A 56,400-nucleotide genomic window follows, 5' to 3' on the forward strand; every position below is an offset into this window, starting at 1 on the left:
GGGGGGGGGGGGGGGGGGGGGGGGGGGGGGGGGGGGGGGGGGGGGGGGGGGGGGGTGGGGGGGGGGGGGGGGGGGGGGGGGGGGGGGCCGCCCCCCCCCCCCCCCCGCCCCACTTTTCTCTCCAGACCCTGATGGAGTGTCCCTTCATTGAACTTCGACGACCTGTTCTCCAACTTCGGGACATACACGACGACCGGCCTGACGCAGGGTGCGATCTACGCCCTGGTCGCGCTCGGCTACACGCTGGTCTACGGCGTGCTGAGACTCATCAACTTCGCCCACTCCGAGGTCTTCATCGCCGGCGCGTTCGCGGCGATCTGGACCTGGAACGGCTTCGGGCTCGACCAGAACTCGCAGGTCAGCGGCATCGGGTCGATCATGTTCTACCTGCTGGTGGCGATGATCGTCGCGGCGATCGCCTCCGCCGGCACGGCCACCGTGATCGAGCGGGTGGCGTACCGGCCGCTGCGTAAGCGCAACGCGCCACCGCTGGCCTTCCTGATCACCGCGATCGGCGCGTCGATCGCCATCTCCGAGGCGTTCGGCATCTGGACCCGCCGCCGCCCCGAGGGCGCCCCGATCCTGGTCAGCCAGGAACCGCTGTTCCACGTCTTCGGCGTGCCGATCGACGGGGTGCAGCTGCTCACCCTCGGCGCCGCGCTGGTGATGATGATCGCGCTGGACCTGTTCATCAACCGCAGCCGGGTCGGTCGCGGCATCCGGGCGGTCGCCCAGGACGCCAACACCGCCGCGCTGATGGGCGTGAACAAGGACCGGATCATCCTGATCGTCTTCATCGCCGGCGGCAGCATGGCCGGCGTCGCCGGCCTGCTCTACGACGTACGGATCCAGACCCTCACCTACAGCGTCGGCTTCCTGCTCGGCCTGAAGGCATTCACCGCCGCGGTGCTCGGCGGCATCGGCAACCTGCGCGGCGCGCTGCTCGGCGGCCTGCTGTTGGGCTTGATCGAGAACTACGCCTCCGGTCTGTTCGGCAGCGAGTGGAAGGACTTCGCTGCGTTCGCGCTGCTGGTGGTGCTGCTGATGTTCCGGCCGACCGGTCTGCTGGGTGAGTCGCTGGGGAGGGCACGGGCATGACGACCGTTCTGGAGAAGGTGCGCTCCGGCCGCGAGGCGGCCGGGGAACGGTGGCGCGGGGCGCCCCGCTGGGTGCGCTGGGCGCTGCTGGCCGCGGTGATCGTGTTCTTCTACGCGCTGCCGAACAAGGAGTTCTACCAGTACCTCGGGCCGATCCCGACCCCCGGTGCGAACTTCACCCAGGTGATGTTCACCGTCTCGATCTACGTGCTGCTGGCCGTCGGTCTGAACATCGTGGTCGGCTTCGCCGGCCTGCTCGACCTCGGCTACTTCGGCTTCTTCGCCGTGGGCGCGTACACCGTGGCGGTGCTGACCTCGCCGAGCAGCAACCTCAAGACGCTCTGGCCGTGGCTGCTGGCGGTGCCGGTGGCGATCGCCCTGACGATGGTCTCCGGCGTGATGCTCGGTACGCCGACCCTGCGGCTGCGCGGCGACTACCTGGCGCTGGTGACGCTCGGCTTCGCCGAGATGATCCGCATCGGCGCGGTCAGCTCGGAGTTCCTCCGGGGGCAGCGGGGCTTCAACCAGATCCCGCACCCGCCGGGCGAGTTCGCCGACGGCAAGCCGGTCTTCGGCGTGCTCGACGCCCGGCCGTACTACTGGCTGGTGCTCACGCTGATCATCCTGGTGGTCATCGGGGTGCGGAACCTGACCCACAGCCGGGTCGGGCGCGCCTGGATCTCCATCCGGGAGGACGAGGACGCGGCGCAGCTGATGGGCGTGCCGACGTTCAAGTTCAAGCTGTGGGCGTTCGCTGCGGGCGCCGCGATCGCGGGCCTCGCCGGCGCGCTCTTCGCGGGCAAGCAGAACTTCGTCAACTCGCAGAACTTCGAGCTGCTGAACTCGATCATCATCCTGGCCGCGGTCATCTTCGGCGGCTCGGGCAACATCGTCGGCGCGATCGTCGGCGGTGGACTGGTGGCGTACATGATCGAGCGGTTCCGTGGCATCGAGGTGCTGGGCGTCGAGCTGTACGAGTACCGGTTCCTGTTCTTCGGCCTGGTGCTGGTGGTCATGATGATCTTCCGGCCGGAGGGTCTGATCCCCAACCGACGACGTGCGGCGGAGTTCAAGGATCGTCGCAAGGAGGTGACCGTCGGTGAGTGACACCGAGCAGACGCCGGTCGTTCCGGCGCAGGCCGGCGCGCCGGCCGTGGAGGCGGTGCCCACCCGGGAGCCGCTGTTGGAGGTCGACAAGGTCACGCTGCGCTTCGGCGGCGTGGTCGCCCTGAACGAGGTGGACTTCACCCTCTACAAGGGCGAGATCCTCGGTCTGATCGGCCCGAACGGCGCCGGCAAGACCACCTGCTTCAACGCCATGACCGGCATCTACCAGCCCACCGAGGGGCAGATCCGGTTCCGTGGCCAGAAGGTCAGCGGCAAGAAGCGGCACCAGATCACCAAGATGGGCATGGCGCGGACTTTCCAGAACATCCGCCTGTTCCCGGAGATGACGGCGCTGGAGAACGTCCTGGTGGGCGCGGACGCGCACAACAAGACGAGCGTCATCTCCGCGCTGTTCCGCCTGCCGCGGTACTGGAAGGAGGAGCGCGAGAGCCGGGAGAAGGCCGAGCGCCTGCTGGAGTTCGTCGGCGTCCGCAATCGGATGCACGAGTTCGCCCGCAACCTCTCCTACGGCGAGCAGCGGCGGTTGGAGATCGCCCGCGCGCTGGCCACCGACCCGGTGCTGCTCTGCCTGGACGAGCCGGCCGCCGGCTTCAACCCGGCGGAGAAGGAGGAACTGCTCCAGCTCATCCGGCAGATCCGGGACACCGGCGTGACCGTGCTGCTCATCGAGCACGACATGCGCCTGGTCATGGGCGTCACCGACCGGATCGTGGTGCTGGAGTTCGGAAAGAAGATCGCCGAAGGGCTGCCCGCCGAGGTGCGGGAGAACCCGAAGGTGATCGCGGCGTACCTGGGGGTGCCGGACGATGCTGCTTGAGATCGACGATGTGAGCCTGCTCTACGGGCGGATCCAGGCGCTGCACGGCATCAGCCTGACGGTGGACGAGGGCGAGATCGTCGCCCTGATCGGCGCCAACGGCGCCGGCAAGTCGACCACGATGCGGGCGATCTCCGGGATCCGGCCGGTCGCCAGCGGCAGCATCCGGTTCGACGGTGAGGACATCACCAAGCTCCGGGCGGACCTGCGGGTCCGGCGGGGGCTGTGCCAGGCGCCCGAGGGCCGCGGGATCTTCCCGGGCATGACGGTGCTGGAGAACCTCGACATGGGCGCGTACACCCGGCGCGACCGGGCCGGCATCGCCCAGGATCTCGACCGGGTGCTGGGCCTCTTCCCGCGCCTGGCCGAGCGGCGCAAGCAGCAGGGCGGCACCCTCTCCGGCGGCGAGCAGCAGATGCTGGCCGTCGGGCGGGCGCTGATGAGCCGGCCGAAGCTGCTGCTGCTCGACGAGCCCTCGATGGGTCTGGCGCCGATGCTGATCCAGCAGATCTTCGACATCATCGTCGAGATCAACCAGCAGGGCACCACCGTCCTGCTGGTCGAGCAGAACGCCCAGCAGGCGCTGGCCCGGGCTCACCGGGCGTACGTGCTGGAGACCGGCGTGATCGTCAAGAGCGGCACCGGTGCCGAGCTGCTGCACGACCCGGCGGTCAAAGAGGCCTACCTCGGCGTGGCCTGACCGGCCGTCACCCCTCATCGCAAGGAGTACCCCATGTTCCGCATCAGTGGTGGCCGCCGGGCCGCCCTCGGCGCCACCGGCGCCGCCCTGCTCGCCCTCTCGTTGGCCGGCTGCGGCGAGAAGGAGAGCGCCGAGCAGCCCGGCGCCGGCCCCAGCGTCACCGCCGCCGCCGACTCGGCGCTGGCCGCGAAGGTGCCCGACGCCATCAAGGCCGACGGCGTGATCAAGGTCGGCACCGACTCGACGTACGCCCCGGCGGAGTTCCTCGACGCCGACGGCAAGACGGTGGTCGGCTTCGACATCGAGCTGTTCAACGCGGTCGCGCAGAAGCTCGGCCTGAAGGCGGAGTACGAGTCGGCGCCGTTCGACGCGATCCTGCCCGGTGTCGGCTCCGGCAAGTACGAGGTCGGCGTCTCCTCGTTCACCATCAACGCCGACCGGATGAAGACCGTCAACATGGTCAGCTACTACTCCGCCGGCACCCAGTGGGCGACCAAGGCCGGCAACCCGGCCAAGGTCGACACCGAGAACGCCTGCGGCAAGAAGATCGCCGTGCAGGTCGGCACCGTGCAGCTCGACGACATCACCGCCCGGTCGAAGAAGTGCACCGACGCCGGCAAGCCGGCGATCACCATCGACCAGTACCAGGCGCAGAGCGACGCCACCGCCGCCGTGGTCAGCGGCAAGGACGACGCCATGCTGGCCGACTCCCCGGTCGGCGCGTACGCGGTGAAGCAGAGCAACGGCCAGCTGGAGCTGCTCGGCGACATCTACGAGTCGGCCCCGTACGGCTACGCGGTGAAGAAGGACCAGGCCGCGTTCGCCGAGGTGCTCAAGGAGGCCGTCGCGGCGGTCATCGCCGACGGCTCGTACGAGGGCGCGCTGAAGAAGTGGGGCGTCGAGGGCGGCGCCATCACGACCCCGGCACTGAACCCGACCAGCTGACCATGTCGGTCGGAACAGACACACCCGAACGGGCACGGCCGGAACCCATCCGCGCCGTGCCCGTGCGGCATCCCGGGCGGTGGGTCGCCGTCGCCGTGATCGGGGTGCTCGTGGCCATGTTCGTGCACCTGCTGGTGACGAACAAGGCGTTCAACTGGTCGTTCATGGTCGACGAGATGTTCCGCCCGCCGATCATGGCGGGGGTACGCGGCAGCCTCGCACTGCTGCTGACCGCCATGCTGATCGGCATCGTGCTGGGCGTCGTCATCGCCGTCATGCGGCTGTCGGAGAACCCGATCCTGCGCGGCGTCGCCTGGGCGTACACCTGGTTCTTCCGGGCGGTGCCCCGGCTGGTGCTGGCGATCCTCTTCGGCAACCTGGGCATCCTCTGGGCGCGTATCGAGTTCGGGCTGCCCTTCGACCGGCAGATCGGCGCCCTGTTCGGGGTCGACGACTTCGAGGCGCGGCTGTTCGGCTTCTCGGCGGTGGACATCCTCACCGGCTTCGTCGCCGGCATGCTGGCGCTGGGCCTGTCCGAGGCCGCCTACATGGCGGAGATCGTCCGGGCCGGCATCCAGTCGGTCGACGAGGGGCAGACCGAGGCCGCCCAGGCGCTGGGCATGCGGCGAGGGCAGATCCTGCGCCGCATCGTGCTGCCGCAGGCCATGCGGGTGATCGTCCCGCCGACCGGCAACGAGACCATCGCCATGCTCAAGGACACCTCGCTGGTGGCCTTCGTGCCGGTCTCCACGGAGCTGTTCTTCCAGCTCAGGGCCGTGAGTAGCCGCACCTACCAGGTCGTCCCGATGCTGGTCGCGGCGACCATCTGGTACCTGCTGCTGAGCAGCGTCCTGCTGGTCGGGCAGTACTACCTGGAGCGGAACTTCTCCAAGGGCGTCGGGCGCAGCGGGCGGGCGAAGACCAGGCTGCGGGCGATCACGGCGGAGAGCGGCGGCACGACCGGGAAGGCGGACGGCGCATGACCGAGCTGACGGTGCCGGCACCGGCTGGCGGGGCGGCGGTGGAGTCCGCGCCGATGGTCCGGGCCGAGCAGGTGCACAAGTCGTTCGGGTCGATCGAGGTGCTCAAGGGCATCGACCTGGAGGTCCGCAGCGGCGAGGTGTGCTGCCTGCTGGGTCCCTCCGGCTCCGGCAAGTCGACGTTCCTGCGCTGCATCAACCACCTGGAGAAGATCAACGCCGGCCGGATCTGGGTGGACGGCGACCTGATCGGCTACCGCGAGCGCGGCGGCAAGCTGCACGAGATGCGGGAGAAGGACGTCGCCGCCCAGCGCCGGGCGATCGGCATGGTGTTCCAGCGGTTCAACCTCTTCCCGCACATGACCGCCCTGGAGAACGTCGCCGAGGCGCCGGTGCAGGTGGGCCGCGAGAAGAAGGCCACCGCCCGGGACCGGGCCGCCGCGCTGCTGGAGCGGGTGGGGCTGGGCGACAAGCTCGGCAACTACCCGGGTCAGCTCTCCGGCGGGCAGCAGCAGCGGGTCGCGATCGCCCGGGCGTTGGCGATGCAGCCGAAGCTGATGCTCTTCGACGAGCCCACCAGCGCGCTCGACCCGGAGTTGGTCGGCGAGGTGCTCGACGTGATGAAGGACCTGGCGCGCGACGGTATGACGATGATCGTGGTCACCCACGAGATCGGCTTCGCCCGCGAGGTCGGCGACTCGCTGGTCTTCATGGACGGCGGCGTCGTGGTCGAGTCCGGCGTACCCCGCGAGGTGATCGCCAACCCCCGGCACGACCGGACGAAGGCGTTCCTGGCCAAGGTGCTCTGAGCGGTACGTCGGCGCGCCCCACCCCGGGCCGCGCCGGCGTCCGCCCCGGGCCGCGCCGGCGTCCGTGCCGGTGTCCCGGAGTGTCGGAGCGGGCGGCTAGAGTCGCTGCCGTGACAGCTACGACGCCGCGCCTGCTTCTCGTCGACGGACATTCCATGGCATACCGGGCGTTCTTCGCCCTGCCGGTGGAGAACTTCTCCACCACGACGGGGCAGCCGACCAACGCGGTCTACGGCTTCACGTCCATGCTGATCAACGTGCTGCGCGACGAGCAGCCGACGCACATCGTCGTCGCCTTCGACGTCTCCCGCCGCTCCTTCCGCACCGAGAAGTACGCGGAGTACAAGGCCGGCCGCAGCGAGACCCCGACCGACTTCAAGGGCCAGGTGAGCCTGGTCAAGGAGGTCCTCGCGGCGCTGCGCATCCCGGTGGTGGAGAAGGAGGGCTTCGAGGCCGACGACATCATCGCCACCCTCGCCTGTCAGGCCCGCGACCAGGGCATGTCGGTCCTGATCAGCAGCGGCGACCGCGACGCGTTCCAGCTCGTCGGCGACCAGATCACGGTGCTCTACCCGCGCAAGGGCGTCTCGGACCTGGCCCGGATGGACCCGGCGGCGATCGAGGCGAAGTACGGCGTCCCCCCGCAGCGCTACCGCGACCTGGCCGCCCTGGTCGGCGAGACCAGCGACAACCTGCCCGGCGTGCCCGGCGTCGGGCCGAAGACCGCCGCGAAGTGGATCAACACGTACGGCGGGGTCGACGGGGTCGTCGCGCGGGCCGACGAGATCAAGGGCAAGGCCGGCGACAGCCTGCGCGAGCGGCTCGCCGACGTGATCCGCAACTACGAGATCAACTGCCTCGTCTCCGACCTGGAGCTGCCGCTGCGCCCCGAGGACGCGCGGTGGGAGGGGTGGGACCGCGAGGCCGTCCACCAGGTCTTCGACACCCTCGAGTTCCGCATCCTGCGCGACCGGCTCTACCAGTACCTGGAGGCGGTGGAGCCGGAGGCCGAGTCCGGGTTCGACCTGACCGGCGAGGTGCTCACCGAGCCCGGGGCGCTCGCCGGGTGGCTGGAGACGCACGCGCCGGCCGACACCCCGGTGGGCGTGGCGGCGAAGCTCGACACGGGCCCCAACCGCCGGCACACCGCCTCGGTGACCGGGCTGGCGCTGGCCACCGCCGGCGGTGCGGCGGCCTGGTGCGATCCCGCCACCCTGGAGCCGACCGACGAGGCGGCCCTGGCGGCCTGGCTGGCCGACGCCGGGCGGCCCAAGGTGCTGCACGACAGCAAGCCGGCGGTGCTGGCGTTCGCCGCGCACGGCTGGCGCCTGGAGGGCATCCTCCGCGACACCCAGATCGCCGCCTACCTGGCCCGCCCCGACCAGCGTTCCTACGACCTGACCGACCTGGCCCTGCGCTACCTGCACCGCGAGCTGCGGGTCGACGCCCCGGAGACCGGCCAGCTCACCCTGGAGGGGCTCGGCAACGACGGCGAGGCGGAGCAGAACCTCATGCTCCAGGCCCGCGCCACCCTCGACCTGGCCGACGCGATCGACGCCGAGCTGTCCCGCGACGGCGAGCAGTCGGCGCGGCTGATGGCCGGGGTGGAGCTGCCGCTGATGCGGGTGCTCGCCGGCATGGAACGCACCGGCATCGCCGCCGACACGCACTACCTCTCGGAGCTGGAGGCGCACTTCGCCGCCGAGGTGAAGGCCGCCGCCCAGGGGGCCTACGAGTCGGTCGGCCGGGAGTTCAACCTCGGCTCGCCGAAGCAGTTGCAGGAGATCCTCTTCGGCGAGCTGGGCCTGCCCAAGACCAAGAAGATCAAGACCGGCTACACCACCGACGCCGACGCCCTGCAGTGGCTGCACGCGCAGAACCCGCACCCGGTGCTGGCCCACCTGCTGCGCCACCGCGACGTGGCGAAGCTCAAGACGACCGTCGACGGGCTGCTCAAGTCGGTCTCCGACGACGGCCGCATCCACACCACGTTCAACCAGACGGTGGCGGCCACGGGGCGGCTCTCCTCCACCGAGCCCAACCTGCAGAACATCCCGATCCGCACCGAGGAGGGGCGCCGGATCCGCCGCGCCTTCGTGGTGGGGGAGGGCTACGAGTGCCTGCTCACCGCCGACTACAGCCAGATCGAGATGCGGATCATGGCGCATCTGTCGTCGGACGAGGCGCTGATCGACGCGTTCAACTCCGGTGCCGACTTCCACGCCGCCACCGCCTCGTCGGTCTTCGAGGTGCCGGTCGGCGAGGTCACCGCCGACCAGCGGCGCAAGATCAAGGCGATGAACTACGGCCTGGCGTACGGGCTGAGCGCGTTCGGCCTCTCCCAGCAGCTCGGGATCACCGCCGAGGAGGCGCGCGGGCTGATGGAGAACTACTTCGCCGGTTTCGGGGGCGTGCGTGACTACCTCCAGGAGGTCGTCGCCCGCGCCCGGCACGACGGCTACACCTCCACCATCCTGGGCCGCCGCCGCTACCTGCCCGACCTGGTGAGCGACAACCGGCAGCGCCGGGAGATGGCGGAGCGGATGGCGCTCAACGCCCCCATCCAGGGCTCGGCGGCCGACATCATCAAGGTCGCCATGCTGCACGTCGACACGGCGCTGCGCGAGGCGGGGCTGCGTTCGCGGATGCTGCTCCAGGTGCACGACGAGTTGGTCTTCGAGGTCGCCCCCGGCGAACGGGAGACCCTGGAGGCGCTGGTGCGGCGGGAGATGGGCGGGGCGCACCCGCTGTCGGTGCCGCTGGAGGTCTCCGTCGGCGAGGGCCGGGACTGGAACAGCGCCGACCACTGACGGGCGCCGTCCCGCCGCGCGCCCACCACCGGGCCCTGCCCAGCGGGCGCCGTACCGCAGCGCGCCGGCATCGGGCCCTGCCCGCGGAGGGCGGCAGGGCCCGCGTCGCGTCGAACGGTGCGGGACGGCCGTGGTCGGGGCAGGGGTGGCGGGTCCGCGTCGTCGTCAGGCGTCTGGGACGGCCCTGCCCGCCGCGCGCAGGGCCGCCGCCAGCCGGTCGCGTACCGCCGTCTGTGCGGCGATGCGGGCGTCGAGCACCGCGAGGCGGTCCAGGGCGACCCGGACGCCGGCCGGCGCGGGCGGGGCGGCGGCCACGTCCCCGTCCAGGCAGGGCAGGAACGTCCGCACGTCGTCCAGCGTCAGGCCGGCGGCCAGCAGGTGACGGATGTTGCGCACCCGCCCCACCGACCGCCCGTCGTAGATCCGGTAGCCGTTGTGGGCCCGCCGGGAGTCGAGCAGTCCGTGCCGCTCGTAGTGCCGCAGCGCGCGCGGGGTGGCGCCGGTGGCCTCCGCCAGCTCGCCGATCAGCATGGTCCGCACCTCCGGGCACCGTTCTACCAGTGCGGCGGGCGACGCCGTCACGCGATCACGGCGCCACCGTCGACCGGCAGCACGACGCCGGTGACGAAGCCGGCCGCCGGGTCGGCGAGGCACCGGATCGCCCACGCCACCTCCTCGGGACGCCCGACGCGTCCCAGCGGCGTCCGCGCCACCTGCCACCGGCGGACGTCGGCCTGCTGCTGCGGCGTCAACCCCTGGTGCGCGCCGATCGGGGTGTCGACGGCGCCGGGTGCCACCGCCACCACCCTGATCCCGGACGGCGCGAGCTCCACCGCCCAGCTGCGGGTCAGCGAGTCGAGGGCGGACTTTCCGGCCGCGTACAGCGAACTGCCCGGCCAGGCCCGCGACCCGACCGACGTGGTGACGTTGACGACGACGCCCCGGCTGTCGGTCAGCGCCGGCACCGCCGCCCGGGTGAGCAGGAGCGGCGCCACCAGGTTCGTCGCCAGGTGACGCTCCACGGTTTCGGGGGCGAGCGAACCGAGCGGACCGCCGCCGGCCACGCCCGCATTGTTGACCAGCACGTCGAGGCGGCCGTGCCGCTGCGTGGCGGTGCCGACGATCAGCTCCGCGGCGCCGGGGGCGGTGACGTCGACGACCAGCGGTTCGATGCCGGGGTGACCGGCGGCGGTCTCCGCCAGGGGCGCGGCCCGTCGGCCCACCGCGACGACGTACGCCCCCTGGGCGCTGAACCCACGGGCGGTGGCCCGCCCGATCCCGGTGCCCGCACCGGTGACGACGACGATCCTGCGTTGCGCTCGACTCATGGTGCGGATCGTCGGACCCTGCCGTCAGTGGCAGGGTCAAGCGACCGGGCTCAGCGCTTCAGGGGGTCGTGGCCCCAGTTCATCAGCGACCAGCGCCACTTCGTGTCGCGGACGTCGCCGGAGGGGCGCTGCGCCATGTGCCGGCGGACGTAGCCGACGACCTTGCGCATGTGCCGGTAGTCGCCCTCGGAGAGCTCGGCACGCTTGCGCCGCAGCAGCTCGATGATCCTGCGGCCCGACTCGTGCCCGACCGACTCGCCGCCGCCGGAGCGCCCACCCTTGTGCCAGCCGACCTGCTTCGACTCGTCGGTCTCCAGCCACGTCGACAGCTCGGCCGGCTTCATGTTCACCGCCTCGGTGAACTCCCGGTAGGTGTCCCGGCCCTCGTCAGCCCTGCTCATGGCGCAGCACCTCCGGTCGGTGTGCGACGTCCCGCCCCGAGTCGTCGTTGCGGATCCGGTACTGCGGGTCGTCCGGTGACGCGTTCACGGCGTGCCCGCGTACGTGCGTCCGTTCGGTGATCTTCTCCTTGACCACGCCGTACGCCCGGCCGCTGTGGCTGGCCCAGGAGACGTGGTCACCGCTGCGGAACTCGCTCTGCTCGGCCATGCGACGCGGGTACCCGGCGTCGATGCCCCGAAACGACGGCCCGCGGGCTACGGCGTGATGTCGGCGATCGGCAGCTTGATCGCGAATGGTTCGACCAGCTCGATCAGCTCCGCGCTGTCGGAGATCAGTTCGTACTGTCGCTCACCGGCCGGCCCGAGCCGATCGCCCCGCCGGTAGGCGTAGAGGTGGACGGGGTCCTGTTCGATCCGCCAGTAGTAGGGGATGCCGGCGGCGGCGTACTCGCCGGGCTTGGCGAACCGGTCGGTGCGGCGGGTGCCGGGCGAGACGATCTCCACCGCGAGTACCACGTCCTCCGGCCGCAGCAGGGACCGGCCGGACGGCACCTCGGCCTGTCGCAGCAACACGTCCGGCTGGCGGCTGGTGTTCGTGTTCAGCGCGACGCCGACCGCCTGGGCGACCCGCAGGTGCCCGGGCGTGTGCTGCAACAGCCAGTGCGCGAGCAGCAGAGAGATGTCCTGGTGGCCCAGGGTGGGGGAGGGTGTCACCTGGATGACTCCGTCGACGAGTTCGACGCGGGGGGCGTCGTCCGGCAGGTTGAGCAGGTCCTCCAGCGTGTAGTCGGCACGCTGCTGCCGGATCGGGTCCGGACACCATGGGCCAGGTGGTGTCGCGATCGGCTCGGCGCTCACCGGCTCAGCGTAACCCCGCCGGCCGTGGCGGACGTCGCACCGGCTGTCCGTCGCTCAGGCGGGTCTTTCGGCGACGAAGATGGCGGTGCCGGGGAAGAGGCGGCCGCGCAGCGGGCTCCACTGCCCCCAGATCCCCTCGTGCCCCTCGGGCCACTCCGGTTCCACCAGGTCGAGCAGGCGGAACCCGGCGCCCACGAGCTCGCGGATCCGGTCGCCGAGCGTGCGGTGCTGCTCGACGTAGGTGGCGTCGCCGGCCTCGTCCTGCTCCACGTAGGGGGAGCGGTCGAAGTACGAGTGCACGGCGGTCAGCCCGCCCTCGCCGGGGTCGTCGAGGAAGATCCACCGCATCGGGTGGGTCACCGAGAACACCCACCGGCCGCCGGGGCGCAGCACCCGGAACACCTCGCGCATGACCGCCGCCGAGTCGGCCACGAACGGGACCGCCCCGAACGCCGTGCAGGCCGTGTCGAACGCGGCGTCGGCGAAGGGCAGCGCCAGCGCGTCGGCCTGCACCAGCGGCACGCGTACGCCGGTGCGTCCGGCCGCCAGCGCGGCGTGCCGCAGCATGCCGGCGGAGAGGTCCAGGGCGACCGGCCGGGCCCCCCGGGTGGCGAGCCACCGCGCGGCGGCGGCGGCCCCGCAGCCGAGTTCCAGCACCCGCCGGCCGGCCAGGTCACCCAGCAGCCGTACGTCGGCCTCCCGCACGCCCTCCGGACACCAGACGAAGTCCAGGTCGCCGAGGAAACGGCCGTGCTCGGCCTGGTAGTCGTCGGCGTCGGCGTCCCACCAGCGGCGGTTCGCCCGGCGGGCCTCGGCGTTGCCGACCCGGCGCCGGGTCACCCGGCTGTCGTCATCCACCCGCCCACGCTAGCCCCGCGCGCGCCGCGCGCCGGGCGACCCCCGGAGTGCGGGGTACGGCGCCCGGCGCTACCGTTCACCGGTGATGCCCCTGTGACGGACGCGACACCTGCGACGCCTTCCTGCCGATATCTCCGCTTTCGCAGCTGACGAGGCGGCGAGAGGACGGGAGGGCTTGCACGCTGTGGTAATGCAGCGGGTAGGCTAGATGATGCGCTCGCGGATCGTGTGCCTCGGCAGGGAGCAGGTGCGCGGTCTCCGGGACCACTGGCGGAGCCACATCCATGATCTCACGCGATGATCTTTCGGTGTGCCCGGCGACGGATCCGCTGGCGCGAACAGGTCACCGCGACACACCAGCCTGCTGTGACACACCATCCGACCGGAGCAACCGCCCACATGACGAGCAGCATCGAGGCCCCCTCGAGCGCCACCCGGGTCACCCACGACGATCTCGGTTCCGAGGAGGCTTTCCTCGCCGCGATCGACGAGACCATCAAGTACTTCAACGACGGCGACATTGTCGAAGGCACCGTCGTCAAGGTCGATCGGGACGAGGTCCTGCTCGACATCGGCTACAAGACCGAGGGTGTCATCCCCTCTCGGGAGTTGTCGATCAAGCACGACGTGGACCCGGCCGAGGTCGTTTCGGTTGGTGACCACATCGAGGCCCTGGTCCTCCAGAAGGAGGACAAGGAGGGTCGTCTGATCCTCTCCAAGAAGCGGGCGCAGTACGAGCGGGCCTGGGGCACCATCGAGAAGATCAAGGACGAGGACGGGGTCGTCCGCGGCTCTGTCATCGAGGTGGTCAAGGGCGGCCTCATCCTCGACATCGGGCTGCGGGGCTTCCTGCCCGCCTCCCTGGTCGAGATGCGTCGGGTGCGCGACCTGCAGCCGTACGTCGGGCGCGAGCTCGAAGCCAAGATCATCGAGCTGGACAAGAACCGCAACAACGTGGTCCTGTCCCGCCGGGCCTGGCTGGAGCAGACGCAGTCCGAGGTGCGCACCGAGTTCCTCAACAAGCTGCAGAAGGGCCAGGTCCGCAAGGGCGTCGTGTCCTCGATCGTCAACTTCGGCGCGTTCGTCGACCTGGGCGGCGTGGACGGCCTCGTGCACGTCTCCGAGCTGTCCTGGAAGCACATCGACCACCCGTCCGAGGTCGTCGAGGTGGGCCAGGAGGTCGAGGTCGAGGTCCTGGACGTCGACCTGGACCGCGAGCGGGTCTCGCTGTCGCTGAAGGCGACGCAGGAGGACCCGTGGCGTCAGTTCGCCCGCACCCACGCGATCCAGCAGATCGTGCCGGGTAAGGTCACCAAGCTGGTGCCGTTCGGCGCCTTCGTCCGGGTGGACGACGGCATCGAGGGCCTGGTCCACATCTCCGAGCTGGCCGAGCGCCACGTGGAGATCCCGGAGCAGGTCGTCCAGGTCGGCTCCGAGGTCATGGTCAAGGTCATCGACATCGACCTGGAGCGCCGCCGGATCTCGCTGTCGCTCAAGCAGGCCAACGAGGGCTTCGTCGAGGGCGAGGAGCACTTCGACCCGACCCTCTACGGCATGGCCGCGACGTACGACACCGAGGGCAACTACATCTACCCGGAGGGCTTCGACCCGGAGACGGGCGAGTGGCTCGAGGGGTACGACAAGCAGCGCGAGACCTGGGAGAACCAGTACGCCGAGGCGCGTCAGCGCTGGGAGGCCCACACCAAGCAGGTGCAGACCTCCCGGGCCGCCGACGCCGAGGCCGCTGCCAACCCGGCTCCGCCCGTCACCGGTGGTGGCACCACCACCTCGACCAGCGCGGCCCCGAGCCGTCAGGCCGAGGAGCCGGCCGGCACCCTGGCCACCGACGAGGCGCTCGCCGCTCTGCGGGAGAAGCTCGCCGGCGGCAAGTGACCCGCTGAACGACGACGGGCCCCGTCCCCGCGATCGCGAGATCGCCGGGGGCGGGGCTCCCGTCTTTCCGCAGCCGCTCCGCAGCCGCTCCGTCCCCGCCGCGCCTAGGCGCTCGATGCGGGGGCGACCGGTTGCCTCAGGATGGTGCGCTGCCGCTCGGGCGCGACCCGGCGGAAGTCGCTGAGGTAGATCTCGTGGTGTCTGCCCACCATCCGCAGCCCGTTGCCCGGGACGAACTCATCGTGCAGCCGCGCCAGCACCTCGGCCTCGTCGTCGAAGGAGCCGACGTGCAGCGTCTGCACGCACCGCCCCTCGGACAGCGTCGCCAGGCGGACGTCGTCGAGACGCGCCGGGCGGTTCCTGGCCCCGGCCTGCTCGACGGCGGCGGTGAACAGGTCCTGACCGATCCAGTCCGGGACCATGATCATCAGCGTCCAGTCCCACCGTGCCTTGTCGCGCCGGGCGGTGAACGAGTCCATGTCCTCGGCCCACCACAGGCCCTCCAGGGGCGGGACGACGTAGTCCCGGCCGAGGTCCCGCCTGCTGGCGAACTTCAGCTTGTAGGCCACCGGGTAGAGGGCTTCGATGGCGCCGGTGAACGCCGGTGCGCCGTTCGGGTCGCCGTGGCCGTCGACCATGAGGTACCGCGTGTCGGGCACGTCCACGATCCGGAACTGCCCGCGCCCGGCCTGATAGGCGTCGAGCGTCTTCTTGAAGTCGGTCTTGTCAGTCATCGGGCACCTGGGCTCGGGCGGCGAGCCACTGCCTTTCCGCCTCCAGGAGGCTCAGCGAGTACGAGAAGACCTCCCGCGCCGGATGCGGGAGAGGGGCCTGCGCCTGCTGCGCCGACCGGAGCGACTCGATGCGGGCCTCGACCCCCGCCAGCCGGGTGCGCAGCGCCTGGGCGTACTCCCGGTCGGAGAGCAGGGGCAGGTTGGCGATGCCGACGAGAAGCGGGTGCCGGACCGGCTGCGGTTGCTCGATGAGCGCCAGCGCGGTGCGCGCCGCGGCCGCCCGGCCCTCGGCGGTGGCGTGGAACACCTGGCGGGACTTCGGGGCGGCGGGAGCCTCGGGTACGTGGACCAGGCCGCGCCTGTCCAGCTTGGCGAGCAGGTAGTAGATCGAGGAGAACCCGACGTCGGACCACTGCCGGATGCCGCGTCGCGCGATCACCTGCTCCAGGTCGTAGCCGTGCCGGGGCCGTTCGATGAGCAGGCCCAGCACGGTCAGCTCGGCGGTGGTCAGCTCCACAGGCCCTATCCTAGTACTAGAATAGGGCTCCGGGAGGACCAGTCCGGGGTGCCCCCGGTGCCGGCGGCGCGGTGATCATCCGGTTGACTGGTGTCGTGCTGAAGGTGGGACTGACCGGAGGAATCGGGTCCGGCAAGAGCGCCGTGGCGAGGCGACTGACCGAGCGCGGCGCGGTGGTGATCGACTCCGACCGCATCGCCCGGGAGGTGGTCGCGCCGGGCACGGAAGGGCTGGCCGAGATCGTCGCGGCCTTCTCCGAGCGGGTCCTCGACGCCGACGGCGCCCTCGACCGGGCGGCGCTGGGCGCGCTGGTGTTCGCCGACGAGACGGCGCGCCGCCGGCTGGAGGCGATCACCCATCCCCGCGTACGGGCCCGCGCCGCCGAGCTGGCCGCCGCGGCGGCACCCGACGCGATCGTGGTCAACGACGTGCCGCTGCTGGTGGAGGTGGGGCTCGCGCCCACGTACCACCTGGTGGTCGTGGTGCAGACGGAGGTGGCCACCCGGTTGGCGCGGCTGGCCCGCGACCGGGGCATGGACCGGGCGGAGGCCGAGCGGCGGATCGCCGCGCAGGCCGACGACGCCCGGCGGCGGGGCGCGGCGGACGTGCTGCTGACCAACGACGGCAGCCTCGACGACCTGCACGCGGCCGTCGACGCGCTGTGGCGCGAGCGGCTGCGGCCCTACGAGGCGAACCTGCGCGAGCGGCGGGCGGCCGGATCGGAGCACGTCGTCCTGACCGAGGCCGACCCGACCTGGCCGCAGCAGTACGCGCGGCTGGCCGCCCGGATCCGGCACGCGCTCGCCCCCGCCGACCTGCGCATCGACCACATCGGCTCGACCGCGGTCCCGGGGCTCGCCGCCAGGGACGTGATCGACATCCAGCTCACCGTCCCGACCCTCGCCGACGCGGACGGACCGCTGGCCGCACGGCTCGCGGAGGCGGGCTTCCCGCGCCTGCCCGGCGAGTGGTGGGACGACCCCCGCCCGCCCGGCAGCGGCCGGTGGGAGAAGCGGCTGCACGGCAGCGCCGACCCGGGCCGCCCCGTGCACCTGCACGTCCGCCCGGCCGACGCGCCCGGCTGGCGGTACGCGCTGCTGATGCGCGACCACCTGCGTGCCGACCCGGACCAGCGGTCGGCCTACCTGGTGTTGAAGCGGGAGCTGGCGGCCTCCGCTCCGGACAGCGCCACCTGGACCACCGCGAAGGACCCGTGGTTCGACGAGGAGCACCTGCGCGCCGAGCAGTGGGCGGCCCAGACCGGCTGGCGTCCCTGACCGGTCAGCGGCCCTCGGCCGGGGGCCGGGGCGGTGGGACGAGCCGGGGCACCGTGGTGGGCGTCAGGTCGAGCTGGGCCCAGGCGCCGGTGCGGGTGCGCAGCTCCAGGCGGCGCAGCGCGCCGGACCGGTCGATCCAGTAGCGCAGCAGCCCTCGGGACGTGCGCAGCTCGACCACGTCGACGGTCTTCCCGGCGACGGTGTCGCCGCGCACCCGCAGGGGGGCGCCCCGCCCGCCGGGCGACCGGGCGGCCCGCAGCGCCGCGTCGAGCAGCAGGCCCAGGTCGCCCGCGCGCCGCGGATCGGCCCCCCAGCCCTGAGCAGGCGGCGGCAGCGGCGGCCGGCCGGGCGATTCGACGGTGCCCGGGAGCGTCGCGGCCGGCACCTCCGCCCGGCGCACGCCGGCGCCGTCGACGCGCAGCAGCGTCCGGCGCTCCGGCACGGCGAGGTCGGCGACCGTCAGGTAAGCCGCCCGCCCGCTCCAGCTCACCCAGCCGGCTCCGCGCAGGTTCGTGGCGGCGGCGACCGGCGCGGTCAGGGTCACGGCGGCGCCGCCACGGGCGCGCAGCCGGGCGGGCAACCGGTCCAGCCGGCCCCGCTCGACGGCGGTCAGGGCACGGGGCTGCCCGGGACGGCCGCCGAGAGCGTCGACCGGCCGCAGCGTGGGCCGGTCGGTCCGGTTCAGCTGCACGGTCACCGGGCCGACGCCGGCCAGCCCGGTCTCCAGCCGGTGCAGCCGCGCGTCGTGGTCGAGCCAGTAGCGGGGGAGCACGTCAGGGGCCGGGACGCCGGGGCCGGGCGACGGTGCCTGGAGGATGTCGACCGGCGCCGCCCCGACCGTGGCCCCACCGATCCGGCGTGCGGCGTCGGCCGGCGGCTCCGGGCGGTCGGAGGCGAGGCGGAAGAGCAGGTCGAGCACGGCGGCCAGCCCTCGCCCGGCGGGCGGGTCGTGCAGCCGCCAGCGGTCCGCCGGCGGCATCAGCGGGGGCGGCGCGGGGGTCGGCACCGCCGTCGGGTCGGGGCGCAGCAGGACCACCGTCGGGGTGGCCTGGAGCAGCCCGCGCTCGGCGCCCGCGCCGGGCCCGCCGACGTCGAGGTAGACCAGCGGCCGGGACCAGTCGACCCAGCCGACCAGTTCGGTACGCGCCGCGCCGGTGCCCGCGGTCACGCGTACCCCGGCCCGCAGGTCCCGGTAGTTGGTGACCCGCATCGCGGCCAGTCGGTCGCGCTCGTCGCCCGTCAGCGCCCTCGGCTGCTCCGGCCGCTCGGGCGCCCAGCTTGCCAGCCCCACGACCAGCGCGGCGGCGGAGAGCACGGCCACGGCCGCGAGCACCAGCAGGACGGTGCGCCGGCGGCCGGTCACCACCCGTGGGATGCCGCCGGTGTGCGCGTCGTCGTGCGTCGGCGGGCCCTGCAACGGGTCAGGCGGGCCGGAGCGGGCGGCGGAGGTCTCCACGGGAGGTTGAACGGGATTCACCCCCGTGGGGTGACGAGCAGGGGCGCTCGCGGCGGCCGGTCAGCGCCTCACGCGCGACCACGTCGGGTGCGCACGCCGGGAGTGCCGGGTGCTGCGACCCTGTGCCGGGGGCGGGCCGGCCGTGACGGCCTGGCCACCTGCCCGGTCGGCCGCCGCGAGCGGCCTACACGGAGAGCGTAGTCCGGTGAGATGCGCCACACAATGCGAATATTGAAGCCGATCACGGACCGGGCGTAGTCGCGCCGCGGTGTCGGACCCCCGGCGTACCGTTGGGGTCATGGCGCTCGACATTCCCCGGCTCGACGGCCGTTTCCAGGTCATCAGCGAGTTCCAGCCGGCCGGCGACCAGCCGGCGGCCATCGACGACCTGGAGCGTCGGGTCCGACGCGGCGACCGCAACACCGTGCTGCTCGGCGCGACCGGCACCGGCAAGAGCGCCACCACCGCGTGGCTGATCGAGCGGGTGCAACGGCCCACGCTGGTGCTGGCGCCCAACAAGACGCTCTGCGCGCAGCTGGCCAAGGAGTTCAGCGAGCTGCTGCCGCACAACGCGGTCGAATACTTCGTCTCCTACTACGACTACTACCAGCCCGAGGCCTACATCCCGCAGACCGACACCTACATCGAGAAGGACTCCTCGATCAACGAGGAGGTCGAGCGGCTTCGGCACTCGGCGACCATGTCGCTGCTCACCCGCCGCGACGTGATCGTGGTGGCCACCGTCTCGGCGATCTACGGGCTGGGCACCCCGGAGGAATACCTCGACCGCGCGGTGCGGGTCGCGGTCGGGCAGGAGCTGGACCGTGACCAGTTGCTGCGCCGGCTGGTTGACATCCAGTACACGCGCAACGACATGGCCTTCAACCGGGGCACCTTCCGGGTCCGCGGCGACACGCTGGAGATCATCCCGGCCTACGAGGAGCTGGCCGTGCGGATCGAGCTCTTCGGCGACGAGGTGGAGAAGCTCTACTACCTCAACCCCCTGACCGGCGACGTGGTCAAGGAGGTCGACGGGCTGGTCATCTTCCCGGCCACCCACTACGCCGCCGGGCCGGAGCGGATGGAGCGGGCGATCCGCGACATCGAGGCCGAGCTGGCCGAGCGGCTGGCCGAGCTGGAGCGGCAGGGCAAGCTGCTGGAGGCGCAGCGGCTGCGGATGCGCACCACCTACGACATCGAGATGATGCGCCAGGTCGGGTTCTGCTCCGGCATCGAGAACTACTCGATGCACATGGACGGCCGGCTGCCGGGCAGCCCGCCGCACTGCCTGCTCGACTACTTCCCCGACGACTTCCTGACGGTCGTCGACGAATCGCACGTGACCATCCCGCAGATCGGCGGCATGTACGAGGGCGACGCGTCCCGCAAGCGGATGCTCATCGACCACGGCTTCCGGCTGCCCAGCGCCGCCGACAACCGGCCGCTGCGCTTCGACGAGTTCCTGGAGCGGGTGGGCCAGATGGTCTTCCTCTCCGCGACGCCCGGCCCGTGGGAGCTGGAGCAGGCCCAGGGCGAGTTCGTCGAGCAGGTGATCCGGCCCACCGGCCTGATCGACCCGGAGGTCGTCGTCAAGCCCACCAAGGGCCAGATCGACGACCTCATGCACGAGATCAAGCTGCGCACCGAGCGCGACGAGCGGGTGCTGGTCACCACGCTGACCAAGAAGATGGCCGAGGACCTGTCCGACTACCTCCTGGAGAACGGCATCCGGGTGCGCTACCTGCACTCCGAGGTCGACACGCTGCGCCGCGTGGAGCTGCTGCGCGAGCTGCGCAAGGGCGACTACGACGTGCTGGTCGGCATCAACCTGCTCCGGGAGGGTCTCGACCTGCCGGAGGTGTCGCTGGTCGCCATCCTCGACGCCGACAAGGAGGGCTTCCTGCGCAGCGGCCGGTCGCTGATCCAGACCATCGGCCGGGCGGCGCGCAACGTCTCCGGCCAGGTGCACATGTACGCCGACAAGATCACTCCGTCGATGGCCGAGGCGATCGGGGAGACCAACCGGCGGCGGGACAAGCAGATCGCGCACAACGAGGCGCACGGCATCAGTCCCGAGCCGCTGCGCAAGAAGATCCACGACATTCTCGACGACATCTACCGCGAGGCGGAGGACACCGAGAACAGCCGCGTCGGCGGAGCCGTACGGCAGCTCTCCCGGGGCAAGGCGCCGGTCAAGGAGACCCGCAGCCGCGCCCGTACCGGCGGCGCCGGGCCCGCGCGGGAGGGGATGGCCCGGGCCGAGCTGGCCCAGCTCATCCAGGAGCTCAACGACCAGATGCTGGCGGCGGCCCGGGAGCTCCAGTTCGAGCTGGCCGCCCGGATCCGCGACGAGGTCGCCGACCTCAAGAAGGAGCTGCGCGGCATGGACGCCGCCGGGGTGAAGTGAGCGGCCCGAGCCCCGCCTGACCCGGTCGGCGGGGCGGGCCGACCCACGGCCACCTGGCCTCTGATTGCGGTACGCGAGCAAGCTATTGCGCTGAGTGATCGTCCTGCCCTACTCTCCCTCGGTGGGGAGGCTGGGGATGCCGTTGCCAACGAGTCCGGTCATTCGTCGCGCCCGGCTGGGCGCCGAGTTGCGTCAGCTGCGCCGGCGGGAGGCGCTGACCCTGGAACAGGTCTGCGACCGGCTGGGTTGGGCCTCCACCTCGAAGCTGTCCCGCATCGAGCTGGGGCAGAGCCGGCCGGACCTGGCCGACGTGCTGGACCTGCTCGACGTCTACGAGGTGCCGCCGCCGCAGCGCGACGCGCTCATCGTCATCGCCCGCGACGCCGCGACCAGCCGGGGCTGGTGGAAGGCACTGGGGGAGATGGGCGAGCGGCAGCGCACCTACGCCGAACTGGAGGCGGGCGCGGCGAGCATCGTGGACTGGCAGCCCGCCGTCGTGCCGGGGCTGCTCCAGACCCCGGCGTACGCCCGGCTGCGGATCGCCGCCGGCCGGCTGCTCGACCCGGCCCTCGACGTGGAGGCCGACGTGCGCGCCCGGGGACTGCGGCACGAGGTGCTGCGGCGGACGGACCCGCCCCGTTACACGGCGCTGCTCGCCGAGGCGGCCTGCGATGCCGGCGACACCCCGCCGCAGGTGTGGCGGGAGCAGTTGGGGCACCTGGTCGAGCTGGCCACCCTGCCGCACGTGACGATCCGGCTGCTGCCCCGGGGCGTCGCCGCGCGGGGCGGGGCGCAGCCGCTCACGCCGTACTCCTGCTACTCGTTCCCCGACCCGGCCGACCCGCGCACGGTGATGCTGGAGGCGCTGACCACCGACGTGCGGCTGGCGACGGCCGCCGACGTGGACCGCTACGAGCAGCTCACCGGCTGGCTGCTGGACGCGGCCCTCGGCCCGGAGGAGACGCTCGTGGCGCTGGACCGGCTCGCCGCCGGCTGAGCCAGGCTCACAGGTGGCGGCGGAAGCCGCCCTCCGAGTCGATCACCTGGCCGGTGATCCAGTCGGCGTCGGACGAGCAGAGGAACCGCACCAGCCGGGCGGCGTCCTGCGGCGTGCCCCAGCGTCCGCTCGGAAAGAGCTTGGCGACCTCGGCGTACGCCTCTGGCGAGGCGTATCCGGTGTCGGTCGGGCCCGGGTGGACGCAGTTGACGGTGATGCCCCGTGGCATCAGCAGCGGGGAGAGCTGGAAGGTCGCGTTCTCCACCGCCGCCTTGCTGACCGCGTAGGCGAGGGTCTGCGGCATCGGGCCGAGGCGTTGGCCGGTGGAGAAGAGCACCAGCCGGCCACCCGATCCGGCGGTGAACGCCTCGGCGAACGCTTCGGCGAGCAGCAGCGTGGCCCGCACGTTGACCAGCAGGTGTCTGTCGATCTCGGCCGGATCCAGCGCGCCGAACGGCGTGTCGGTGCAGTAGGCGTGCACGGCGACCACCGCGTCGAGCCGGCCGTGCCGGCGTAGCGCCTCGGCGACCAGGTTGGCGGGCGCGGCCGGGTCGAGCAGGTCGGCGCGGACGTGTCCGGCGTCGCCCAGCTCGCCCAGCAGGGCCGGCACGCCCTCGGGATCGCCGCCGTAGGGCTGGGCGTCGTCGAACTCCGGCAGGCCGGTGAGCAGCAGCCGCCAGCCGTCCGCGGCGAGTGTGCGGGCGACCGCCGCGCCGATGCCGATCCGACGACTCACGCCCGTCACGAGGGCCACCCGTTGCGTCATGGTGGGCAGTCAACCGGCATCGGCGACCGGGCGCCAGCGGATATCTCCGCGCGGCAACCGGGCCCGGCGCCCCCGAGCCCGTCGGGACCGGCGGCCGACGCGTGCACGGCGCACCCTAGGGCAGGGGTACGACAGCTCAGGCCGGCACGTCCACGAAGTGCTCGACCAGCGGCGGGTTGGCGAAGTACGGGCCGATCAGCGCCCGCCACTGCGCGAAGCGCTCGGTGGCGCGGAAGTTGTCGTTGTGCGCCTCGACGGAGTCCCACTCGACCAGCAGCACGAACCGGCTCGGGGACTCGACGCCCCGGGTCATCCGCACCGACCGGCAGCCGGGCGTGCCGGCGAGCACCGGATGCCCCTTGGCGTACGCGGCGGCGAACTCGTCCTCGTGTCCCGGCAGTACGTCGATGAGCGCGACCTCAAGCACCATGCCCGGGAGCCTTTCACGCCGCCGTGCGGGCCGGACGTCGCGGGGGCCTGTTCCCGCTGGCCGGGCGGATCTAGGGTGGGCGCGCGGAAAGGGGAGGCGAATGATCGACTGGCTGACCGGTACGGCGTTCACCGTGGCCGGCACCGGCACCACCTGGGCGGAGCTGCTGGGCTTCGCCACCGGGGTGCTCAACGTCTGGCTGGTGGCCCGGCAGCGGATCGCCAACTGGCCGGTCGGCATCGCCAACGTGCTGCTGCTGATGCTGCTGTTCTGGACGGCGGGCCTCTACGCCGACGCCGGCCTCCAGGTGGTCTACGTCGGCCTGGGCCTGTACGGCTGGTGGGCGTGGCTGTACGGCGGCGAGCGGCGCACCCGGCTGACGGTCGGCCGGACGGGCCGCCGGGAGTGGTGGGCGCTGGCGGCGGCGGGCGTGGTGCTTACCGGCGGGCTCTGGGCGCTGCTGGACGGGGCCACCGACTCCACCGTGCCGCTGCCGGACGCGCTGACCACCGCGCTGTCGCTGCTGGCGACGTACGGGCAGACCCGCAAGCGGGTGGAGAGCTGGTGGCTGTGGATCGCCGCCGACCTGATCTACATCCCGCTCTACGCCTACAAGGGCCTGTACCTCACCGCGGCCCTCTACGTGATCTTCCTCGGGCTCTGCGTGCTCGGGCTGCGCGAGTGGCGGGCGGACCTGCGGCGCGGCGCCGCCCCGACCCCGGTGCCCCCGGGCCCGGCCCCGGCGACGGCGTGACCGGGGCGGCCACCGGTCGAACGCCGGCGGACGGCGTCGGCGCCGGGCCGGCGGCGCCGGAGTTCCGGCACGCGATGGTGGTGGGCAAGTTCTATCCGCCGCACGCGGGACACCACGCGCTGATCGAGGCGGCCGCCGCCCGCTGCGCGGCCGTCACCGTGGTGGTGGCGCCGTCCCGCCGGGAGTCGATCCCGCTCGCGCTGCGGCTGGACTGGCTGCGCGAGGTGCACGCGGCCACCCCGTGGGTCCGCTTCGTGGGCCGGTACGACGACCATCCGGTGGACTACGCCGACCCGGCGGTCTGGGACCTGCACTGCGCGGTGTTCCGCGAGGCGCTGGGCGGGGCGCCGGTGGACGCCGTCTTCTCCTCCGAGGCGTACGGCGAGGAACTGGCCCGGCGGTTCGACGCGGTGTCGGTCTGCGTGGATCCGGGGCGGCGCGGCGTGCCCGTGTCGGGGACGGCGGTGCGCGCGGACCCGGCGGGCCACTGGGACCGGCTCAGCGCGCCGGTGCGGGCGTGGTTCGTCCGGCGGGTGGTGGTCGTCGGCGCGGAGTCGACAGGCACCACCACGATGGCCGCCGCCCTCGCCGCGCACTACGGCACCCGCTGGGTCCCGGAGTACGGCCGGGAGCTGACCGAGCGGAAGCTGGCCCGGCTGCGCGGGCGGGACCCGGCGGCCACGGTCTTCGACGTGGTGTGGGACCGCGACGACTTCGCCGAGGTGGTCCGGGAGCAGCAGACGGCGGAGGACGCCGCGGCGCGCTCGTGCGGCCCGCTGCTGTTCTGCGACACGGACGCGCGGGCCACGGCCGTCTGGGAGGAGCGGTACCTCGGGTCGACGTCGGCGCGGGTGCGCGCGGCGGCCCGGCGGCCCGCGCTGTACCTGCTGACCGACCACGTCGGGGTGCCCTTCGACGATGACGGGCTGCGCGACGGCGAGCACCTGCGGGCGTGGATGACGGGGCGGTTCCGGGCGGAACTGGCCGGCTGCGGGGTGCCGGTGGTCGAGCTGGCCGGCCCGCACCGGCGGCGGCTGGCCCGGGCGGTGGCCGCCTGCGACGCGGTGCTGGCGGCGGGCTGGTCGCTCGCCGATCCACTGGTCGCGCCCGACCCGGAGCACTAGCCTCCTAGGACGCCCTACGGATGGTGCGGCCGGTCTCGATGCCCGCCGCCGACCGGCATCGATGCGTCGGGGTGGGAAAGGACACTCACGACCCGAGATGCGGCCACTGGCGGCGGTGGGCCAGAATGACGGGCGAGGAGGGGAGTATTCCCCCGCGACGGAGTCGTCAGCACGGTCGAGCGCCGATCCCTGGACGCACGACCCGGCCCGTCGGTCGCCGCCCCCTCGGGGACGGCGACGGAAGAGACCTCCGACAGTCACCAGAGTCAGCGTCGCCGGCACACCGCGTCCACGAAGGGCGTACGGTGTGCCCGTCGTTGCGTGTCTGCCGGAGGAATGAACCTTGGACGTGTCCGGACTGGTCTGGGTGGGGACGCTCGTCGCCCTGACCGGGATCCTGCTCGTGGATCTGCTGATCGTCGGTCGGCGGCCGCACGAGCCCAGCGTGCGTGAGTCGAGCCTCTGGGTCGGCTTCTACGTCGCCCTGGCACTGATCTTCGGCGGTGGCGTATGGCTGGCCTCCGGGGCCAGCGCGGCCGGGCAGTTCTACACCGGCTGGCTGACCGAGTACAGCCTCTCGGTCGACAACCTGTTCGTCTTCGTGATCATCATGGCGCGGTTCGGGGTGCCCCGGCAGTACCAGCAGAAGGTGCTGCTCATCGGCATCGTGCTGGCGCTGGTCATGCGGGGCGGCTTCATCGCGGCCGGCGCGGCGCTGATCTCCCAGTTCTCCTTCGTGTTCTACATCTTCGGCGCGTTCCTCATCTACACCGCGATCAACCTCGCCCGGCAGGGCGAGCCCGACGAGGACGAGTTCTCCGAGAACCTGCTGATCCGGTGGAGCCGCAAGGCGCTGCCGATCTCCCGGGACTACGACGGCGCCAAATTGACCACCCACACGGCGAAGGGCAAGCGGATCTTCACCCCGATGCTGATCGTCATGATCGCCATCGGCACCACCGACCTGATCTTCGCGCTCGACTCGATCCCGGCGATCTTCGGCATCACCCAGGAGCCGTACCTGGTCTTCACCGCCAACGTCTTCGCGCTGATGGGCCTGCGGCAGCTCTACTTCCTGCTCGGTGGCCTGCTCAGCCGCCTGATCTACCTCAGCTACGGCCTGGCCGTGGTGCTCGGCTTCATCGGCGTCAAGCTGGTGCTGGAGGCCCTCGCGGACAACAAGCTGCCGTTCATCAACGGCGGCGAGCACGTCTCCTGGGCCCCGCACATCCCGATCTGGCTCTCACTGACGATCATCCTCGGCACCCTCGCGGTGGCCACCGTGGCCAGCCTGGTCAAGTCCTCCCGCGACCGGCGGCGGGTGCTGACCGACGCCCGCCACTGAGGCGTACGCGACGCGACGAGAGAGGGGCGCCCCACCGGGGCGCCCCTCTCTCGTCGTACGCGGGTCAGACGCGGTGCACGCCGACCAGGGTGGCGGTGCGCTCGTCGGGCAGCCGCTCCTCCAGCACGCGGCGCCGCAGGTAGCAGGCGTGCAGCATCCGCCGGTCGTCGCCGGGGCGCGGGTCGGCGGTGACGATCCCGATGTGGTGGATCCGCCGCCCGGGGCGGGCGAAGAAGTAGAGGTCACCGGGGCGTTCCGCGCCCAGCGGCACCGGCGTGGTCACCGTCGCCTGGTCGCTGGCGTCGCGCGGCAGCAGCACGCCGAGCCGCCGCCAGGCCAGGTGGACCAGGCCGGAGCAGTCGATGCCGTACGCCGACACCCCGCCCCAGATGTAGATGACGTCGACCAGGCGCTGAGCGACGGACAGCACCTCCTCGGCCGACGGGGGCACGGTGGGCACCGGTACCGCGTCGCCGGCGGGTAGCCAGAGCGGCGCGGGGTGGCCCGGCGCGTGCACCGGCTGCCAGCCGTCGACCGCCGGCCCGGCCGGGATCAGCCGGGTGCCCAGGATCACCCCGGAGAGCAGCTCGGCGCCGCCCGGCGCGTCGCGCAGCGCGGTGACGGTGGCGTCAACCACGAGCGGGTCCGCCTCGGGGTCGCCGGCCCCGGGGGCGAGCTGCTCGGTGGGCAGCCAGCCGGGGTAGCCGCGCGGGTGCAGCCGGGGGGCCGGCTGCTCGACCGCCACCACGTGGGCCCAGCCGTCCGGGCGCACTTCGGTGACCAGCACCCGCTCGCCGAGCAGCAGTTGGCTCAGTACGCAGTCGCCGACCTGCTGGTCGGTGTCCATGCCGGAGATCCAGGCGGCGATGTCCGTACGCGCGGCCAGGGCGGGGCCGTCGACGGGGCGTACCGCCTCGGGGCAGCTCCAGAGGGTCGCGACGGCGACCCGGACCACGGCCTCCCGGCCCGGTTGCAGCTCCACGTCCACCCCCAGCTCGCGCCGAATGTCCCCGCGACCATATGAAAGTTTTCGACGAGCATCAACCAGCAGTCTGCATCTTTACTTCAGTCACGGAGCTGATGCCCAGGCCCGGCGCGTCCGGCAGCACGACTGTCGCGCCGTCGTACCGCAGGCCGCCGCGCACCGGCGACCAGGCCAGCCACCAGGCGGCGTCCAGGTCGGCCACCGCGGTGGTGCCGTAGGCGCCCACCAGGCTCGCGGCGGCGCCGATGCCCACCTGGCTCTCCATCATCGACCCGACGACGGTGCCGAGGCCGTGCGCGGCGGCGAGGTCGAGCAGCGTCCGGGCCGGATGCAGGCCGCCGCACTTGGCGAGCTTGACGTTGACCATGTCGGCGGCCCGGCGGCGGATCACCTCGACCAGGTCGCGGACGCCGAAGACCGACTCGTCGGCGAGGATCGGCACGTCCACCCGGTCGCTGACCCACGCCAGCCCGTCCAGGTCCCAGCAGGCGACCGGCTGCTCGACCAGTTCCACGTCCAGCCCGGCGTCCTCGACGCCCCGGATCACCCGGACCGCCTCGCGCGGGGTCCAGCCCTGGTTGGCGTCCAGCCGGATGCGGACCCCGTCGCCGACGGCGGCACGCACCGCGCGGACCCGCTCCAGGTCGCCGGCCGCGTCGGTGCCCACCTTCAGCTTGAGCACGCCGAAGCCCTCCGCCCGCCGCTGCCGGGCCGCCGCCGCCAGGTCCACCGCGTCGCCCGCGGCGAGCGTGACGTCCGTGGGCACCCGCAGGGCGGTGCCCCCGAGCAGCCGCACCAGCGGTACGCCGAGCCGCCGCGCGGCCAGGTCGTGCAGCGCGACGTCGACGGCCGCCTTGGCCGCCTCGTTGCCGACGACCGCCCGTTGCACCTCGGTGCAGCGGGCCACCAGGTCGTCGGCGTCGCGGCCGGTGAGCGCCGGGCCGAGCAGCTCGCGCACGCACGCCTCGGAACCGGCGACCGACGCCCCGGTGACCTGCCACACCTGCGGCGCCTCGCCGAAGCCGGACCGGCCGTCGGCATCGACCACCTCCACCACCAGGGTCTCCACGGTGGTGGTGCGGCGCAGCGCGGTCACGAACGGCGTGTGCAGGGGCGCAGAGAGCCGGTGGGTGCGTACCGCGGCGATGGTCATGTGCGGCACCCTATACGGGCACGGGCAGGCGAAGGGGAGGCCGGCATGAGCGAGCGGAGTGGGCGGATCATCGGGCGCGGGGCGGTGGTGCCTCGTGGCGGCACGCGGCGCGGCGGAGCGCCGGCATGAGCGGGCGGGACTGGGAACTGGTGGGCGCGCCGAACGCGCGGGACCTCGGCGGCCTGGTCGGCGCCGACGGCCGCAGGGTGCGCCCGGGGGCGCTGATCCGCACGCCGGCGCTGGGTCGGCTGACCGACGAGGACCTGCCGGTGCTGGCCAAGCTCGGCCCGGCCTGTGTGGTCGACCTGCGGGACCACTCGGAGACGGCGGTCGCCCCGCCGGACCGGCTGACCGGCCAGCCGCGGGTGGTGCACCTGCCGGTGCACGACGCCGAGCACCCCGTCTTCACGTACGTCTCGGCGGTGCTGCTCGGCCACGACCTGGGCGCGTACGCGGGCCTGGCGGAGCAGGGCACGCCGGCGGCGATGGCGGCGATCTACCGCTGGTTCGTCAGCGGTGAGTCGGCGCGGGCGAACTTCGGCACGGCGGTGCGGCTGGCGGCCCGGGCGGAGAACCTGCCGCTGGTCTACCACTGCTCGGCGGGCAAGGACCGCACCGGCTGGTTGACGGTGCTGCTGCTCAGCGCGCTCGGCGTGGACGAGGCGGCGATCCGGGCGGACTACCTGGCGAACAACCGGCTGACCGAGAGCCTGCGGGAGGTCCTGCTGGAGGCGATGCGGCGGCGGATGCCGGAACTGGACGTCGAGGCGGTGCGCCCGGTGCTGGAGGTGCGCGAGGAGTACCTGGACGCCGCGTACGCGGAGGTGCACCGGGTGCACGGGTCGTTCGGGGCGTACCTGCGCGACGGCCTCGGCGTGACCGACGACGTGGTGACGACGCTGCGGGCACACCTGCTGGAGTGAGGCCTCAGGCCAGGTCGTGCCGCGCGGCCCAGGCGGCGGCGGACACCCGCGCGATGAGCCGGCACGCGTCGTCGTCCTCCTCGCCGCTGGGGCCGCCGTCGGCGATGTCGGTGGTGGTGCAGACGACGACGGCGTACGGCGGGGCGTCGTCGGGGAAGACCACCCCGGCGCCGTGCCGCACGCCGCGCACCCAGCCGTTCTTGTGCGCGATGCGGGTGCCCTCGGGCAGCCCGGCGGCCAGGTCCTCGCGGTGCTCCTGGGCGAACAGCACGTCGAGCATGGCGGCGCAGCCGGCCGGCGAGGCCAGCGAACCTCGGGTCTCCGCGCCGGCGGCCAGCGCACCGAGCAACGCGGCGAGGTCGGCGGCGGTGACGAGGTTGGTGACGCCCGCCTCGCGGGCCGCGAAGTCCTCGATGCCCCGGCCGGTGACGCTGTGCCGGGCCCCGGCGAGGTCCCACACCCGGGCCACCGCCGGCAGTCCGACGTGGCCGATGACCAGGTTGGTGGCGAGGTTGCTGGAGCGGACGATCATGCGGCGGGCGAGCCAGCGCAGTGTCGCCTGGGCGCCGACGCGCTCCCAGACCGCCTCGTCGTTGTCGTAGTGCCGGGCGCAGGAGAACCGGGGCGCGCCGGGCAGCGCCGAGTCGAACTCGTTGCGTACCGGCACCGGGGCGTCCAGGTCGAGGGCGCCGGCCTCGGCGGCGCGGTGCAGCGCGACGAGCACCGCCGCCTTCATGGTGCTGGCCGCGTAGTGGGTCGCGTCGGCGTGCCGGGTCCAGGTGGGGGTGGCGCCGACCCGCCCCACGTACGCCGACACTGTGCCGAGCACGCCGTCCAGGTGGGCGTCGAGCTCGTCCCAGGTCATGCGGCTGACCGTAACGGATCGCCGACGGGGCAGCGGGTCGGGGCGTCCGGCCGTACCGTGCGGGGGTGACGGTTGCCGCCTACGACGCGCACGCCGACTGGTACGAGGCGTTCGCCACCGACACGTCCAGCGACTACATGACCCGGGTTCGCGGCCAGCTCCGCGACCTGCTCGGCACCGGCCCCGGCCGCTGCCTCGACCTGTGCTGCGGCACGGGGCTGCAGGCGGCGGAGCTGCGCCGGCTGGGCTGGCAGCCGGTGGGGGTCGACCTGTCCGGCGGGCAGCTGCGGCACGCCCGCCCGCGCCTGCCGGTGGCCCGCGCCGACGCGGCGGCGCTGCCGGTGGCCGACGCCTCGGTGCCGGCGGTGGCGTGCGTGCTGGCCCACACCGACGTGCCCGACTACGCGGCGGTGATCGCCGAGGCGGCGCGGGTGCTCGCGCCCGGTGGGCGGTTCGTGCACGTGGGGGTGCACCCGTGTTTCGTGGGGGCGTTCGCCGACCGCTCCGATCCGGCGCGGATCGTGATCGACGGCGGCTACGCCGACCGGGAGCGCAGCTTCCGGGCCTGGTCGCCGCACGGGGTGCGGGTGCGCGTCGGCGCCTGGCACGTCCCGATGGCCGGCCTGCTCAACGCGGTCACCGACGCCGGCCTGACGCTGGTGCGCACCACCGAGGCGGGGTCCGGCCGGGTGTCCGACCTGTTTGCCTTCCTCGCCACCCGCCCGGCCTGACGCCCCCGCGCCGGGGCCGTGACGGGCGGAGCCCGGACCGCGTGGTGCGGTCCGGGCTCCGGGGGGACTGCCGTCGTACGTCAGCCGGCGTGCTTGCGACGGGCGGCGGCCCGACCGCGGAGCTGCTGGTCGAGCACCACCTTGCGGATGCGGACCGCGGCGGGGGTCACCTCGACGCACTCGTCCTCGCGGCAGAACTCGAGGGCCTGCTCCAGCGACAGCTTGCGCGGCGGGATCAGCTTCTCGGTCTCGTCGGAGGTCGACGCGCGCATGTTGGTGAGCTTCTTCTCCTTGGTGATGTTGACGTCCATGTCGTCGGAGCGGGAGTTCTCCCCGACGATCATGCCCTCGTACACCTCGGTGGTCGGCTCGACGAAGAGCTGGCCGCGCTCCTGCAGGTTGATCATGGCGAACGACGTGACGGCGCCGGACCGGTCGGCGACCAGCGAGCCGTTGTTGCGGGTGCGCAGCTCGCCGAACCACGGCTCGTACGACTCGAAGACGTGGTGCAGGATGCCGGTGCCCCGGGTGTCGGTGAGGAACTCGGTGCGGAAGCCGATCAGGCCCCGGGCCGGGACCAGCCACTCCATCCGGATCCAGCCGGTGCCGTGGTTGACCAGCTGTTCCATCCGGCCCTTGCGGGTCGCCAGCAGCTGGGTGATCGCGCCGAGGTACTCCTCCGGAGCGTCGATGGTGAGCCGCTCGACGGGCTCGCAGGTCTTCCCGTCGATCTCCCGGGTGACCACCTGCGGCTTGCCGACGGTCAGCTCGAACGACTCGCGGCGCATCTGCTCCACCAGGATGGCCAGGGCCAGCTCGCCACGGCCCTGCACCTCCCACGCGTCGGGGCGCTCGGTGGGCAGCACCCGCAGCGACACGTTGCCGATCAGCTCCTTGTCGAGCCGGTCCTTGACCATCCGGGCGGTGACCTTGGCGCCCTTGACCCGGCCGACCAGCGGCGAGGTGTTGGTGCCGATGGTCATCGAGATGGCCGGCTCGTCGACGGTGATCAGCGGCAGCGGGCGCGGGTCCTCCGCGTCGGCCAGGGTCTCACCGATCATGATCTCGGGGATGCCGGCGACGGCGATGATGTCGCCGGGGCCCGCCGAGTCGGCCGGCTTGCGCTCCAGGCCCTCGGTCATCAGCAGCTCGGAGATGCGGACCCGCTGGGTGCTGCCGTCGGTGCGGCACCAGGCCACCGTCTGACCCTTGCTGATGGTGCCCTGCCGCACCCGGCACAGCGCCAGCCGGCCGAGGAACGGGGAGGCGTCGAGGTTGGTGACGTGCGCCTGCAGCGGCGCCTCCTCCTCGTACGAGGGCGGCGGGATGGTGTCCAGCAGGGTGCGGAACAGGGGCTCCAGGCTGGTGCTGTCGTCGGGGACCGCGCCGTCGGCGGGCTGGGTCAGCGAGGCGATGCCGTCGCGGGCGCAGGCGTAGACGATCGGGAAGTCGATCTGCTCCTCGTCGGCGTCCAGGTCGAGGAAGAGCTCGTAGGTGTCGTCCACGACCTCCTTGATCCGGGCGTCGGGGCGGTCCACCTTGTTGATCACCAGGATGATCGGCATGCGCGCCTTGAGCGCCTTGCGGAGCACGAACCGGGTCTGCGGCAGGGGGCCCTCACTGGCGTCCACCAGCAGCACCACGCCGTCGACCATGGTCAGGCCGCGTTCGACCTCGCCGCCGAAGTCGGCGTGGCCGGGGGTGTCGATGATGTTGATGGTCACCGGGTCGGAGCCGTCGGCCGGCATGTAACGCACGCCGGTGTTCTTGGCCAGGATGGTGATGCCCTTTTCCCGTTCGAGGTCCATCGAGTCCATGACCCGTTCGGTTACCTCGCCGCGGGCGCCGTAGGCGCCGGCCTGCCGCAACATGGCGTCGACCAGGGTCGTCTTGCCGTGGTCGACGTGGGCGATGATGGCGACGTTGCGGAGGTCGGTGCGAAGCTGCATACCCTCCATACTCCTGTCTGCGGTTGCCGGGCACGCGTCGGGGGGTGTTACCCCCAGATGACCCGGATCTCTGCCGAAACTGATGTTCCGACCGTTTCAGCGCCTGGCATGCTGACCCCCGTGGGAATGGGGGCCCGATGCACGACCTGCTGACCTCGCTGCAGGGCCTGCCGCCCCTGCTGATCTATGTGATCGCCGCGATTGTCGTCGCGGGGGAGACCGCCGTGATCTTCGGTCTGCTGGTGCCGGGCGAGGCGACCCTGTTGCTGGTCGGCTTCCTAGCGTACGCGGGGACGCTGCGGCTCGTACCGGCGCTGTTGGTGATGATCCTTGCAGCAGTGATCGGCGACACACTGGCGTACCGGGCGGGCCGGCGGCACGGGCCCCGGCTGCGCGCCGGGCGGCTGGGCGCGCGGGTGGGTCACGAGCGGTGGAGCCGGGCGGACGCGATGCTCGGCCGGCTGGGCGGGCGCGGGGTGCTCACCGCCCGCTGGGTGGCCTTCGCCCGCACCCTGGTGCCCCGGCTGGCCGGGGCGGCCGGGATGCCGTACCGGCGGTTCGCGCCGTGGAACCTGGCCGGGGTGGTGACCTGGGTGGGCGGCTCGGTGCTCGTCGGCAACCTGGCCGGCGAGTCGTACGAGACGGTCTCCCGGCTGCTCGGGCGGGCCACCGGCGCGGTGCTGGTGCTGGTGGCCGCGCTGGTCGCGGTGGTGCTGGCGGGGCGGTGGCTGGGCCGCAACCCGGATCCGGCCCGGGCGCTGGCGTCCCGGGCGGCGGGCCTGCGGCCGGTGCGCTGGCTCAGCGGCCGGTACGGGGTGCTGTTCTTCCTGCTCGCCATGCACGTCGGGCCGGCCTGGACGCTGCTGATCAACCTGGTCGCGGGCCTGCTGCTGCTCTTCCTCGCCGGGCTCGCCATCGCCTGGGTGCTCGGGGCGGTGGTCCGGCACAGTGGCCTCGCGGTGCTCGACAGCGCGATCGCCGACTGGTTCGCCGACCGGCGTACGCCCGGGGCGGTCGACGTCACGCTCGCGGTGGTCTCGGCGCTGCGCGGATCGTCGCTGATCGTGCTGGTGGCCGTCGTCGCGGCGGTGCTGGCCTGGCGGCACCGGCCCTGGCGGGCGGACCTGCTCAGCGTGGTCGGCACGGTCGGGGCGTTCGTGCCGCTGGTGGTGCTGGCCGTGGTGGTCGATCTGGCGGGGCCGACGGCGGGCGGGCCGGACGGCCGGGACGCCGCCCTGTTCCCGACGCAGAACGCCGTGGTGGCGGCCAGTCTCTGCACCCTGGCCTGGCTGCTGTCCCGGGGGGCGCGCTGGCCGGTGGCGGTGGCCGCCTGGACGGCCGCGGCGGCCGGCGGGGTCGGCATCGTCGGCGCCCGCCTCTACCTGGGGCTGAGCACCGCCAGCGGCAGCGCCACGGCGGTGCTGCTCGGGGTGGCCTGGACGGCGTTGTTCGTGGTCGCCTGGGCCACCCGTGACAGGGCGGCGGGTGGCGACGTGGCCGAGCCCGAACCGGTGGCGGCCCGCGCCGACGCGTGAGCCGCCTCCGCCATCGCCGAGCAGCGCACGAGGTCGCCTCCATTAGCCCTCGCGGCGCGGCGGACGGCGTGCCCGGGGCGCGCGAAGGGGCCGTGGCGATGCCGCCACGGCCCCTTCCGGCGGGCCGGTCAGTCCCGGGTGGTCACCTGCTCGCGTCCCGTCGGCGCGTCGTCGCCGCCCCCGGCGGGCTCGCGCGAGACCCGTCCCGGCCACCAGAAGCGGTCGCCGAGCGTGAACGCCAGCGCCGGCACCAGGACCGTCCGCACGAGCAGGGTGTCCAGCAGGACGCCGATGCAGACGATGATCCCGATCTGGGTCAGCAGGATCAGCGGCAGGACGCCGAGGACCGCGAAGACCGCGGCGAGCAGGACACCGGCGCTGGTGATGACGCCGCCGGTGACCCGCAGGGCCGAGAGCATCCCGGCGCGGGTGCCGCTGCGCCGGGCGTCCTCGCGGGCCCGGGTGACGAGGAAGATGTTGTAGTCCACGCCGAGCGCCACGAGGAACACGAAGGCCAGCAGCAGGACGCCGCTGTCGAGCGCCGGCATGTCGAGCACGTGGTCGAAGAGCAGCCACGACGCGCCGATGCTGGCGAAGAACGACGCGATCACGGTGAGCACCAGCAGCAGCGGGGCGACCAGGCCGCGCAGGAGCAGCACCAGCACCGCGCCGACGAGCAGCAGGATGATCGGCAGGATCAGCCGCAGGTCCCTGCCGTTGGCCTCGTTCTCGTCGTAGGTGGCCGCGACGTTGCCGCCGACCACCGCGCCGTCGAACGCGGGCGCGCCCTCGACCGCGGGCGGGGCGGAGCCGGGGACCGCCGCGACCGCGTCCCGCAGGGCCTCGACGGCCCGGCTCGCCGCCTCGGTGCCGGGCTCGGCCTCCAGCACGACGTCGACCTGGGCGACCTGGGCGCCGGCCTCACCGGGACGCGCGGAGGCGACGCCGGGGACCCCGGCGGCGGTGTCCGTGACGGCCCGCACCGCCGAGGGGGTGGTGAGCACGGCGACCGGCTGGGTCGTGCCGGCGGGGAAGGACCGCGCGAGGGTCTCCGCGCCGGCGACCGCCTCCGGCTTGACCCGGAACTGCTCGGTCTCCGACAGGCCGGTGCGGATGCCCAGCCCGCCGAGGGCGAGCCCGGCGAGCAGCAGCGTCGCGAGCAGCGCGACCGGCACGGGACGGCGCTCGACGGCGGCGCCGAGCCGGCCCCACAGCCGGCCCTCGCGGATCTCCCCGCCGACGCGGGGCACGAACGGCCAGAACAGGCCGCGCCCGAAGATCACCAGGACCGCCGGGAGGACGAACAGCGCCGAGAGCATGGCGAGGACGACGCCCGTGGCGCAGGCCACGGCGAGGGCGCGGTTGAGCTCCTGCTCCGACAGCAGCAGGGTGAGCACGCCGAGGACGACGGTGGAGCCGCTGGCGAGGATGGGCTCGGCGACCCGCCGCTGCGCGGCGCGCATCGCCACGAAGCGGTCCTCCTCGCGGCGTAGCTCCTCGCGGTAGCGGGCGATGAGCAGCAGCGCGTAGTTGGTGGCGGCGCCGAAGACGAGGACACTGGCGATGCCGGTGACGGCGCCGCCGGGCAGGTTGATGCCGACGGCCGGGACGACCGTGTCGAGGGCGCGCAGCGTGAGCTGTTCCGTCGCCGCGACGACGACGAGCGGCACGATCCACAGGAACGGGCTGCGGTAGGTGATGAGCAGCAGCAGCGCCACGACGCCGGCGGTGACGGCCAGCAGCGTGGTGTCGGCCCCGGCGAAGACCTTCGTCAGGTCGGTGGCGAAGGCGGGCCCGCCGGTGACCTCCACGTTCAACCCCGCCGGCGCGTCGTCCAGGGACGCGCGGAGCTGGTCGATCCGCTCCGCGACCGCCTCCTGCCCGCCAGCGGTGGACAGCGGCACGGCGACGAGCGCGACGGTGCCGTCGGGGGAGACCTGCGGCGGGCTGACGCGCCCGCCGACGGCGAACTGGTTGAGGTCACCCGACTGGCCCGTCAGGGCCGCGCGGTCGGCCTCGGTGAGGGCGGCCCGGTCGGCGCGGCTGACCACGACGATCGCCGGCTGGACGTCGCGGGAGGGCAGTTGGTCCTGGAGGCGCTCCACCTGGGTCGACTGCCACTCCACCGACAGGCCGGTGGCGGAGACGGCCGCCGGGTTGTCGGGCTTGGGCAGCACGAAGACGGCCGCCCCGAACACGATCGCGGCGGCCACGGTGAGCCACGCGGCGAGCCGTCCGCGCGCCACGCGGGTGAACACTGACATCGGATGCCCTCACGGTCTCTCGACGGATTTCCTTCGACGGTCAAGACCTCGCGAACGACGCAAAGGGTCGACCGTCGAGTATCTTGATTAACGAGATTATCGACTGCTGAGTTATGCTGCAACCGGAACGGACGGGCAGGAGGCGGCGACCGACGTGGCAGGTCACGGCATGTACCGGCGGCGCGACACGCGCCGCGAGCGGCTGGTCGCCGAGATCGGGACCGGGCTGCGGCGCTACTCGGTCGACGCGCAGCACATCGGGCACGCCTTCGCCGCCCTGCACGGGCTCAACGCCACCGACCTGCAGGCGCTGATCGCGGTGATGGACGCCGAGCTGATCGGCCGGCCGATCACCCCCGGCCGCCTGGGCGAGGCGCTCAACCTGTCGTCCGGCTCGGTCACCGCCCTGATCGACCGGCTGGAACGCGCCGGGCACATCCGCCGCGACCGCGACACCACCGACCGGCGCAAGGTCTTCCTGCACTACGCCGAGCAGGGTGCCGCGCTGGCCATGGAGTTCTTCCGGCCCCTGGGCCGGCGCACCGACGACGTGATGGCCGGCTTCAGCGACGACGAGCTGGAGGTGGTGCACCGGTTCATGACCGCGATGACCGCCTCGATGGGGGAGCACCGGGACGCGGTGCGCGCCGCCCGCGACGAGCCGGCCCGGCGCGCGAACGGCTGACGTCGTGCTCGACCGGCTGGCAGCCCGCCTCGCCACCGCCGCGCTGCGGTTGCCGCCCGCGCGCACCCGTCGGGTCACCCTCACCCGGGGCATCTCGGTACGGGTCCGCGACGGCGTGCCGCTGCGCACCGACCACTACGCCCCGGCCCTGCCCGGCGCGCCGACCGTGCTGATCCGCACCCCGTACGGGCGAGGCGGGCCCATGCGGCTGCTCGGCCGGCTCGCCGCCGAACGCGGCTTCCACGTGGTGATCCAGTCCTGCCGCGGCACGTTCGGCTCCGGCGGCAGCTTCGCCCCGCTGGTGCACGAGCGCGAGGACGGCCTCGACACCCTCGACTGGCTGCGCCGCCAACCCTGGTGGTCCGGCGCGTTCGGCATGTTCGGCGCCAGCTACCAGGGCTTCGTGCAGTGGGCCCTCGCGGCCGACGCGGGGGAGGAGCTGCGCGCGATGGTCGCCGTGGTGACCGCCTCGGGCACCCGCGACTCGACGTACGCCGGGGAGTCCTTCGCCCTCGACACCGTGCTCACCTGGGCCGAGCTGCTCCAGGCGCAGACCGTGCCGTGGCTGGCCCGGCAGTGGGAACTCAAGCGCGGCCAGCCCCGGCTGGTCGCGGCGCTGGCCCACCTGCCGCTGGCCGAGGCGGACCGGGTGGCCACCGGCGTCACCGTGCCGTTCTTCCAGGAGTGGCTGCGCCACCACACCCCCGACGCCGGCTACTGGCGTACGCGCGTCTTCGGCGACCGGATCGCCGAGGTCCACGCGCCGGTGGCGATGGTGAGCGGCTGGCACGACATCTTCCTGCCGGCCCAGCTGCGCGACTTCGCGGCGCTGCGCGCGGCCGGCGCCCGGCCCCGGCTGACCGTCGGACCGTGGACCCACGGCAGCCCCGGGCTCTTCCTCGCCGCGCTGCGCGACGGGCTGGACCACCTCGACGCCCACCTCGCCGGGCGGCCGACCGGTGCCGGCGCGGCGGCCCCCGTGCGGGTGCACGTCGGGGGTGCCGGTGGCGGCTGGCGGGACCTGCCCGACTGGCCGCCCCCGGCGGTGCCGACCCCGTGGCACCTGCACCCGGATGGCGGGCTGAGCACCGCCGCGCCGGTCCCGTCGTCCCCGGACCGCTTCCACTACGACCCGGCCGACCCGACGCCCTCGCTCGGCGGGCCGCTGCTGGTCGCCCAGCGCGCCGGCCCGGTCGACAACCGCCCGGTCGAGGCCCGGCCCGACGTGCTCACCTTCACCAGCGCCCCGCTCGCCGCGCCCGTCGAGGTGATCGGCCCGGTACGCGCCGAGATCCACCTGCGCAGCGAGCTGTCCCACCTGGACGTCTTCGTGCGGCTGTGCGACGTGGACCGGCGCGGCCGTTCCTGGAACGTCTGCGACGGCCTGGTCCGGGTCGCGCCCGACCGGTTCCCCACCGACTCGGCCGGCGTGGTGCGGGTGCCGGTGGAACTCTGGCCCACGGCGCACCGGTTCGCGCCGGGGCACCGGCTGCGGGTGCAGGTCTCCGGCGGCGCCCATCCGCGCTACGCGCGCAACCCCGGCACCGGCGAGCCCCTCGGCACGGCGGTCACCCTGCGTGCCGGATGGCGGGAGATCCTGCACGATCCACAGTGTCCGTCCGCTGTGCTCCTACCGATCATGTCGCCGGGGTCGCAGGTTTTCGAGGGCCGAAAAAACCTGCTCTGAGCTGGGCATTTATCAATCGATGGGGCTATGGTTGGGCCCTGCCCGACGCCGTGCACCAGCCGGTCGGGCCCGCGCGTGAGGCTCCCACACCGCCTACGCGGTGTCACTGCTGTGCCCGGCCCCCGAACCCGTCCCCGACCCCGAGGGGGAACCCCATGACGCGGGCACCGCAAAACCTGTTGGCCGTCCGCCGCCTGCTGCTCGACCACCTCAACGTCGACCCCGACACCGTACGCGAACAGGACCTCGAACCCGCCGAGGTCGGCATCGTCGGCGACCCCGCCCACCGGGGCGGCTACCACTGCGGCTCCGACCGGGTGGTGCCCAGGGACTACTCCGTCGTCGAATCGCCCCGGGACTCCTCCGGCCTGACTCTCGACGCGGCGGCGCTCGACGTCGGCCTGTTCCGGGTCGTCGTCGCAGGACGGGCGCACGACCTCCGCAGCTTCTCCACCTGGTGCGTCGCGCAGTGCACCGCGGGCACCCCGGACAGCCGGGACCTCCGCGAGATCATCTACTCCCCGGACGGCAAGGTCGTCCGGCGGTGGGACCGCCTGCGCAAGCGGACGAGCGGGGACAACTCCCATCTGTGGCACACCCACTTCAGCTTCTTCCGCGACTCGATCAAGGCGAACCGGGACCAGACCCCGCTGTTCCGCCGCTACCTGACGACCATCGGATTGATCGCACCGCCAGCAGAGGAGTCCGACATGGAACAGACCGACAAGCTCGCCTACAACACCGGTTCGCCCACCCGTACGGTCGGCCAGGTTTTCGCCGACCTGGAGAACCTGCGCAACTGGCTGATCTCGCCCGTCGGGACGCAGGGTCTGCTGACGCCGCCGCTGGCGGGTTCGCCGTTGATGCTCCTGCTCGCGATGGCGCAGGCATACCCGGCCCTGGTCGCCCAGGTCAAGGCCCTGTCCGAGAGCGACTTCAGCGACGAGCAGGCGATCGTCGCCGGTGTGCTCGCCGGCCTCTCGCCGGAGCAGATCGCGGAGGCGATCCCGCCCACCATCGCCCAGCAGGTCACCGACGAACTGGCCCGCCGCCTGGCGGCCTGACCCCGCCGCGTCCGGCGGGCGCGTTCAGGCCCGGTCGGGCGATGGCGGTCCCGGAGGTCTTCCTGGTCCGGGAGGCGCGACTCGCGCCGGACCGGCGGTCGGCGGGATGCTGGTCAGCCGCCGTGCTGGCCGGGGCGATCGGCGCGGCCCACGGGGCCGGCACCGCGATCGCGGTGATGACGGCCTGGCTCGCGCTCACCCCGGCGATCCTGCTGATGGGGCCGCTACGGCGGCGACGGGACCTGCCCGTCGCGCCGAAGCGGCCCTGAAACGCGCTGCGGCGGCGACCGTCAACCGGCCGCCGCCACCGGCACGGGATCTACAGCGGACGGACGTTGTCCGCCTGCGGACCCTTCTGACCCTGGGTCACCTCGAACTCGACCTTCTGGCCCTCGTTCAGCTCCCGGTAACCGCTCGACGCGATGGCCGAGTAGTGGACGAACACGTCCGGCCCTCCGCCATCCTGCTCGATGAAGCCGAAGCCCTTTTCCGAGTTGAACCACTTAACCGTGCCGGTTGCCATGCATCTCTCCCTGTTCCAAAGCGGGTGAACCCCGGTCGTCGACCGATGATCGCCCGGTGCCACCCCGAGAGTAACCGGCCGAACCGCGATCCGCTGGCCGAACTCCCGGCGCGGCGACGCGAAAGCCGGGCGAGACGAGGTCGGCTGGGGCATGCTTGCCCCGATGAGAGGTGCCACAGCCGACGCGCTGACCGAGATCGAGCGGGAGATCGACGCTCCCGGCGGCGGGCTCGACCGGCTCCGGCTGGTGCGGATCCCGTTCGTCCCCGAGGTCCGGCTGCACCTGGCCGAGGACGCCATCGTCTGGTGGGCCCGGATGGAGGCGCAGGCCGGGCACGCCCTGCCCGCGCCGTACTGGGCCTCGGTCTGGGCCGGTGGCCAGGCCCTCGCGCGCCACCTGCTCGACCACCCCGACCTCGCGGCCGGCCGCCGGGTGCTCGACCTCGCCGCCGGGTCCGGCCTGGTGGCGATCGCGGCCGCGCTCGCCGGCGCCGAGCGGGTGGTCGCCAACGACATCGACCCGTACGCGGTCGCGGCGGTCACCGTCAACGCCCGGGCCAACGATGTGACGGTCGCGACCACCGGCGGCGATCTGCTCGACAGCGATCTCGACGGGGTGGACCTGCTGCTGGCCGGGGACGTCCTCTACGACGCGACGATGGCGGCGCGGGTGCTGCCCTTCCTGCGACGGGCCGCCGCCGGCGGCGCCGAGGTGCTGGTGGGCGATCCCGGGCGGGGCCACCTGCCGCCGGGCGTGCTGGCGACGGTGGCGAGCTATCCCGTGCCGACCACCGAGCCCGCCGTGGACTCGACCGTGCGCCGGGTGCAGGTGCTGCGCCCCCGCTGACCCCGGGCTCTCAGGGTCGACCCCGAGCCCGATACCAGGGGGCGGTGGGGGATCGGACCCGATGTCCCGGGTGGCCGGGCGGCCATAGCGTACGGGCATGGCGGATTGGCTGACCCAGATCGGAGAGCTCCCCACCACCCTGCTCATGGGGGTGCTCGGGGTGGTGATGCTCTTCGACGCCGTACCGCTGCTCGGGGTGCTGGTCCCCGGTGACGTGGCGATCCTGGCGGCGACGGGCGTCGGCGGCCCGACCACCGGTGCCGCCACCTTCGCCGTGGTGGTGGCCGGCTGCCTCGCCGGCTGGTCGCTGAGCTTCCTCGCCGGCCGCCGGTACGGCGACCGCCTGCGGCACAGCCGCCTCGGCGACTGGATCGGGGAGGCACGCTGGGCGGCGGCGGAGGGGATGCTCCAGCGCGGGGGCGGCCGGATGGTGCTGGTCGCGCCCTTCCTGCCGGTGTTCAACGCGCTGCTGCCACTGGCGGCGGGCGGGCTGCGGATGTCGTACCCGCGCTTCCTCGGCTGCGCGACGCTCGGCGCGGCGGCCTGGGCCGGTCTCTACCTGGTGCTGGGCACCGCCTCGCGGTCGCTCGCCGGGCTGCTGCCGGGGGAGTCCAGCCCGATGCTGGTCACCATGGCGGTCGGCCTGCTGCTGGCGGGCGCGGTGCTGATGGGCACGCGGCGCCGGGTGCGCGCGGTCACCGGGGCCTGACCCGGCACCCGACGGGGAGCGCGGAAGCCGGGAACCGACGGGGGAGCCCGGGGACCGGGGAGGAACCGGGGGGGACCGACGGGTGAGCGGGGGGACCGACGGGGGGAGCGGGGCCGGGCGCGGATCGCGCCCGGCCCCGCTGAGGTTCACCAGCCGCGGGCGCGCCACTGGGGCAGCGCGGGGCGTTCCGCGCCGAGCGTGCTGTCCTTGCCGTGACCCGGGTAGAACCAGGTCTCGTCGGGCAGCCGGTCGAAGAGCTTGTGCTCGACGTCGTCGATGAGCGCGGAGAAGCGCTCCGGATCCTTGTCGGTGTTGCCGACCCCGCCGGGGAAGAGGCTGTCGCCGGTGAACAGGTGCGGCGACCCCGCCGGGTCGCGGTAGAGCAGCGCGATCGAGCCGGGGGTGTGGCCCTTGACGTGGATCACCTCCAGCGCGCAGTCGCCCACCGGCACGCTGTCGCCGTCGGCGAGCGTCGCGGCCTCGATCGGCAGCCCGGCCGCGTCGTCGGCGTGCACCAGGGGGCGGGCGCCGGTCTTGGCGACCACCTCCTCCAGCGCCACCCAGTGGTCCATGTGCTGGTGGGTGGTGACCACCGTGGCCAGCCCCGCGTCGCCGACCAGTTCGAGCAGCCGGGGCGCCTCGTTGGCGGCGTCGATCAGCACCTGCTCGCCGGTGGCCCGGCAGCGCAGCAGGTAGGCGTTGTTGTCCATCGGGCCCACCGACACCTTCGTGATGGTGAGCCGGTCGAGCTCGCGTACGGCCGGCGCGCCGCCGGGCGTGACGTCTCCGCTGTAGGTCATGAGGTCGTCTATATCCATTCCGGTGGTTGCGGCAGGGGGCCGTCGGGGGTGACGGTCAGCACGGTGCCCGGGCTGCGGCCGATCAGCCAGGCGGCGAGTTCGGGAGCGGCACCGGTGACCGTGGGGGCGGCGGTCCGGTCGCCGACGGCCAGTTCGTGCCGGCTGCCGTCGAAGCGCAGCACCATCGGCGGCACGTCGGCGCGGCCGGCGAGGTCGCCGACCACCTCGTGCAGCAGCCGGTGGCCGAACGCCTCGGGCCAGTCGGCCGGCCGGTAGCCGGCGTCGAGGTCCACGTGGTGCACCTCGATCTCGCGCAGCCGGCCCCAGACCAGCATGGCCGCCGGCCAGGGGCCACGCCGCGTCTGGACGGTGGCCGCCCACGCCTCGACCGGCATCGCGGCGACCGCCTCGGCGAACCGGACGGCCGAGCGGCGCAGGTCGTCCAGGTGGGCGGCGGGCGGGCGGGCCGCCCCGGCCTCGATGTCGGCGTCCCGGGCCGCCGCGGAGGCGTACATCGGGATCGGCTCGCCGGTGCGGGCCGCGACGAGCAGGTTGACGAAGCCGTCGGCGTTGCGGGCCAGGTGGGCCAGGACGTGTCCCCGGCTCCACGCCGGCAGCAGCGAGGCGGCGGCGAGGCCGGTGTCGTCGAGGGCGGCGGCGGTCCGCAGCAGACGGTCCGTGGCCGCGTCCACCTCGCCCGTCAGCAGAAGCGGATCCGTGGTCACCCACCGACCCTATCCGCCGGGGGACTCCGCGTCGCCGGGGAAATCGCTTTCGGCGCGTCGCGGCGCGTCCTACCGTCGGCGTGGAACGCGGCACCGGACGGCGGGGAGGTGGTGACCATGCCGGCAGCAGCACGCGTGCGTCAACCGCTCCGACACCGATGAGGATGCCATGACCATCGACTTGACCGCCCTCGGCTGGGATGCCGAGCGGGCGGCACACGTACCGCGACGCGGCGGGCACCGACCGGGCCGGGTGGCCCGGGTGGACCGCGGCGTCTGCACCGTGCTCTGCGCGGACGGTCCGGTCCGCGCCACCCTGGGCGGGGCGGTCCTGGCCGCCGCCGCCCGCGACCTGACCCGCCTGCCCTGCGCGGGGGACTGGGTGCTGCTGGGCACCTGGCCCGACCGCAACGTCACCGTGGAGGCGGTGCTGCCGAGGCGCACCGCCCTCGTCCGGCGGACCGCCGGCAAGGACGCCAGCGGCCAGGTGCTGGCCGCCAACCTCGACGCCGCCGCCGTGGTGGAGCCCGTGCACCCCGAGCCGGACGTCGGCCGGATCGAACGGCTGCTCTCCCTGGCGCACGAGTCCGGCGCCCGGCCGCTGGTCGTGCTCACCAAGGCCGACCTGGCGGCCGACCCGGAGGCCGTCGCGCGCCAGCTCGCCGGGATCGCCCCCGGCGTGCCGGTGCTGGCCGTCAGCGCCGAGCACGGCACCGGGCTCGACCCGCTGCGCGCCGAGGTGGCGCCCGGCCGCACGCTCGGCCTGCTCGGCCCGTCCGGCGCGGGCAAGTCGAGCCTGGTCAACGCGCTGGCCGGGGCGGCGCTGATGCCGACGCAGGCGATCCGGCGCGTCGACGGCAAGGGCCGGCACACCACCACCTGGCGGGCGCTGCTCCCGGTGCCCGAGGGCGGCGCCGTGCTGGACACCCCGGGGGTACGGGCGGTCGGCCTGCTCGACGGCTCGGCGGGGCTGGACCGGGCGTTCGCGGACATCGCCGAGCTGGCCACCGGCTGCCGGTACGCCGACTGCGGGCACGACGGGGAGCCCTCCTGCGCGGTGCGCGAGGCGCTGGAGACCGGCGAGCTGCCGGCGCGGCGCTGGGAGAGCTGGCGCAAGCTCCAGCGGGAGCTGGCCTTCGAGAGCCGGCGGCGGGAGGTCCGGCTGGCCGCGCAGCGGCGTGGCGGCTGGCGCGCGGGCCGGCGGCGGGCGGCCCGCCCCTGACGGAGGTAGGCACGGGCGGGGCCGGTCGACGACCGGTCCCGCCCGTTTCTTCAGCGCCGGCTTCTTCGCCCGCCGCGGATCGGCTTCCTCGGGCGCGGCGACCGGCTTCCTCGGGCGCGGCGACCCGCTTCCTCAGGCGCGGCGGATCGGCTTCCTCGGGCGCGGCGGACCGGGCTGAGCTGGGGGAATGTGCCGGCGAGGGAAGTTGTCGTACCTCGGGGCTAGAGTTGCCGAGGCGCCTTTCTGCGCGCCCACAACCACTCAGACAACCGCTCAGACCAGCCTTGGAGCGGACAATTCCTCCTCATCTTCTTCACCCGGGAGTACACGGACAGTGGCCGACCGACTGATCATCCGTGGCGCGCGCGAGCACAACCTGCGTGACGTCAGTCTCGACCTGCCCCGGGACGCCCTGATCGTGTTCACGGGGCTCTCCGGGTCGGGCAAGTCGAGCCTGGCCTTCGACACGATCTTCGCCGAGGGGCAGCGCCGCTACGTCGAGTCGCTGTCGTCGTACGCGCGGCAGTTCCTCGGCCAGATGGACAAGCCGGACGTCGACTTCATCGAGGGCCTGAGCCCGGCGGTCTCCATCGACCAGAAGTCCACCTCGCGCAACCCGCGCTCGACGGTGGGCACCATCACCGAGGTCTACGACTACCTCCGGCTGCTCTTCGCCCGCATCGGCGAGCCGCACTGCCCGGTCTGCGGCGAGCGGATCTCCCGGCAGACCCCGCAGCAGATCGTCGACCGGGTCCTCGCGATGACCGAGGGCACCAAGTTCATGGTGCTCTCGCCCGTGGTGCGCGGCCGCAAGGGCGAGTACGTCGACCTCTTCGCCGAGCTCCAGGCGAAGGGCTACGCCCGGGCCCGGGTCGACGGCGTCGTGCATCCGCTGACCGAGCCGCCGAAGCTGAAGAAGCAGGAGAAGCACACCATCGAGGTGGTGATCGACCGCCTCACCGTCAAGCCGAGCGCCAAGCAGCGGCTGACCGACTCGGTCGAGGCCGCCCTGGGCCTGTCCAACGGCCTCGTCCTGCTCGACTTCGTCGACCTGCCCGAGGACGATCCGGACCGCGAGCGGCGCTACTCCGAGCACCTGGCCTGCCCCAACGACCACCCCCTCGCCATCGAGGACCTGGAGCCCCGGGTCTTCTCCTTCAACGCGCCCTACGGCGCGTGCCCCGAGTGCACCGGCCTGGGCACCAAGAAGGAGGTCGACCCCGAGCTGCTCGTCCCCGACCCGGAGCGTTCCCTGCGCGAGGGCGCGATCCAGCCCTGGTCGACCGGGCACAACCTGGAATACTTCCTGCGCCTGCTGGAGGCCCTCGGCGCGGCCGAGCACTTCGACGTCGACACGCCCTGGCGGGCCCTGCCGTCGCGGGCGCAGAAGACGATCCTGCACGGCTCCGACGACCAGGTGCACGTGCGCTACCGCAACAAGTTCGGCCGCGAGCGCTCCTACTACACCGGCTTCGAGGGCGTGGTGCAGTGGATCGAGCGCCGGCACACCGACACCGAGTCGGAGTGGTCGCGCGAGAAGTACGAGGGCTACATGCGCGACGTGCCCTGCGCGGCCTGCGGGGGCGCCCGGCTCAAGCCCGAGGTGCTCGCGGTCACCCTGGCCGGCAGGAGCATCGCCGAGGTCTGCAACCTCTCCGTCGGCGAGGCCGCCGAACTGCTCGCCGGCATCGAGCTGACCGACCGGCAGAAGCTGATCGCCGAGCGGGTGCTCAAGGAGATCAACGCCCGGCTGAAGTTCCTGCTCGACGTCGGCCTCGACTACCTCTCCCTGGACCGCCCGGCCGGCACCCTCTCGGGCGGCGAGGCGCAGCGCATCCGGCTGGCCACCCAGATCGGCTCCGGCCTGGTCGGGGTGCTCTACGTCCTCGACGAGCCGTCGATCGGGCTGCACCAGCGTGACAACCACCGGCTGATCGAGACCCTGGTCCGGCTGCGCGGCCTGGGCAACACGCTGATCGTCGTCGAGCACGACGAGGACACGATCCGCACCGCCGACTGGATCGTCGACATCGGCCCGGGCGCGGGCGAGCACGGCGGCAAGATCGTGCACAGCGGCTCCGTGTCGGCGCTGCTGGAGAACCCGGAGTCGGTGACCGGGGCCTACCTGTCGGGCCGCCGCTCGATCCCGACGCCGCAGGGGCGCCGCGCCCAGACCCCGGACCGGGAGCTGGTGGTGCACGGCGCGCGCGAGCACAACCTGCGCAACCTGACCGTGTCGTTCCCGCTGGGTCAGCTCATCGCCGTCACCGGGGTCAGCGGCTCCGGCAAGTCGACGCTGGTCAACGACATCCTCTACGCGGTGCTGGCCAACCAGATCAACGGCGCGCGGCTGGTCCCCGGCCGGCACACCCGGGTCTCCGGGCTGGAGCACGTCGACAAGGTGGTCGGCGTCGACCAGTCGCCGATCGGCCGCACCCCGCGCTCCAACCCGGCCACCTACACGGGGGTCTGGGACCACGTCCGCAAGCTCTTCGCCGAGACCACCGAGGCCAAGGTCCGGGGCTACGGCCCCGGCCGGTTCTCGTTCAACGTCAAGGGTGGCCGCTGCGAGGCGTGCTCCGGCGACGGCACCATCAAGATCGAGATGAACTTCCTGCCCGACGTGTACGTCCCGTGCGAGGTCTGCAAGGGCGCCCGCTACAACCGGGAGACCCTGGAGGTGCACTACAAGGGCAAGACCGTCTCCGATGTGCTGGAGATGCCGATCGAGGAGGCGGCCGAGTTCTTCTCCGCCATCCCGGCCATCCACCGGCACCTCAAGACGCTTGTCGACGTCGGCCTCGGCTACGTCCGGCTCGGCCAGCCCGCGCCCACGCTCTCCGGCGGCGAGGCGCAGCGGGTCAAGCTCGCCTCCGAGTTGCAGAAGCGCTCGACCGGGCGGACGGTCTACGTCCTCGACGAGCCGACCACCGGCCTGCACTTCGAGGACATCCGCAAGCTGCTGATGGTGCTCGAAGGGCTTGTCGACAAGGGCAACACGGTGATCACCATCGAGCACAACCTCGACGTGATCAAGACGGCCGACTGGCTGATCGACATGGGCCCCGAGGGCGGTCACCGGGGCGGCACGGTGCTCGCCACCGGCACCCCCGAGGAGGTCGCCGAGGTGCCCGGCAGCCACACCGGGCACTTCCTGCGGCAGGTGCTCAAGCTCGACGGCGACGCGAAGGGCGCGGCGGCGGCCACCTCCCGGGCGGCCAAGGCCAACGGCACCAAGTCCACCCGCCCCCGCAAGGCGCCGGCCGGGGCGCGCTGACGACACGCTCCCCAGGTCGCGTGGCCCCGGGCGGTCGCCCCGGCCACGCCGTCACGGGGCGGATCGCCGACGGGGCCACCCGGGGGCGGGCCACGGCCCACCCCCGGGTGGCCCCTCGGTCGCCGATCAGGTGAACCGTCGGGCAGAGTGATCCGTGTACCCGAGTGTGGCCGCGGATCATGACCAGGCGGCGGCAGCCGAGAGAAGGGCGAGGCATGAGTGACGATCAGGGGCTGACCGGGCCGGCGACGCGGACGCGACGCGCCCTCCTCACGGGCGCGGGTGCGGTCGGCGCGGCGGTGGTCCTGGCCGCCTGCGGCAGCGACGACTCCGGCGACGGGGCGGCCCCGACCAGCGGCGGCCCGGCGGTGCCCAGCACCGGTGACGCCGGCGGCGGCGACCGCCAGGGCGCGCAGTCGCTGGCCCGTACGGCCGACATCCCGGTCGGCGGCGGCACCGTCTATCCCGCACAGGGCGTGGTGATCACCCAGCCGCGCGAGGGCGAGTTCAAGGGGTTCGACTCGATCTGCACCCACCAGGGCTGCCCGGTGACGAACGTCGACGGCGGCACCATCAACTGCACCTGCCACTTCAGCAAGTTCTCGATCGAGGACGGCTCGGTGAAGGGCGGCCCGGCCACCAAGCCGCTGCCGCCGAAGAACGTCAAGGTCACCGGCGACCAGATCTCGCTGGCCTGACCCGTCGGGTGCGGCCGGCGACCCGAACCGGGCCGCCGGCCCCGCTCAGTCCGCGGCGGCGCCCGCGTCGACCACTGCCGGCGGCTTGCCCGGTGCCGGCGGCTCGCGCAGGGCGGCCGGCGGCAGGCTCCGCTCCAGCAGCAGGATGCCGGCGACGCCGACGGCGTTGAGCAGCGCCAGCACCAGCCAGGGCGCGGCGGTGTCGACCTCGTACAGGGTGCCGAAGAAGGCCGGCGCGACCATCGAGGCGAGCGCGAAGGAGTACTGGAAGGCCGCCAGGTAGCGGCCCCGGGCGGCGATCGGGGCGGCGGCCGCGGCCAGCGCGGCGGACGCCGGCGCGTGCACCAGTTCCGCGACGGTGAACAGCAGCGTCGCCCCCACCAGCAGCGCGGCCACCGCGCCGAGGCGTCCCGGGCCGAGGGTCGCCATGGCGAGGCTCCAGAGCGTCCAGAGGGCGGCGGCCAGCGCGACCGCACGGGTGCGGCGGTGCTGCGGCAGGCGGGCGCCGACGGGCGCCGACAGCAGGGCGACGAGGAACGCGTTGCCGGCCAGGACGGCGGAGGTCAGCCACGCGGGGCCCCGCAGGTCCGTGAGCATCATCGTGGGCAGGGCCAGGCCGAGCATCATGGTGCTCAGCGCGAAGACGGTGTTCAGGCCGATGAGGGCGAGGAACGGGCGGTCCCGCAGCAGCGTGGCGTACCCGCCCCGCCCGGATCCCGCCGGGCGGTCGGTGGCCGGCGGGATCCGCACCCGGGCGGCGATGAGCACCGCGGCGAGGGCGAAGCAGGCCGCCGCCGCGTAGGCCACCGCGCGGTAGGTGCCGGTCCGTCCGTCGGCCACCACCACGCCCGTGGTCAGGCCCCCCACCGCCAGGCCGGCGGTACGGGCGCCGTTGCTGATCGCGTACCAGGTGTCCCGGGCCCAGCCGCCCGGGCTGCCGTCGGCGTAGTCGGCGACCGCCGTGAAGACGGCGGACCAGAAGAACCGCACGCCGACGGCGACCAGCGCCGCCGCCACGAAGACGCCCACCGGCCCCCGCACCCAGGCGTACGCGAGGTAGCCGGCGGCCTGGAGCAGATGGGAGGCGACGACCACCGGCAGCGCCCCGAGCCGGTCCGCCAGCGATCCCGCCCACAGCGGCACCGGCAGGGTGAGCACGGTCGCTGCGCTGAGCAGCACCCCGAGCAGCGCCAGGGGCACGTCGGTGAGCCGCAGGAAGTACACAAGTGACAGGGGCAGGAAGAGCCCGTTGCCGACCGAGTCGACGGTGAGCGCCGCCACGAGGACGGCACCCCCTCGGCTGCGTCCCGCGGGGTTCGCGCCCATGTCCCCGTGCTCCCCCCGCGTCGGCCGGCCAGGGGGCGGATGTTAGCGGGGAGCGACTCCGGCGGCACCGGAGTTTCGGGTTGCCGGGGGCCGGCGGGCGGGGCGGGGCGGGGACGCGGCGTCCGGGGAGCTGTCGGGGGTGCGGACTAGGCTTGCTGCCGTGGCTGACCCCTCGACCTACCGTCCCGCGCCCGGCACCATCCCGGAGTCACCGGGGGTCTACCGGTTCCGCGACGGCACCGGCCGGGTGATCTACGTCGGCAAGGCGAAGAACCTGCGCAGTCGGCTCAACTCCTACTTCGCCGACCTGTGGGGCCTGCACCAGCGCACCCAGCAGATGGTCACCACCGCCGAGTCGGTGGACTGGGTCACCGTCGGCACCGAGGTCGAGGCGCTCCAGCTCGAATACACCTGGATCAAGCAGTACGACCCGCGTTTCAACGTCCGCTACCGCGACGACAAGTCCTACCCCTACCTCGCGGTCACCCTCGACGAGGAGTTCCCCCGGTTGCAGGTGATGCGGGGCGCCAAGCGCAAGGGGGTGCGCTACTTCGGGCCCTACTCGCACGCCTGGGCGATCCGCGAGACGCTCGACCTGCTGCTGCGGGTCTTCCCGGCACGCACCTGCTCGGCGGGGGTGTTCAAGCGTGCCAGCCAGGTGGGCCGCCCCTGCCTGCTGGGTTACATCGGCAAGTGTTCGGCCCCCTGCGTCGGCAGCGTCACCCCCGAGCGGCACCGGGAGATCGTCGACGGTTTCTGCGACTTCATGGGCGGTCGCACCGACTCGATGGTGCGCCGGCTCGAACGGGAGATGACCGAGGCGAGCGAGCAGCTGGAGTTCGAGCGGGCGGCCCGGTTGCGCGACGACGTGGCCGCGCTGCGCCGGGCGATGGAGAAGCAGACAGTCGTGCTCGGCGACGGCACCGACGCCGACGTGGTGGCGTTCGCCGACGACCCCCTCGAAGCGGCCGTCCAGGTCTTCCACGTGCGCGACGGCCGGGTGCGTGGCCAGCGCGGCTGGGTGGTGGAGAAGACCGAGGAGCTGAGCACGGGCGACCTGGTGCACCACTTCTGCACCCAGGTCTACGGCGGCGAGCAGGGCGAGGCCGACGTGCCGCGCGAGCTGCTCGTGCCGGCGCTGCCCACCGACGCCGACGCGCTGGCCGACTGGCTCTCCGGCCACCGGGGCAGCCGGGTGAGCCTGCGGGTGCCGCAGCGCGGCGACAAGCGGTCGCTGCTGGAGACGGTCGAGCGCAACGCCAAGGACGCCCTGGCCCGGCACAAGCTGCGCCGGGCCGGCGACCTGACCACCCGCAGCAAGGCGCTCGACGAGATCACCGAGGCGCTCGACATGCGCACCTCGCCGTTGCGCATCGAGTGTTTCGACATCTCCCAGATGCAGGGCACCGACGTGGTGGCGAGCATGGTCGTCTTCGAGGACGGGCTGCCCCGCAAGAGCGAATACCGGCGCTTCATCATCCGGGGCGCCACCGACGACCTCTCCGCCATGTCCGAGGTGCTGCGCCGCCGCTTCGCGCGCTACCTCGACGCCCGCGCCGAAACCGGCGAGGCGGGCGTCGAGCCGGCCGACGACCCGGTCGCCCCGGCCGGGCAGCCCGCTCCCGGCGAGCCCCGCGAGTCCGGCGATCCCCACGAGCCCCACGAGCCCGGCGGGTCCGACGAGCCGGGCGGGTCCGAGGAGCGCGCCGTCGGCGTCCTGATCGACCCGACCACGGGACGCCCCCGCCGGTTCGCGTACCCGCCGCAGCTGGTGGTGGTCGACGGCGGCGCGCCGCAGGTCGCGGCGGCGGCGCAGGCGCTCGCGGAGCTGGGCGTCGACGACGTGGCGCTGTGCGGCCTGGCCAAGCGGCTGGAGGAGGTGTGGCTGCCCGACGACGAGTTCCCGGTCATCCTGCCGCGCACCTCGGAGGGGCTCTACCTGCTGCAACGGGTGCGCGACGAGGCGCACCGCTTCGCCATCACCTTCCACCGCCAGCGGCGCTCCAAGCGGATGACCGAGTCGGCGCTCGACAGGGTGCCCGGCCTGGGGGAGGTGCGGCGCAAGGCGCTGCTGCGGCACTTCGGCTCGCTCAAGCGGCTCTCCGCCGCCACTGTCGAGGAGATCACCGAGGTGCCCGGCGTGGGCCGGCGCACCGCCGAGGCGATCCTCGCCGCGCTCGGCGGCGAGGCGAAGGCCCCGGCCGGGGACTGACCCGCCGCCGTCGGCCCGCGCGCCGACGCCTGGCCGGGCCCGCGCAGCACCCGGTGCGACCCGAAGGCCAGGTGCACGTCGCGGCGGTGGCGCGGCCGGCCGTCACTCGGCCAGGACGGCCAGGATCTGCTCGCCGTACTTCGCGAGCTTGTTCTCGCCGACGCCGCTGACCGCGGACAGCTCGGCCAGCGACGTGGGCGCGTCGGTGGCGATCTGCCGCAGCGTGGCGTCGTGGAAGATCACGTACGCCGGGACGCCCTGCTCCTTGGCGGTGGCTCCCCGCCAGGCGCGCAGCCGCTCGAAGACCCCGGCGGCGGTCGGGGAGAGCTCGGCGACGACGGTGGCCGCCCCGCGTGGCTTCGCCGACCGGGACGAGGCGACCTTCTCCGGCTCGCGGCGCATCATCACCGTGCGGCGGCGGCCCAGCACCTCCGCGCTGGCCTCGGTGAGGGCCAGCGTGCCGTAGTCGCCCTCGACGGCCAGCAGCCCCTCGGCCAGCAGCTGCCGCACCACGCCGCGCCACTCGGCCTCGCGCAGCTCGCCGCCGATGCCGAAGACGGTCAGGGAGTCGTGGCCGTACTGGGTGACCTTGTCGGTCGTGCGGCCGAGCAGGATGTCGACGCAGTGCCCCGCACCGAAGCGCTGGTTGCGTTCCCGGTCGAGCCGGAAGATGGTGGAGAGCAGCTTCTGCGCCGCGACGGTGCCGTCCCAGGACTCCGGCGGGCTGAGGCAGGTGTCGCAGTTGCCGCAGGCGGCGGTCGCCTTCTCGCCGAAGTAGTCGAGCAGCTGGCCCCGCCGGCAGCGGACCGTCTCGCAGAGGGCGAGCATCGCGTCGAGGTGGGCGGCGAGGTTGCGCCGGTGGGCGAGGTCCCCGTCGGAGGTCTCGATCATCTTGCGCTGCTGCACCACGTCCTGGAGCCCGTACGCCAGCCAGGCGGTCGACGGCAGCCCGTCGCGCCCGGCGCGACCGGTCTCCTGGTAGTAGCCCTCGACGGACTTGGGCAGGTCGAGGTGGGCGACGAAGCGGACGTCGGGCTTGTCGATGCCCATGCCGAACGCGATGGTCGCCACCATCACCAGGCCGTCCTCGCGCAGGAAGCGCTGCTGGTTGCGCGCGCGGGTCGCCGCGTCCAGGCCGGCGTGGTAGGGCAGCGCGGCGATGCCGTTGGCGGTGAGGAACTCCGCCGTCTTGTCCACCGAGGCGCGCGACAGGCAGTAGACGATGCCCGCGTCGCCGGGGTGCTCGTCGCGCAGCAGGCTCAGCAACTGCTTGCGCGGCTCGCGCTTGGGCACGATCCGGTACTGGATGTTGGGCCGGTCGAAGCTCGCCACGAAGTGCCGGGCGTCGGTGAGCTTGAGCCGGGTCGCGATCTCGTCGCGGGTCGCGCTGGTCGCGGTGGCGGTGAGCGCGATGCGGGGCACGTCGGGCCAGCGCTCGTGCAGCATCGACAGGGCGAGGTAGTCGGGGCGGAAGTCGTGCCCCCACTGCGACACGCAGTGCGCCTCGTCGATGGCGAACAGGGCGATCCTGCCCCGGTCGAGCAACTGCTGCGCCCCGCGGGTGCCCAACGCCTCCGGGGCGAGGTAGAGCAGGTCCAGCTCGCCGCCGACGAACGCCCGCTCCACCACGCGGCGGGCGTCGAGATCCTGGGTCGAGTTGAGGAAGCCGGCCCGCACACCGACCGCCGTCAGCGCGTCGACCTGGTCCTGCATGAGCGCGATCAGCGGGGAGACCACCACCGCCACGCCGTCGCGGACCAGCGCGGGGATCTGGTAGCACAGCGACTTGCCGCCGCCGGTGGGCATCAGCACCAGCGCGTCGCCGCCGGCCACCACGTGGTCGATCACCTCCTGCTGGAAGCCGCGGAAGGCGTCGTAGCCGAAGACCCGGCGCAGCACCTCCAGGGCGTCGGCGGAGCGCAGGTCGGTGGGGGAAGCCATCCGGGGATTCTACGAACCTCCCCCGACAGCCGGCGGACCCGCGCGGGCGGGTCGCGGATCAGGGCGACCGCCGGACCGGAGCGTCGCGGTCCGGCGGCCTCCGGGTCGCTCAGTCGGGCTGGGCGGAACGCTTGGCCAGTCCGCGCGGCGGGGCCTTCATCCCGACCACGATGTCGACGATCTCGATGTAGCGGGCCTTGTTGCCCATCCGGAACGCCGTGGCCGCCGCGTTGATCTCCTCCAGGGTGTCCGCCTCGACCATGGTCACCTGGTCGTAGCGGCCGTTGACCCCGGTGCAGACCACGTGGGTGAGCTGCTTGGCGAAGCGGCCGAGGTCGCGGGCGTGCTCGGCGGAGACCTCGTGGATGCCCTCCCGGCCCAGGGCGAAGTACTCCGGGTTGATCCTCATGAACAGGAAGCCGACGTATTTGTTCTTCTCCGCCAGATCGTGCATCCCGCCTCCCAGAAACCGGCCGCCACCTGCGGCGATCACGTGCAGCGTATGGACGTTGACTGATCGTCATCAAGGGGGCCGCCTGTCGGGAGCACGACCCTCGCGCCCAGGTCCGACCGTCCGCCGGGGCGGACGCCACCACGGCGGCGGCCAGGGACGTGTCGGCAACGTGCGGGCGGTGCGGGATAGAGTCGCTGATTGACCACGCGCGGCCGGGGGTCCCGGCCGCGGCGCCACGGCTTGGGGGTAGTGGGTGAGCGAGGCGCGTACGGCCGAGGAACGGGGCGCGACGGTGACCGGGCAGCAGACACCGGCGGAGTCGGACACCACCCTGGTGGTGGTCACCGGGCTCTCCGGCGGCGGCCGCAGCACGGTGGCGAGGGCGTTGGAGAACGTCGGGTTCTACGTGGTGGACAACCTGCCGCAGGCGCTGATGCTCGACATGGCCGAGCTGGCGTTCAAGGCGGGCGGGGCGGCCCGGCGTACGGCGATGGTGCTGGACGTGCGCTCGCGCGCCTTCTCCACCGACCTGGCGGGGGCGATCCGGGAGCTCAAGGAGCGCGGCTTCTCGCCCCGGGTGGTCTTCGTCGACGCCGACGACGAGGTGTTGATCCGGCGGTTCGAGAGCGTCCGGCGCTCGCACCCGTTGCAGGGCGACGGGCGGCTCGCCGACGGCATCGCGGTCGAGCGCGGCCTGCTGGAGGAGGCCCGCGACCAGGCCGACGTGATCATCGACACCAGCCACCTGAACGTCAACCAGCTGCGTCGCCGCGTCGAGGAGCTCTTCGGCGGCGAGGACGCCCGCCGGCTGCGGGTCACCGTGCTCTCCTTCGGCTTCAAGTACGGCCTGCCGCCCGACGCCGACTTCGTGCTCGACGCCCGCTTCCTGCCCAACCCGTACTGGGTGCCGGAACTGCGCGAGCACACCGGCCGGGAGGAGGCGGTCAGCTCGTACGTGCTGGGGCAGGAGGGCGCGGACGCCTTCGTCGGGTCGTACGCCGACCTGGTCAACGCGACCACCGTCGGCTTCGAGCGGGAGGGCAAGCGCTACCTGACGGTGGCGGTCGGCTGCACCGGCGGCAAGCACCGCAGCGTGGCCATCGCCGAGGAGCTGGCCGCCCGGCTGCGCCACTCCGGTCTGGCCGCCAACGCGCAGCACCGCGACCTGGGGCGCGAGTGACGGCGACGCGTGTGGTCGCCTTCGGCGGCGGGCACGGCCTGTCCGCCTCGCTGCGCGCCCTGCGCCGCTGCGCCCCCGAGCTGGACCTCGACATCACGGCGGTGGTCACCGTCGGCGACGACGGTGGCTCCAGCGGCCGGCTGCGGGCCGAGCGGGGCGGCCTGCCCCCGGGCGACCTGCGGCAGGCGCTGGTCGCGCTGGCCGGCGACCATCC

Annotated in this window: 52 protein-coding genes (1 of these 52 only partly in view); 30 read left to right on the forward strand and 22 right to left on the reverse strand. The window is 73.2% G+C overall.

Annotated features, from left to right (window positions below; all coding sequences use genetic code 11):
- Positions 1–147 precede the first annotated feature (147 nt).
- From ACGFNF_RS28050 to polA, 8 genes are all read left to right on the forward strand, one after another.
- Positions 148–1,098: a branched-chain amino acid ABC transporter permease gene (locus ACGFNF_RS28050; RefSeq protein WP_132236441.1), complete on the forward strand. Its 951-nt coding sequence runs from the start codon at positions 148–150 to the stop codon at positions 1,096–1,098.
- Entirely contained in the window at positions 1,095–2,204 is a 1,110-nt protein-coding gene (locus ACGFNF_RS28055) for a branched-chain amino acid ABC transporter permease (RefSeq protein ID WP_393171782.1), read from the forward strand. Before ACGFNF_RS28050 ends, ACGFNF_RS28055 begins: the two co-directional genes overlap by 4 nt.
- Entirely contained in the window at positions 2,197–3,042 is an 846-nt protein-coding gene (locus tag ACGFNF_RS28060) for an ABC transporter ATP-binding protein (protein WP_393171784.1), read from the forward strand. Before ACGFNF_RS28055 ends, ACGFNF_RS28060 begins: the two co-directional genes overlap by 8 nt.
- Complete coding sequence (locus tag ACGFNF_RS28065) at positions 3,032–3,742, forward strand: ABC transporter ATP-binding protein (RefSeq protein ID WP_357579255.1); 711 nt, start codon at positions 3,032–3,034, stop codon at positions 3,740–3,742. Before ACGFNF_RS28060 ends, ACGFNF_RS28065 begins: the two co-directional genes overlap by 11 nt.
- 33 nt (positions 3,743–3,775) lie before the next feature.
- Positions 3,776–4,687, forward strand: coding sequence for an ABC transporter substrate-binding protein (locus tag ACGFNF_RS28070; RefSeq protein ID WP_393171786.1), 912 nt, complete (start codon positions 3,776–3,778; stop codon positions 4,685–4,687).
- A gap of 2 nt (positions 4,688–4,689) precedes the next feature.
- Positions 4,690–5,670, forward strand: a complete 981-nt coding sequence (locus tag ACGFNF_RS28075) for an amino acid ABC transporter permease (protein ID WP_393171788.1) — start codon at positions 4,690–4,692, stop codon at positions 5,668–5,670.
- A gap of 53 nt (positions 5,671–5,723) precedes the next feature.
- On the forward strand, positions 5,724–6,476 hold the full coding sequence (locus ACGFNF_RS28080) for an amino acid ABC transporter ATP-binding protein (protein WP_393171877.1): 753 nt from the start codon (positions 5,724–5,726) through the stop codon (positions 6,474–6,476).
- Positions 6,477–6,586: 110 nt separating this feature from the next.
- Positions 6,587–9,286 (forward strand): DNA polymerase I, encoded by a 2,700-nt coding sequence (gene polA / locus ACGFNF_RS28085; RefSeq protein ID WP_393171790.1) that lies wholly within the window; start codon positions 6,587–6,589, stop codon positions 9,284–9,286.
- A 165-nt stretch (positions 9,287–9,451) separates the two neighbouring features.
- Here polA and ACGFNF_RS28090 read toward each other — a convergent pair whose 3' ends face one another.
- From ACGFNF_RS28090 to ACGFNF_RS28115, 6 genes are read right to left on the reverse strand one after another with little or no spacing between them, the layout of a single operon-like run.
- Positions 9,452–9,817 carry a MerR family transcriptional regulator gene (locus ACGFNF_RS28090; protein ID WP_393171792.1) on the reverse strand — a complete coding sequence of 122 codons (366 nt, stop codon included), beginning with the start codon at positions 9,815–9,817 and terminating at the stop codon, positions 9,452–9,454.
- Positions 9,818–9,864: 47 nt separating this feature from the next.
- Positions 9,865–10,614 (reverse strand): SDR family NAD(P)-dependent oxidoreductase, encoded by a 750-nt coding sequence (locus ACGFNF_RS28095; protein ID WP_393171794.1) that lies wholly within the window; start codon positions 10,612–10,614, stop codon positions 9,865–9,867.
- Between the two features lie 50 nt (positions 10,615–10,664).
- Positions 10,665–11,015 carry a DUF3140 domain-containing protein gene (locus ACGFNF_RS28100; protein ID WP_132236459.1) on the reverse strand — a complete coding sequence of 117 codons (351 nt, stop codon included), beginning with the start codon at positions 11,013–11,015 and terminating at the stop codon, positions 10,665–10,667.
- Positions 11,002–11,223 carry a DUF2945 domain-containing protein gene (locus ACGFNF_RS28105; protein ID WP_311413586.1) on the reverse strand — a complete coding sequence of 74 codons (222 nt, stop codon included), beginning with the start codon at positions 11,221–11,223 and terminating at the stop codon, positions 11,002–11,004. Before ACGFNF_RS28105 ends, ACGFNF_RS28100 begins: the two co-directional genes overlap by 14 nt.
- A 47-nt stretch (positions 11,224–11,270) precedes the next feature.
- Entirely contained in the window at positions 11,271–11,873 is a 603-nt protein-coding gene (locus ACGFNF_RS28110; RefSeq protein WP_393171797.1) for a Uma2 family endonuclease, read from the reverse strand.
- A 54-nt stretch (positions 11,874–11,927) separates the two neighbouring features.
- The gene (locus ACGFNF_RS28115; RefSeq protein WP_311413584.1) at positions 11,928–12,731 is read right to left on the reverse strand and encodes a class I SAM-dependent methyltransferase; all 804 of its coding nucleotides are present in this window, start codon (positions 12,729–12,731) and stop codon (positions 11,928–11,930) included.
- 297 nt (positions 12,732–13,028) lie between these two features.
- Here ACGFNF_RS28115 and rpsA point away from each other — a divergent pair, with 297 nt between their 5' ends.
- Positions 13,029–14,624, forward strand: a complete 1,596-nt coding sequence (gene rpsA / locus ACGFNF_RS28120; protein WP_151455503.1) for a 30S ribosomal protein S1 — start codon at positions 13,029–13,031, stop codon at positions 14,622–14,624.
- Positions 14,625–14,728: 104 nt separating this feature from the next.
- On the opposite strand, the gene ACGFNF_RS28125 is transcribed toward rpsA, so the two are convergent.
- Together ACGFNF_RS28125 and ACGFNF_RS28130 are read right to left on the reverse strand one after the other, a co-directional pair.
- Positions 14,729–15,358 carry a GyrI-like domain-containing protein gene (locus ACGFNF_RS28125; protein ID WP_393171799.1) on the reverse strand — a complete coding sequence of 210 codons (630 nt, stop codon included), beginning with the start codon at positions 15,356–15,358 and terminating at the stop codon, positions 14,729–14,731.
- Positions 15,351–15,875, reverse strand: coding sequence for a PadR family transcriptional regulator (locus tag ACGFNF_RS28130; RefSeq protein ID WP_311413582.1), 525 nt, complete (start codon positions 15,873–15,875; stop codon positions 15,351–15,353). The genes ACGFNF_RS28125 and ACGFNF_RS28130 overlap by 8 nt, the downstream gene beginning before the upstream one ends.
- 95 nt (positions 15,876–15,970) lie before the next feature.
- Here ACGFNF_RS28130 and coaE point away from each other — a divergent pair, with 95 nt between their 5' ends.
- Complete coding sequence (coaE, locus tag ACGFNF_RS28135) at positions 15,971–17,152, forward strand: dephospho-CoA kinase (protein ID WP_393171801.1); 1,182 nt, start codon at positions 15,971–15,973, stop codon at positions 17,150–17,152.
- A 4-nt stretch (positions 17,153–17,156) separates the two neighbouring features.
- Here the strand turns inward: coaE and ACGFNF_RS28140 are convergent, their stop codons facing one another.
- Complete coding sequence (locus tag ACGFNF_RS28140) at positions 17,157–18,608, reverse strand: hypothetical protein (RefSeq protein ID WP_393171803.1); 1,452 nt, start codon at positions 18,606–18,608, stop codon at positions 17,157–17,159.
- 298 nt (positions 18,609–18,906) lie between these two features.
- On the opposite strand from ACGFNF_RS28140, the gene uvrB reads away from it, so the two are divergent.
- Both uvrB and ACGFNF_RS28150 read left to right on the forward strand, forming a co-directional pair.
- Positions 18,907–21,015, forward strand: coding sequence for an excinuclease ABC subunit UvrB (gene uvrB / locus ACGFNF_RS28145; RefSeq protein WP_311413579.1), 2,109 nt, complete (start codon positions 18,907–18,909; stop codon positions 21,013–21,015).
- Between the two features lie 136 nt (positions 21,016–21,151).
- Positions 21,152–22,012: a helix-turn-helix domain-containing protein gene (locus ACGFNF_RS28150; protein ID WP_393171805.1), complete on the forward strand. Its 861-nt coding sequence runs from the start codon at positions 21,152–21,154 to the stop codon at positions 22,010–22,012.
- 7 nt (positions 22,013–22,019) lie between these two features.
- Here the strand turns inward: ACGFNF_RS28150 and ACGFNF_RS28155 are convergent, their stop codons facing one another.
- On the reverse strand, positions 22,020–22,778 hold the full coding sequence (locus tag ACGFNF_RS28155; RefSeq protein ID WP_393171807.1) for an SDR family oxidoreductase: 759 nt from the start codon (positions 22,776–22,778) through the stop codon (positions 22,020–22,022).
- Positions 22,779–22,914: 136 nt separating this feature from the next.
- Positions 22,915–23,208, reverse strand: a complete 294-nt coding sequence (locus ACGFNF_RS28160; RefSeq protein WP_132240368.1) for an antibiotic biosynthesis monooxygenase — start codon at positions 23,206–23,208, stop codon at positions 22,915–22,917.
- 100 nt (positions 23,209–23,308) lie between these two features.
- On the opposite strand from ACGFNF_RS28160, the gene pnuC reads away from it, so the two are divergent.
- From pnuC to ACGFNF_RS28175, 3 genes are all read left to right on the forward strand, one after another.
- A complete protein-coding gene (gene pnuC, locus ACGFNF_RS28165; protein ID WP_132240367.1) occupies positions 23,309–23,962 on the forward strand; it encodes a nicotinamide riboside transporter PnuC in 654 nt (217 codons plus the stop codon).
- On the forward strand, positions 23,959–25,086 hold the full coding sequence (locus tag ACGFNF_RS28170; protein ID WP_393171810.1) for an AAA family ATPase: 1,128 nt from the start codon (positions 23,959–23,961) through the stop codon (positions 25,084–25,086). Before pnuC ends, ACGFNF_RS28170 begins: the two co-directional genes overlap by 4 nt.
- A gap of 343 nt (positions 25,087–25,429) precedes the next feature.
- The gene (locus ACGFNF_RS28175; protein WP_357579239.1) at positions 25,430–26,431 is read left to right on the forward strand and encodes a TerC family protein; all 1,002 of its coding nucleotides are present in this window, start codon (positions 25,430–25,432) and stop codon (positions 26,429–26,431) included.
- Between the two features lie 64 nt (positions 26,432–26,495).
- Here the strand turns inward: ACGFNF_RS28175 and ACGFNF_RS28180 are convergent, their stop codons facing one another.
- Both ACGFNF_RS28180 and ACGFNF_RS28185 read right to left on the reverse strand, forming a co-directional pair.
- A complete protein-coding gene (locus tag ACGFNF_RS28180; protein WP_393171812.1) occupies positions 26,496–27,413 on the reverse strand; it encodes an NlpC/P60 family protein in 918 nt (305 codons plus the stop codon).
- A 58-nt stretch (positions 27,414–27,471) separates the two neighbouring features.
- The gene (locus ACGFNF_RS28185) at positions 27,472–28,569 is read right to left on the reverse strand and encodes a mandelate racemase/muconate lactonizing enzyme family protein (protein ID WP_393171814.1); all 1,098 of its coding nucleotides are present in this window, start codon (positions 28,567–28,569) and stop codon (positions 27,472–27,474) included.
- Between the two features lie 125 nt (positions 28,570–28,694).
- On the opposite strand from ACGFNF_RS28185, the gene ACGFNF_RS28190 reads away from it, so the two are divergent.
- The gene (locus ACGFNF_RS28190) at positions 28,695–29,492 is read left to right on the forward strand and encodes a tyrosine-protein phosphatase (RefSeq protein WP_393171816.1); all 798 of its coding nucleotides are present in this window, start codon (positions 28,695–28,697) and stop codon (positions 29,490–29,492) included.
- Between the two features lie 4 nt (positions 29,493–29,496).
- On the opposite strand, the gene ACGFNF_RS28195 is transcribed toward ACGFNF_RS28190, so the two are convergent.
- A complete protein-coding gene (locus ACGFNF_RS28195; RefSeq protein ID WP_393171818.1) occupies positions 29,497–30,357 on the reverse strand; it encodes a serine hydrolase in 861 nt (286 codons plus the stop codon).
- 65 nt (positions 30,358–30,422) lie between these two features.
- Between ACGFNF_RS28195 and ACGFNF_RS28200 the strand changes: the two genes are divergently transcribed.
- Positions 30,423–31,088 carry a class I SAM-dependent methyltransferase gene (locus ACGFNF_RS28200; RefSeq protein ID WP_393171820.1) on the forward strand — a complete coding sequence of 222 codons (666 nt, stop codon included), beginning with the start codon at positions 30,423–30,425 and terminating at the stop codon, positions 31,086–31,088.
- 80 nt (positions 31,089–31,168) lie between these two features.
- On the opposite strand, the gene typA is transcribed toward ACGFNF_RS28200, so the two are convergent.
- Positions 31,169–33,037, reverse strand: a complete 1,869-nt coding sequence (typA, locus tag ACGFNF_RS28205; protein WP_393171822.1) for a translational GTPase TypA — start codon at positions 33,035–33,037, stop codon at positions 31,169–31,171.
- A 137-nt stretch (positions 33,038–33,174) separates the two neighbouring features.
- Between typA and ACGFNF_RS28210 the strand changes: the two genes are divergently transcribed.
- Entirely contained in the window at positions 33,175–34,572 is a 1,398-nt protein-coding gene (locus ACGFNF_RS28210; RefSeq protein WP_393171824.1) for a DedA family protein, read from the forward strand.
- 128 nt (positions 34,573–34,700) lie between these two features.
- Here the strand turns inward: ACGFNF_RS28210 and ACGFNF_RS28215 are convergent, their stop codons facing one another.
- Entirely contained in the window at positions 34,701–36,836 is a 2,136-nt protein-coding gene (locus ACGFNF_RS28215; protein WP_357579231.1) for an efflux RND transporter permease subunit, read from the reverse strand.
- Positions 36,837–37,005: 169 nt separating this feature from the next.
- Here ACGFNF_RS28215 and ACGFNF_RS28220 point away from each other — a divergent pair, with 169 nt between their 5' ends.
- The 4 genes from ACGFNF_RS28220 to ACGFNF_RS28235 all read left to right on the forward strand — a co-directional run bounded on the left by ACGFNF_RS28220 (position 37,006) and on the right by ACGFNF_RS28235 (position 40,541).
- Positions 37,006–37,521, forward strand: coding sequence for a MarR family winged helix-turn-helix transcriptional regulator (locus ACGFNF_RS28220; protein WP_393171879.1), 516 nt, complete (start codon positions 37,006–37,008; stop codon positions 37,519–37,521).
- 4 nt (positions 37,522–37,525) lie between these two features.
- Positions 37,526–39,208, forward strand: a complete 1,683-nt coding sequence (locus ACGFNF_RS28225) for a CocE/NonD family hydrolase (RefSeq protein WP_393171826.1) — start codon at positions 37,526–37,528, stop codon at positions 39,206–39,208.
- A gap of 155 nt (positions 39,209–39,363) precedes the next feature.
- Positions 39,364–40,272 (forward strand): hypothetical protein, encoded by a 909-nt coding sequence (locus ACGFNF_RS28230; protein WP_393171828.1) that lies wholly within the window; start codon positions 39,364–39,366, stop codon positions 40,270–40,272.
- Positions 40,273–40,313: 41 nt separating this feature from the next.
- Positions 40,314–40,541: a hypothetical protein gene (locus ACGFNF_RS28235; protein ID WP_393171830.1), complete on the forward strand. Its 228-nt coding sequence runs from the start codon at positions 40,314–40,316 to the stop codon at positions 40,539–40,541.
- Positions 40,542–40,591: 50 nt separating this feature from the next.
- On the opposite strand, the gene ACGFNF_RS28240 is transcribed toward ACGFNF_RS28235, so the two are convergent.
- Positions 40,592–40,795: a cold-shock protein gene (locus tag ACGFNF_RS28240; protein WP_088961229.1), complete on the reverse strand. Its 204-nt coding sequence runs from the start codon at positions 40,793–40,795 to the stop codon at positions 40,592–40,594.
- Positions 40,796–40,958: 163 nt separating this feature from the next.
- Here ACGFNF_RS28240 and ACGFNF_RS28245 point away from each other — a divergent pair, with 163 nt between their 5' ends.
- Entirely contained in the window at positions 40,959–41,642 is a 684-nt protein-coding gene (locus ACGFNF_RS28245; protein ID WP_357579226.1) for a 50S ribosomal protein L11 methyltransferase, read from the forward strand.
- A 97-nt stretch (positions 41,643–41,739) separates the two neighbouring features.
- A complete protein-coding gene (locus ACGFNF_RS28250) occupies positions 41,740–42,351 on the forward strand; it encodes a VTT domain-containing protein (RefSeq protein WP_357579225.1) in 612 nt (203 codons plus the stop codon).
- Between the two features lie 146 nt (positions 42,352–42,497).
- Here the strand turns inward: ACGFNF_RS28250 and ACGFNF_RS28255 are convergent, their stop codons facing one another.
- Positions 42,498–43,151 (reverse strand): MBL fold metallo-hydrolase, encoded by a 654-nt coding sequence (locus tag ACGFNF_RS28255; protein ID WP_393171833.1) that lies wholly within the window; start codon positions 43,149–43,151, stop codon positions 42,498–42,500.
- Between the two features lie 8 nt (positions 43,152–43,159).
- Positions 43,160–43,876, reverse strand: a complete 717-nt coding sequence (locus ACGFNF_RS28260; protein WP_393171835.1) for a maleylpyruvate isomerase family mycothiol-dependent enzyme — start codon at positions 43,874–43,876, stop codon at positions 43,160–43,162.
- 169 nt (positions 43,877–44,045) lie between these two features.
- Here ACGFNF_RS28260 and rsgA point away from each other — a divergent pair, with 169 nt between their 5' ends.
- The 3 genes from rsgA (at position 44,046) to ACGFNF_RS28275 (ending at position 49,073) form a co-directional block, all read left to right on the forward strand.
- Positions 44,046–45,098, forward strand: coding sequence for a ribosome small subunit-dependent GTPase A (gene rsgA / locus ACGFNF_RS28265; protein WP_393171837.1), 1,053 nt, complete (start codon positions 44,046–44,048; stop codon positions 45,096–45,098).
- Between the two features lie 334 nt (positions 45,099–45,432).
- The gene (gene uvrA, locus ACGFNF_RS28270; RefSeq protein WP_393171839.1) at positions 45,433–48,375 is read left to right on the forward strand and encodes an excinuclease ABC subunit UvrA; all 2,943 of its coding nucleotides are present in this window, start codon (positions 45,433–45,435) and stop codon (positions 48,373–48,375) included.
- A gap of 215 nt (positions 48,376–48,590) precedes the next feature.
- A complete protein-coding gene (locus ACGFNF_RS28275; protein ID WP_151456977.1) occupies positions 48,591–49,073 on the forward strand; it encodes a Rieske (2Fe-2S) protein in 483 nt (160 codons plus the stop codon).
- Between the two features lie 45 nt (positions 49,074–49,118).
- Here the strand turns inward: ACGFNF_RS28275 and ACGFNF_RS28280 are convergent, their stop codons facing one another.
- Complete coding sequence (locus ACGFNF_RS28280; protein ID WP_393171841.1) at positions 49,119–50,399, reverse strand: MFS transporter; 1,281 nt, start codon at positions 50,397–50,399, stop codon at positions 49,119–49,121.
- 160 nt (positions 50,400–50,559) lie between these two features.
- Here ACGFNF_RS28280 and uvrC point away from each other — a divergent pair, with 160 nt between their 5' ends.
- On the forward strand, positions 50,560–52,611 hold the full coding sequence (gene uvrC, locus ACGFNF_RS28285) for an excinuclease ABC subunit UvrC (protein ID WP_393171843.1): 2,052 nt from the start codon (positions 50,560–50,562) through the stop codon (positions 52,609–52,611).
- Between the two features lie 102 nt (positions 52,612–52,713).
- Here the strand turns inward: uvrC and recQ are convergent, their stop codons facing one another.
- Together recQ and ACGFNF_RS28295 are read right to left on the reverse strand one after the other, a co-directional pair.
- The gene (gene recQ / locus ACGFNF_RS28290; protein ID WP_393171845.1) at positions 52,714–54,552 is read right to left on the reverse strand and encodes a DNA helicase RecQ; all 1,839 of its coding nucleotides are present in this window, start codon (positions 54,550–54,552) and stop codon (positions 52,714–52,716) included.
- Positions 54,553–54,661: 109 nt separating this feature from the next.
- On the reverse strand, positions 54,662–55,006 hold the full coding sequence (locus ACGFNF_RS28295) for a hypothetical protein (protein ID WP_151453341.1): 345 nt from the start codon (positions 55,004–55,006) through the stop codon (positions 54,662–54,664).
- A 292-nt stretch (positions 55,007–55,298) separates the two neighbouring features.
- On the opposite strand from ACGFNF_RS28295, the gene rapZ reads away from it, so the two are divergent.
- Positions 55,299–56,186 (forward strand): RNase adapter RapZ, encoded by an 888-nt coding sequence (gene rapZ, locus ACGFNF_RS28300; protein ID WP_151453375.1) that lies wholly within the window; start codon positions 55,299–55,301, stop codon positions 56,184–56,186.
- A protein-coding gene (locus ACGFNF_RS28305) for a 2-phospho-L-lactate transferase CofD family protein (protein WP_357579567.1) crosses the window boundary here: on the forward strand, positions 56,183–56,400 show its beginning. 904 nt of this gene lie beyond the right edge of the window; only the first 218 of its 1,122 coding nucleotides appear in the window; the start codon lies at positions 56,183–56,185; its stop codon lies off the right edge, out of view. Before rapZ ends, ACGFNF_RS28305 begins: the two co-directional genes overlap by 4 nt.

Source organism: Micromonospora sp. NPDC048868 (genome assembly GCF_043198195.1).
Taxonomy (GTDB): Bacteria; Actinomycetota; Actinomycetes; order Mycobacteriales; family Micromonosporaceae; genus Micromonospora; species Micromonospora reichwaldensis.

Excerpts from the sequence above, each read along its gene's own strand:
- ACGFNF_RS28235 (WP_393171830.1), top strand. The coding sequence starts at position 40,314 with ATGGCGGTCCCGGAGGTCTTCCTGGTCCGGGAGGCGCGACTCGCGCCG.
- ACGFNF_RS28210 (WP_393171824.1), top strand. The coding sequence starts at position 33,175 with ATGCACGACCTGCTGACCTCGCTGCAGGGCCTGCCGCCCCTGCTGATC.
- ACGFNF_RS28160 (WP_132240368.1), bottom strand. The coding sequence starts at position 23,208 with ATGGTGCTTGAGGTCGCGCTCATCGACGTACTGCCGGGACACGAGGAC.
- typA (WP_393171822.1), bottom strand. The coding sequence starts at position 33,037 with ATGCAGCTTCGCACCGACCTCCGCAACGTCGCCATCATCGCCCACGTC.
- ACGFNF_RS28275 (WP_151456977.1), top strand. The coding sequence starts at position 48,591 with ATGAGTGACGATCAGGGGCTGACCGGGCCGGCGACGCGGACGCGACGC.
- rpsA (WP_151455503.1), top strand. The coding sequence starts at position 13,029 with ATGATCTTTCGGTGTGCCCGGCGACGGATCCGCTGGCGCGAACAGGTC.
- ACGFNF_RS28240 (WP_088961229.1), bottom strand. The coding sequence starts at position 40,795 with ATGGCAACCGGCACGGTTAAGTGGTTCAACTCGGAAAAGGGCTTCGGC.
- ACGFNF_RS28100 (WP_132236459.1), bottom strand. The coding sequence starts at position 11,015 with ATGAGCAGGGCTGACGAGGGCCGGGACACCTACCGGGAGTTCACCGAG.
- ACGFNF_RS28080 (WP_393171877.1), top strand. The coding sequence starts at position 5,724 with ATGGTCCGGGCCGAGCAGGTGCACAAGTCGTTCGGGTCGATCGAGGTG.
- ACGFNF_RS28070 (WP_393171786.1), top strand. The coding sequence starts at position 3,776 with ATGTTCCGCATCAGTGGTGGCCGCCGGGCCGCCCTCGGCGCCACCGGC.
- ACGFNF_RS28295 (WP_151453341.1), bottom strand. The coding sequence starts at position 55,006 with ATGCACGATCTGGCGGAGAAGAACAAATACGTCGGCTTCCTGTTCATG.
- ACGFNF_RS28230 (WP_393171828.1), top strand. The coding sequence starts at position 39,364 with ATGACGCGGGCACCGCAAAACCTGTTGGCCGTCCGCCGCCTGCTGCTC.
- rsgA (WP_393171837.1), top strand. The coding sequence starts at position 44,046 with ATGACCATCGACTTGACCGCCCTCGGCTGGGATGCCGAGCGGGCGGCA.
- ACGFNF_RS28095 (WP_393171794.1), bottom strand. The coding sequence starts at position 10,614 with ATGAGTCGAGCGCAACGCAGGATCGTCGTCGTCACCGGTGCGGGCACC.
- ACGFNF_RS28190 (WP_393171816.1), top strand. The coding sequence starts at position 28,695 with ATGAGCGGGCGGGACTGGGAACTGGTGGGCGCGCCGAACGCGCGGGAC.
- ACGFNF_RS28105 (WP_311413586.1), bottom strand. The coding sequence starts at position 11,223 with ATGGCCGAGCAGAGCGAGTTCCGCAGCGGTGACCACGTCTCCTGGGCC.
- ACGFNF_RS28280 (WP_393171841.1), bottom strand. The coding sequence starts at position 50,399 with ATGGGCGCGAACCCCGCGGGACGCAGCCGAGGGGGTGCCGTCCTCGTG.
- ACGFNF_RS28185 (WP_393171814.1), bottom strand. The coding sequence starts at position 28,569 with ATGACCATCGCCGCGGTACGCACCCACCGGCTCTCTGCGCCCCTGCAC.
- uvrB (WP_311413579.1), top strand. The coding sequence starts at position 18,907 with ATGGCGCTCGACATTCCCCGGCTCGACGGCCGTTTCCAGGTCATCAGC.
- ACGFNF_RS28150 (WP_393171805.1), top strand. The coding sequence starts at position 21,152 with ATGCCGTTGCCAACGAGTCCGGTCATTCGTCGCGCCCGGCTGGGCGCC.
- ACGFNF_RS28090 (WP_393171792.1), bottom strand. The coding sequence starts at position 9,817 with ATGCTGATCGGCGAGCTGGCGGAGGCCACCGGCGCCACCCCGCGCGCG.
- ACGFNF_RS28255 (WP_393171833.1), bottom strand. The coding sequence starts at position 43,151 with ATGACCTACAGCGGAGACGTCACGCCCGGCGGCGCGCCGGCCGTACGC.
- ACGFNF_RS28155 (WP_393171807.1), bottom strand. The coding sequence starts at position 22,778 with ATGACGCAACGGGTGGCCCTCGTGACGGGCGTGAGTCGTCGGATCGGC.
- ACGFNF_RS28055 (WP_393171782.1), top strand. The coding sequence starts at position 1,095 with ATGACGACCGTTCTGGAGAAGGTGCGCTCCGGCCGCGAGGCGGCCGGG.
- ACGFNF_RS28075 (WP_393171788.1), top strand. The coding sequence starts at position 4,690 with ATGTCGGTCGGAACAGACACACCCGAACGGGCACGGCCGGAACCCATC.
- ACGFNF_RS28065 (WP_357579255.1), top strand. The coding sequence starts at position 3,032 with ATGCTGCTTGAGATCGACGATGTGAGCCTGCTCTACGGGCGGATCCAG.
- recQ (WP_393171845.1), bottom strand. The coding sequence starts at position 54,552 with ATGGCTTCCCCCACCGACCTGCGCTCCGCCGACGCCCTGGAGGTGCTG.
- ACGFNF_RS28250 (WP_357579225.1), top strand. The coding sequence starts at position 41,740 with ATGGCGGATTGGCTGACCCAGATCGGAGAGCTCCCCACCACCCTGCTC.
- pnuC (WP_132240367.1), top strand. The coding sequence starts at position 23,309 with ATGATCGACTGGCTGACCGGTACGGCGTTCACCGTGGCCGGCACCGGC.
- ACGFNF_RS28195 (WP_393171818.1), bottom strand. The coding sequence starts at position 30,357 with ATGACCTGGGACGAGCTCGACGCCCACCTGGACGGCGTGCTCGGCACA.
- ACGFNF_RS28125 (WP_393171799.1), bottom strand. The coding sequence starts at position 15,358 with ATGACTGACAAGACCGACTTCAAGAAGACGCTCGACGCCTATCAGGCC.
- ACGFNF_RS28215 (WP_357579231.1), bottom strand. The coding sequence starts at position 36,836 with ATGTCAGTGTTCACCCGCGTGGCGCGCGGACGGCTCGCCGCGTGGCTC.
- ACGFNF_RS28245 (WP_357579226.1), top strand. The coding sequence starts at position 40,959 with ATGAGAGGTGCCACAGCCGACGCGCTGACCGAGATCGAGCGGGAGATC.
- ACGFNF_RS28220 (WP_393171879.1), top strand. The coding sequence starts at position 37,006 with ATGTACCGGCGGCGCGACACGCGCCGCGAGCGGCTGGTCGCCGAGATC.